At 33.6% G+C, this 57,671-nt stretch carries 53 protein-coding genes (2 of these 53 running past the window's edge); 34 read left to right on the top strand and 19 right to left on the bottom strand.

Annotated elements, in window-relative coordinates; genetic code table 11:
- The 11 genes from A9G17_RS04730 to A9G17_RS04680 form a co-directional block, all read left to right on the top strand.
- On the top strand, positions 1-733 hold the 3' portion of the coding sequence (locus tag A9G17_RS04730) for a bile acid:sodium symporter family protein (RefSeq protein ID WP_065737727.1). 239 nt of this gene lie to the left of the window's left edge; only the last 733 of its 972 coding nucleotides appear in the window; its start codon lies beyond the left edge, outside the window; it ends in the stop codon at positions 731-733.
- Between the two features lie 69 nt (positions 734-802).
- On the top strand, positions 803-2,317 hold the full coding sequence (pitA, locus tag A9G17_RS04725; RefSeq protein ID WP_065737726.1) for an inorganic phosphate transporter PitA: 1,515 nt from the start codon (positions 803-805) through the stop codon (positions 2,315-2,317).
- A gap of 65 nt (positions 2,318-2,382) precedes the next feature.
- The gene (gene uspA, locus A9G17_RS04720) at positions 2,383-2,835 is read left to right on the top strand and encodes a universal stress protein UspA (RefSeq protein ID WP_065602434.1); all 453 of its coding nucleotides are present in this window, start codon (positions 2,383-2,385) and stop codon (positions 2,833-2,835) included.
- 189 nt (positions 2,836-3,024) lie between these two features.
- A complete protein-coding gene (locus A9G17_RS04715) occupies positions 3,025-3,777 on the top strand; it encodes an SDR family oxidoreductase (RefSeq protein WP_065737725.1) in 753 nt (250 codons plus the stop codon).
- Between the two features lie 139 nt (positions 3,778-3,916).
- Entirely contained in the window at positions 3,917-4,246 is a 330-nt protein-coding gene (locus A9G17_RS04710; protein WP_025314694.1) for a hypothetical protein, read from the top strand.
- 359 nt (positions 4,247-4,605) lie between these two features.
- Positions 4,606-7,062, top strand: coding sequence for a bifunctional aspartate kinase/homoserine dehydrogenase I (gene thrA, locus A9G17_RS04705; RefSeq protein WP_065737724.1), 2,457 nt, complete (start codon positions 4,606-4,608; stop codon positions 7,060-7,062).
- Positions 7,063-8,001 carry a homoserine kinase gene (gene thrB, locus A9G17_RS04700; protein ID WP_065737723.1) on the top strand — a complete coding sequence of 313 codons (939 nt, stop codon included), beginning with the start codon at positions 7,063-7,065 and terminating at the stop codon, positions 7,999-8,001. It begins immediately after the preceding gene.
- A 109-nt stretch (positions 8,002-8,110) separates the two neighbouring features.
- Positions 8,111-9,400, top strand: coding sequence for a threonine synthase (gene thrC / locus A9G17_RS04695; RefSeq protein WP_065737722.1), 1,290 nt, complete (start codon positions 8,111-8,113; stop codon positions 9,398-9,400).
- A gap of 618 nt (positions 9,401-10,018) precedes the next feature.
- Positions 10,019-10,471 carry a transcriptional regulator NrdR gene (nrdR, locus tag A9G17_RS04690; protein WP_039129891.1) on the top strand — a complete coding sequence of 151 codons (453 nt, stop codon included), beginning with the start codon at positions 10,019-10,021 and terminating at the stop codon, positions 10,469-10,471.
- Between the two features lie 9 nt (positions 10,472-10,480).
- Complete coding sequence (gene ribD / locus A9G17_RS04685) at positions 10,481-11,590, top strand: bifunctional diaminohydroxyphosphoribosylaminopyrimidine deaminase/5-amino-6-(5-phosphoribosylamino)uracil reductase RibD (protein ID WP_065737721.1); 1,110 nt, start codon at positions 10,481-10,483, stop codon at positions 11,588-11,590.
- A gap of 63 nt (positions 11,591-11,653) precedes the next feature.
- Entirely contained in the window at positions 11,654-12,124 is a 471-nt protein-coding gene (locus A9G17_RS04680; protein WP_065737720.1) for a hypothetical protein, read from the top strand.
- A 97-nt stretch (positions 12,125-12,221) separates the two neighbouring features.
- On the opposite strand, the gene A9G17_RS04675 is transcribed toward A9G17_RS04680, so the two are convergent.
- The 4 genes from A9G17_RS04675 to A9G17_RS04660 are packed head-to-tail and all read right to left on the bottom strand — an operon-like array spanning position 12,222 to position 15,931.
- Positions 12,222-12,659 carry a PTS mannitol transporter subunit IIA gene (locus A9G17_RS04675; protein WP_065737719.1) on the bottom strand — a complete coding sequence of 146 codons (438 nt, stop codon included), beginning with the start codon at positions 12,657-12,659 and terminating at the stop codon, positions 12,222-12,224.
- Between the two features lie 57 nt (positions 12,660-12,716).
- Positions 12,717-14,132: a PTS fructose transporter subunit IIC gene (locus A9G17_RS04670; protein WP_065737718.1), complete on the bottom strand. Its 1,416-nt coding sequence runs from the start codon at positions 14,130-14,132 to the stop codon at positions 12,717-12,719.
- A gap of 12 nt (positions 14,133-14,144) precedes the next feature.
- Positions 14,145-15,065: a 1-phosphofructokinase gene (gene pfkB, locus A9G17_RS04665; RefSeq protein WP_065737717.1), complete on the bottom strand. Its 921-nt coding sequence runs from the start codon at positions 15,063-15,065 to the stop codon at positions 14,145-14,147.
- An 11-nt stretch (positions 15,066-15,076) separates the two neighbouring features.
- Entirely contained in the window at positions 15,077-15,931 is an 855-nt protein-coding gene (locus A9G17_RS04660; RefSeq protein WP_065737716.1) for a tagatose bisphosphate family class II aldolase, read from the bottom strand.
- A 342-nt stretch (positions 15,932-16,273) separates the two neighbouring features.
- On the opposite strand from A9G17_RS04660, the gene A9G17_RS04655 reads away from it, so the two are divergent.
- Positions 16,274-17,101 carry a DeoR/GlpR family DNA-binding transcription regulator gene (locus A9G17_RS04655; RefSeq protein WP_065737715.1) on the top strand — a complete coding sequence of 276 codons (828 nt, stop codon included), beginning with the start codon at positions 16,274-16,276 and terminating at the stop codon, positions 17,099-17,101.
- A 1-nt stretch (position 17,102) separates the two neighbouring features.
- A complete protein-coding gene (locus A9G17_RS04650) occupies positions 17,103-18,068 on the top strand; it encodes a sugar kinase (RefSeq protein ID WP_065737714.1) in 966 nt (321 codons plus the stop codon).
- 246 nt (positions 18,069-18,314) lie between these two features.
- Here A9G17_RS04650 and hemW read toward each other — a convergent pair whose 3' ends face one another.
- Complete coding sequence (gene hemW / locus A9G17_RS04645) at positions 18,315-19,448, bottom strand: radical SAM family heme chaperone HemW (protein ID WP_065737713.1); 1,134 nt, start codon at positions 19,446-19,448, stop codon at positions 18,315-18,317.
- 198 nt (positions 19,449-19,646) lie between these two features.
- Here hemW and A9G17_RS04640 point away from each other — a divergent pair, with 198 nt between their 5' ends.
- From A9G17_RS04640 to yfbR, 21 genes are all read left to right on the top strand, one after another.
- Positions 19,647-20,519: a D-hexose-6-phosphate mutarotase gene (locus A9G17_RS04640; RefSeq protein WP_065737712.1), complete on the top strand. Its 873-nt coding sequence runs from the start codon at positions 19,647-19,649 to the stop codon at positions 20,517-20,519.
- A 181-nt stretch (positions 20,520-20,700) separates the two neighbouring features.
- Entirely contained in the window at positions 20,701-20,985 is a 285-nt protein-coding gene (gene rplY / locus A9G17_RS04635; RefSeq protein ID WP_039128225.1) for a 50S ribosomal protein L25, read from the top strand.
- 182 nt (positions 20,986-21,167) lie between these two features.
- Positions 21,168-22,628, top strand: coding sequence for a glucose-6-phosphate dehydrogenase (gene zwf / locus A9G17_RS04630; RefSeq protein ID WP_065737711.1), 1,461 nt, complete (start codon positions 21,168-21,170; stop codon positions 22,626-22,628).
- Between the two features lie 13 nt (positions 22,629-22,641).
- Positions 22,642-23,340 carry a 6-phosphogluconolactonase gene (gene pgl / locus A9G17_RS04625; protein WP_065739086.1) on the top strand — a complete coding sequence of 233 codons (699 nt, stop codon included), beginning with the start codon at positions 22,642-22,644 and terminating at the stop codon, positions 23,338-23,340.
- A 411-nt stretch (positions 23,341-23,751) separates the two neighbouring features.
- Positions 23,752-24,198: a division/cell wall cluster transcriptional repressor MraZ gene (mraZ, locus tag A9G17_RS04620; RefSeq protein WP_065737710.1), complete on the top strand. Its 447-nt coding sequence runs from the start codon at positions 23,752-23,754 to the stop codon at positions 24,196-24,198.
- A gap of 18 nt (positions 24,199-24,216) precedes the next feature.
- Positions 24,217-25,155: a 16S rRNA (cytosine(1402)-N(4))-methyltransferase RsmH gene (gene rsmH, locus A9G17_RS04615; RefSeq protein WP_065737709.1), complete on the top strand. Its 939-nt coding sequence runs from the start codon at positions 24,217-24,219 to the stop codon at positions 25,153-25,155.
- On the top strand, positions 25,145-25,522 hold the full coding sequence (ftsL, locus tag A9G17_RS04610) for a cell division protein FtsL (RefSeq protein WP_065737708.1): 378 nt from the start codon (positions 25,145-25,147) through the stop codon (positions 25,520-25,522). The genes rsmH and ftsL overlap by 11 nt, the downstream gene beginning before the upstream one ends.
- The gene (gene ftsI, locus A9G17_RS04605) at positions 25,522-27,300 is read left to right on the top strand and encodes a peptidoglycan glycosyltransferase FtsI (protein ID WP_065737707.1); all 1,779 of its coding nucleotides are present in this window, start codon (positions 25,522-25,524) and stop codon (positions 27,298-27,300) included. The genes ftsL and ftsI overlap by 1 nt, the downstream gene beginning before the upstream one ends.
- A gap of 13 nt (positions 27,301-27,313) precedes the next feature.
- Positions 27,314-28,864: a UDP-N-acetylmuramoyl-L-alanyl-D-glutamate--2,6-diaminopimelate ligase gene (gene murE, locus A9G17_RS04600; protein ID WP_065737706.1), complete on the top strand. Its 1,551-nt coding sequence runs from the start codon at positions 27,314-27,316 to the stop codon at positions 28,862-28,864.
- Positions 28,861-30,216: a UDP-N-acetylmuramoyl-tripeptide--D-alanyl-D-alanine ligase gene (gene murF, locus A9G17_RS04595; RefSeq protein ID WP_065737705.1), complete on the top strand. Its 1,356-nt coding sequence runs from the start codon at positions 28,861-28,863 to the stop codon at positions 30,214-30,216. Before murE ends, murF begins: the two co-directional genes overlap by 4 nt.
- A gap of 18 nt (positions 30,217-30,234) precedes the next feature.
- A complete protein-coding gene (gene mraY, locus A9G17_RS04590; RefSeq protein WP_065737704.1) occupies positions 30,235-31,317 on the top strand; it encodes a phospho-N-acetylmuramoyl-pentapeptide-transferase in 1,083 nt (360 codons plus the stop codon).
- A gap of 21 nt (positions 31,318-31,338) precedes the next feature.
- Positions 31,339-32,673 carry a UDP-N-acetylmuramoyl-L-alanine--D-glutamate ligase gene (murD, locus tag A9G17_RS04585; protein WP_065737703.1) on the top strand — a complete coding sequence of 445 codons (1,335 nt, stop codon included), beginning with the start codon at positions 31,339-31,341 and terminating at the stop codon, positions 32,671-32,673.
- Positions 32,670-33,821, top strand: a complete 1,152-nt coding sequence (gene ftsW, locus A9G17_RS04580) for a cell division protein FtsW (protein WP_065737702.1) — start codon at positions 32,670-32,672, stop codon at positions 33,819-33,821. The genes murD and ftsW overlap by 4 nt, the downstream gene beginning before the upstream one ends.
- Positions 33,821-34,873, top strand: coding sequence for an undecaprenyldiphospho-muramoylpentapeptide beta-N-acetylglucosaminyltransferase (gene murG, locus A9G17_RS04575; protein WP_065737701.1), 1,053 nt, complete (start codon positions 33,821-33,823; stop codon positions 34,871-34,873). Before ftsW ends, murG begins: the two co-directional genes overlap by 1 nt.
- Positions 34,874-35,021: 148 nt before the next feature.
- On the top strand, positions 35,022-36,470 hold the full coding sequence (murC, locus tag A9G17_RS04570; RefSeq protein ID WP_065737700.1) for a UDP-N-acetylmuramate--L-alanine ligase: 1,449 nt from the start codon (positions 35,022-35,024) through the stop codon (positions 36,468-36,470).
- Entirely contained in the window at positions 36,471-37,379 is a 909-nt protein-coding gene (locus tag A9G17_RS04565; RefSeq protein ID WP_065737699.1) for a D-alanine--D-alanine ligase, read from the top strand.
- Between the two features lie 12 nt (positions 37,380-37,391).
- Complete coding sequence (locus A9G17_RS04560; protein WP_065737698.1) at positions 37,392-38,222, top strand: cell division protein FtsQ/DivIB; 831 nt, start codon at positions 37,392-37,394, stop codon at positions 38,220-38,222.
- A 21-nt stretch (positions 38,223-38,243) separates the two neighbouring features.
- A complete protein-coding gene (ftsA, locus tag A9G17_RS04555; protein WP_065737697.1) occupies positions 38,244-39,497 on the top strand; it encodes a cell division protein FtsA in 1,254 nt (417 codons plus the stop codon).
- 81 nt (positions 39,498-39,578) lie between these two features.
- Positions 39,579-40,718: a cell division protein FtsZ gene (gene ftsZ / locus A9G17_RS04550; RefSeq protein WP_065737696.1), complete on the top strand. Its 1,140-nt coding sequence runs from the start codon at positions 39,579-39,581 to the stop codon at positions 40,716-40,718.
- A gap of 67 nt (positions 40,719-40,785) precedes the next feature.
- A complete protein-coding gene (gene lpxC, locus A9G17_RS04545) occupies positions 40,786-41,700 on the top strand; it encodes a UDP-3-O-acyl-N-acetylglucosamine deacetylase (RefSeq protein WP_065737695.1) in 915 nt (304 codons plus the stop codon).
- Positions 41,701-41,783: 83 nt separating this feature from the next.
- Positions 41,784-42,377 carry a 5'-deoxynucleotidase gene (yfbR, locus tag A9G17_RS04540; protein WP_065737694.1) on the top strand — a complete coding sequence of 198 codons (594 nt, stop codon included), beginning with the start codon at positions 41,784-41,786 and terminating at the stop codon, positions 42,375-42,377.
- Positions 42,378-42,465: 88 nt separating this feature from the next.
- Here yfbR and A9G17_RS04535 read toward each other — a convergent pair whose 3' ends face one another.
- The 14 genes from A9G17_RS04535 to A9G17_RS04470 form a co-directional block, all read right to left on the bottom strand.
- Positions 42,466-44,913, bottom strand: coding sequence for an autotransporter family protein (locus A9G17_RS04535; protein WP_065737693.1), 2,448 nt, complete (start codon positions 44,911-44,913; stop codon positions 42,466-42,468).
- Positions 44,914-45,036: 123 nt separating this feature from the next.
- A complete protein-coding gene (locus A9G17_RS04530; RefSeq protein WP_065737692.1) occupies positions 45,037-45,708 on the bottom strand; it encodes a response regulator in 672 nt (223 codons plus the stop codon).
- Positions 45,686-47,329, bottom strand: coding sequence for a DcuS/MalK family sensor histidine kinase (gene dcuS / locus A9G17_RS04525; protein WP_065737691.1), 1,644 nt, complete (start codon positions 47,327-47,329; stop codon positions 45,686-45,688). The genes A9G17_RS04530 and dcuS overlap by 23 nt, the downstream gene beginning before the upstream one ends.
- 115 nt (positions 47,330-47,444) lie before the next feature.
- Complete coding sequence (locus A9G17_RS04520; protein WP_065737690.1) at positions 47,445-48,602, bottom strand: NAD(P)-dependent malic enzyme; 1,158 nt, start codon at positions 48,600-48,602, stop codon at positions 47,445-47,447.
- Between the two features lie 121 nt (positions 48,603-48,723).
- Positions 48,724-50,019, bottom strand: coding sequence for a 2-hydroxycarboxylate transporter family protein (locus A9G17_RS04515; RefSeq protein ID WP_065737689.1), 1,296 nt, complete (start codon positions 50,017-50,019; stop codon positions 48,724-48,726).
- A 159-nt stretch (positions 50,020-50,178) separates the two neighbouring features.
- Complete coding sequence (modA, locus tag A9G17_RS04510) at positions 50,179-50,910, bottom strand: molybdate ABC transporter substrate-binding protein (RefSeq protein WP_065737688.1); 732 nt, start codon at positions 50,908-50,910, stop codon at positions 50,179-50,181.
- A gap of 3 nt (positions 50,911-50,913) precedes the next feature.
- Positions 50,914-51,663: an ABC transporter ATP-binding protein gene (locus A9G17_RS04505; protein WP_065737687.1), complete on the bottom strand. Its 750-nt coding sequence runs from the start codon at positions 51,661-51,663 to the stop codon at positions 50,914-50,916.
- A gap of 1 nt (position 51,664) precedes the next feature.
- Positions 51,665-52,678, bottom strand: coding sequence for a FecCD family ABC transporter permease (locus tag A9G17_RS04500; RefSeq protein ID WP_442903430.1), 1,014 nt, complete (start codon positions 52,676-52,678; stop codon positions 51,665-51,667).
- A 9-nt stretch (positions 52,679-52,687) separates the two neighbouring features.
- Positions 52,688-53,737 carry an ABC transporter substrate-binding protein gene (locus A9G17_RS04495; protein WP_065737686.1) on the bottom strand — a complete coding sequence of 350 codons (1,050 nt, stop codon included), beginning with the start codon at positions 53,735-53,737 and terminating at the stop codon, positions 52,688-52,690.
- 284 nt (positions 53,738-54,021) lie between these two features.
- Entirely contained in the window at positions 54,022-54,687 is a 666-nt protein-coding gene (locus tag A9G17_RS04490; RefSeq protein WP_065737685.1) for a DUF799 domain-containing protein, read from the bottom strand.
- Positions 54,688-54,690: 3 nt separating this feature from the next.
- Positions 54,691-55,050, bottom strand: a complete 360-nt coding sequence (locus A9G17_RS04485; protein ID WP_065737684.1) for a DUF4810 domain-containing protein — start codon at positions 55,048-55,050, stop codon at positions 54,691-54,693.
- A 34-nt stretch (positions 55,051-55,084) separates the two neighbouring features.
- On the bottom strand, positions 55,085-55,756 hold the full coding sequence (locus A9G17_RS04480) for a CsgG/HfaB family protein (protein WP_065737683.1): 672 nt from the start codon (positions 55,754-55,756) through the stop codon (positions 55,085-55,087).
- Between the two features lie 487 nt (positions 55,757-56,243).
- Positions 56,244-56,831: a hypothetical protein gene (locus A9G17_RS04475; protein WP_065737682.1), complete on the bottom strand. Its 588-nt coding sequence runs from the start codon at positions 56,829-56,831 to the stop codon at positions 56,244-56,246.
- 184 nt (positions 56,832-57,015) lie between these two features.
- Positions 57,016-57,671, bottom strand: the 3' portion of a protein-coding gene (locus tag A9G17_RS04470; RefSeq protein ID WP_065737681.1) for a lipopolysaccharide core heptose(II) kinase RfaY. It continues 49 nt past the right edge of the window; 656 of the gene's 705 nt are visible here — the last part of the coding sequence; the start codon falls outside the window, past its right edge; it ends in the stop codon at positions 57,016-57,018.

Raw genomic sequence — 57,671 nt, 5'->3', positions numbered from 1 at the left:
TTTTCCTATCTTAGGCGTTATGATGCAATTTTTAGTGCCAACTTTTTTATCGCAAGAATTTTATTTAGGCTTTGTGTACCTTTGTGTTTTACCTGCAACAGTACAATCAGCAATAGCATTTACTTCGATAGCAAGAGGTAATGTAGCTGCTGCAATTTGTAGTGCCTCAGCATCAACATTATTGGGTGTTTTTATTACTCCTATTTTAGTTGGGTTACTAATGAATACTCAAGCTGTTGCTTCAATGGATATAGTCGATGCAATTACCTCAATAATGTTAAAATTGATGTTACCTTTTATTATTGGTCATTTATCGCGTCGCTTTATAATAAAATGGATAGAAAAATACAAAAATATCATTTCTAAAACTGATCGTTTATCAATTTTATTAGTGGTTTATGTTGCTTTTAGTGATGCAGTTATTAATGGCATTTGGGCACAAGTTGGCCTTTTATCGTTATTAAACATAATATTTTTCTCAATTGTATTATTAGTTATTGTTTTATTGATTACGACCTATAGTGCAAGACTATTTGGTTTTAGCAAAGAAGATGAAATTACAATCGTATTTTGTGGTTCAAAAAAAAGTTTAGCTAGTGGTATTCCCATGGCCAGTGTTATTTTTCCAATGTCGATTATGGGGATTATGATTTTACCTTTAATGATCTTTCATCAGATTCAATTAATGATCTGTGCTTTTTTAGCTGCCCGCTATGCTAAACGAAAAATGTAAAATTTGTTTTGCTCATTATCCTATTCTAAAGGATAATAGAGTCGTTAATTAACAACAGAAAGATCTATTATGTTTCATCTATTTTCTGATTTAGAATTTTCAACTATTGTATTATTAGTCTTTGCATTGTTATTTGTGCTTTTTTACGAGGCTATAAATGGATTTCATGATACAGCCAATGCTGTCGCAACGGTTATTTATACCAGAGCATTGAAAGAGCAACTTGCCGTTTTTATGGCAGGAGTGTTTAATTTCTTCGGTGTGTTGCTTGGTGGCCTTAGTGTTGCTTATGCGATTGTGCACTTATTACCAACCGATTTATTACTCAATGTAAGTTCTACACATGGGCTTGCAATGGTATTTTCTATTTTATTCGCAGCAATTATTTGGAATTTAGGAACTTGGTATGTTGGCATCCCTGCATCAAGTTCTCATACCTTAATTGGTTCCATTATTGGTGTGGCACTTGCTAATGCCTTTATTATGGATACATCAATTATTGATGCGCTTAATATTCCAAAGATGATTCAAATCTTTTTATCATTAATTATTTCACCAGTAATTGGTCTTGTTGTTGCTGGTTTAATGATTTTTTTACTACGTAAATATTGGACACGTAAAAGTCAAAGCAAAAAAAGTAGTAAAAAAAGAGAACGTATTTTCATGACACCAGAGCAGCGTGAAAAACTCTATGGTAAGAAAAAGCCTCCATTTTGGATTCGCATAATGCTTATTATATCAGCAGCCGGTGTAAGCTTTTCACATGGCGCTAACGATGGGCAAAAAGGAATTGGTTTATTAATGTTAGTGCTAATGGGCATTGCTCCCGCAGGTTTTATTGTTAATATGAGTGCTTCAACTTATGATATTACCAATACTCGCAATGCTATCCACAATATTGAAGACTATTTTGTTACTCATAATCAAGATTTAACAACTGTAATTGGCTCTCAATCTACAGTTGACTCTAACGTGCCTATCAGCGATTTAAATCAATATCATTGTGATTATTCGCGTTCTTTTATTACATTAAATATTGCTAATAATCTATTTAATAAAATGAATGATTATGAATCTCTTACTGTTGAGCAACGTTCACAAGCTAGACGTATACTACTTTGCTTGTCCGATACTGTTTCACATGTTGCTAAACAACCAAATATTTCATCAGAAGATAAACAATATTTAAAATCGGTCAATAATGACTTACTTAAAACAATTGAATATGCACCTATTTGGATCATCATCTCAGTGGCTTCAGCGCTTGCTATTGGTACTATGATTGGATGGCGTCGGGTTGCTGTTACCATTGGTGAAAAAATTGGTAAAAAAGGGATGACTTATGCTCAAGGTGTTTCGGCGCAAATTACCACAGCACTTTCAATTGGTATTGCTAGCTATACGGGTATGCCAGTATCAACTACTCAAGTCCTTTCATCATCAGTGGCTGGAACAATGATCGTTGATGGTGGTGGTGTACAAAGCAAAACGATTAAAAATATTGCATTAACATGGATTTTGACATTGCCGATTTCAATTTTGTTATCTGGGTCACTTTTTTGGCTTGCTCAAAAATTAATTTAGTAGTAAAAAGAGAGTATAAATTCAAAATTTAACCTGAGCGTCAAAATAGGAAGGAGTAAAATATCATGGCTTATAAACATATATTAGTCGCAGTGGATTTATCACCTGAAAGTGAAGTTCTTGTCGAAAAAGCGGTCTCTATGGCAAGGCCATATAATGCTCAAATCTCTTTGATTCATGTTGGTATTAACTATTCTGATCTATATACAGGATTAGTTGATATTAATATGAATGATATGAAAGACAAAATCACAGAAGATGCGCACATTGCTTTAAATAAACTGGCTGATGATGCTGGATATCCTATTGCGCACACACTTTCAGGAAATGGTGAGTTTGGTCAAGTATTGATTGAAGCGATTCACGAATATGGCGCTGATCTTGTTGTGTGTGGTCATCATCAGGATTTTTGGAGTAAGTTAATGTCTTCTGCACGTCAATTAATCAATAATACTCATATTGATACATTGATTGTTCCATTGAAAGACGAAGAACCATCAGAAGAACTTGCTAAATGAAATTTAAATATTAGCCCGCTTTTTTAGCGGGTTTTTTATAAGAGTTGTTTTGCATTATTGTCAAGAAGTTTCAGGTTAACTATACGTTTAAGTAAAATTATGTATTTACCACTTTTTGCATAATTATCATATTGATTATGAGAATATACTCGTATCTATATTATCTTTAAGCCTATAAGGAGTTTTACTATGAATATTGCTTTAGTTACTGGCGCTTCCTCTGGATTTGGACAAGCTATTTGCTGCAAGCTAATAGCCGATGGCTATAAAGTTATTGGTGTCGCTAGGCGAACCGATAAACTACAGAAAATAGCTGATGAATTAGGTTCAAATTTCTTACCATTGTCTTTAGATGTAACAAAAAAAGATGCGGTGGAATCAATTTTGTTACAACTTCCTAAAGAGTTCCAACCAATTGATATTTTAATTAATAATGCCGGATTAGCTTTAGGATTAGAGCCAGCATACCAAGCAGACTATAATGATTGGGAAACCATGATTGAAACCAATATAATAGGCTTAGTACATTTAACTCACCAAATTTTGCCAGGAATGGTCGAACGTAATTTTGGATATATTATTAACCTTGGTTCAGTAGCTGGTAGTTATGCTTATAAAGGCGGTAATGTTTATGGTGCATCGAAAGCATTTGTTAAGCAGTTTAGTGCAAATTTACGAACAGATCTTTTAGGAAAAAAAATTAGAGTTACCAATATTGAGCCTGGTTTGTGTGGTGGTACAGAATTTTCAAATGTACGGTTTCATGGAAATGATGAACAAGCGGCGGAAGTATATAAAGGCGTAGATTATATCACGCCCGAAGATATAGCAAATACCGTATCTTGGTTAGTTAATACACCAACGCACTTTAATGTTAACTCAATTGAGATAATGCCTGTTGCACAAGCTTCAGCCGGATTATCTGTTTGCAAGGATTTATAATAATAAACTTATTAAGTATTAATTGGCATATGCTGTTTATTAAAAGTAAAAAACTATGTTTAATAAACAAAATACACTTGCACTTCTGCTGACGGGTTGCTATCCTTTCATCTTGTGATTTTGATTGGGGTTTATTGCAATGACATTTTCTGAAGTAACGAAAACATTTGCGACAAGTTTGCCGGGTACGGATAGCTATGTAAAACTACGCAAGGCAATGAGAGCATTAATTCAAGAAGATCCGAAAAATGCATCGGTCTATTTTTTGATCTTTGGATTTGCCCGTACTTATGTCATGTTATATGAAGATCAGGAAGTATCACCGCAGTTTGCCGAAGACAATCAAAAATTAATGTTGTCGTACCTCAATATTCTTGATGAAGCATTAAATAAACAAGATGCGCAAAGTATATATCAAGCTTTGAATAAAGTTGTTAATGAGTACGAAAACAGCAAAAAAGTTTTTTAGAATTACAGCCTGACATGAAAATGTCGGGCTGTTTTGTTTAGAGTTTAAGTGAAAAAGTTTTAGGAAAAATAATGATTATTTCAATCCGTATGACAGGCATTATTGGCACCTTAGGTACTATTACGCGATCTAGGGCGGGTTGATTTTTCCCAAAAAATATAAAAAACCCGCCCCTAAAAGGCGGGTTTTTTTATTGTGTAATAAATATTTTTATTAAAATTTAACTATAGTTTGAAAATAAAATTATAACTAATGTTATAACACTAAAGGGTTTTCATAATACCTATCGATGTAAAAAAGTCGAATAATTGTATTTTGAATCGTAATGGCATAAATAAAAAAGATAAGTAAGGTGTGATATGAAAGTTTTAAAATTTGGAGGAACATCTGTTGCTAACGCAGAACGTTTTTTGCGAGTAGCAGAGATAATTGAAAATAATGCTAAACAAGAACAAACAGCGACTGTTTTATCAGCACCTGCTAAAATCACTAATCATTTAGTTGCAATGGTTGAAAAAACAGTTGCCGGACAAGAAATCAAAAACAATATTTATGATGCGGAAAAAATTTTTGCTGATTTATTAGCGGGGCTTGCAAAAGTACAACCTAATTTTGCTTATGAAGAAATGAAACGTTTTGCGTTAAATGAATTAAATCATATTAAGCAATTGCTGGAAGGAATTCGCTTATTAGGTCAATGCCCAGATAGTATTAATGCATCAATTATTTGTCGTGGTGAAAAACTGTCAATTACTATTATGCAAGAGCTGCTTAAGGCGAAAGGTCACACCATTACCGTAATTGATCCTGTTGCAATGCTTATTGCGGAAGGTGGCTACTTAGAATCTACGGTTGATATTCCCGAATCAAGTCATCGAATTGCACAGATGTGCATTCCACAGCAAAATATTATTTTAATGCCTGGGTTTACAGCGGGTAATGACAAAGGGGAGTTGGTTGTACTTGGTCGTAATGGTTCTGATTATTCGGCTGCTGTTCTTGCTGCTTGTTTAAGAGCCAATAGCTGTGAAATTTGGACCGATGTTGATGGTGTTTACACTTGTGATCCTCGCACTGTTCCTGATGCTAAATTACTAAAAACTATGTCATATCAAGAAGCGATGGAACTTTCTTATTTTGGCGCTAAAGTTCTTCATCCTAGAACTATTTTACCTATTGCACAGTTCCAAATTCCATGTTTAATAAAAAATACCAATAACCCTGATGCACCAGGTACACTTATTGGCGCCAATGTTGTTGATTCAACCACTCCTGTAAAAGGGATTACTAATTTAAATAATATGGCGATGATTAATGTTTCTGGTCCTGGTCTAAAAGGCATGGTTGGTATGTCGGCTCGGGTTTTTTCGGCGATGTCTTACGCAGGTATATCTGTTGTTCTTATTACACAATCATCATCTGAATACAGTATCAGTTTTTGTGTACCACAATCTGAACTTTATCGTGCAGAAGAAGCTTTAAGTGATGAATTCTTCTTAGAATTAAAAGATGGATTACTTGAACCGATTGAAATTATTGAAAGACTGGCTATTATCTCAGTTGTGGGCGATGGTATGCGCACATTACGTGGATTATCAGCTAATTTCTTTACTGCATTAGCTAGAGCAAATATTAACATTGTCGCTATTGCACAAGGATCATCTGAACGTTCAATTTCAGTTGTGGTTGATAATGATGTTGCGGTAATGGGCGTTCGAGTTGCTCATCAAATGCTATTTGGAACAGATAAAATGCTTGATGTCTTTGTAATTGGTGTTGGTGGTGTAGGTGGCGCACTTGTCGATCAAATTGGTCGCCAACAAAAATGGCTTAAAAATAAACAGATTGATTTACGGGTATGCGGTTTATTTAATTCAAAACATAGCGTGCTTAATCGAGATGGTATTATTCTTGATAATTGGCGTGAACAAATCAAACAGAGCGAAATGAAATACACATTAGATAGTATTATTGAATTTGCCAAAAATAACCGACTGCTAAACCCAATTTTAGTCGATTGTACTTCAAGTAGCGAAATATCCGACAAATATGCTGACTTTTTAGCTAATGGTTTCCATGTGGTTACTCCAAATAAAAAAGCAAATACCAGCTCTATGGCCTATTATTTACGCTTACGCCAAGAAGCTGCAAAAAGTAAACGCAAATTCCTATATGATACCAATGTAGGTGCAGGCTTACCGGTAATTGAAAACTTACAAAATTTATTAAATGCGGGTGATGAGCTTATTAAATTTTCAGGGATATTATCAGGTTCGCTTTCTTTCATTTTCGGTAAGCTTGATGAAGGAATGTCATTGTCTGAAGCAACTAAACTAGCTAAAGAGAAAGGTTTTACTGAGCCAGATCCTCGAGATGATTTATCTGGAACAGATGTTGCTAGAAAATTACTTATTTTAGCGCGAGAAGCTGGATTACAGCTTGAACTTGATCAAATTAATGTTGAATCTGTTTTACCCGCTGAATATTCCCAAGGCAATATTGATGAGTTTATGACTAAATTACCGCAATTAGATGCTGAATTTAAAGCAAAATCTGAACAAGCAGCCAAAAACGGGAAAGTATTACGATATGTTGGTAGTATCGAAAATAATCAATGTAGTGTTAAAATTGAAGCAGTTGATAGTGAAGACCCTCTTTATAAAGTTAAGAATGGCGAAAATGCTTTAGCATTTTATACTCGTTATTATCAACCAATCCCATTAGTACTACGTGGTTATGGAGCGGGTAATGATGTGACTGCTGCGGGTGTTTTTGCTGATATTTTACGCACTACATCAGGTAAAATCGGAGGTTAAATGAGTCATAAATCTTTAACAGTATATGCGCCAGCATCAATGGCGAATATCAGTGTTGGTTTTGATATTTTAGGTGCTGCCATTAATCCGATTAGTGGTGTGATGTTGGGTGATCTGATCACAGTTGAAACCGCAACAGAATTCTCTCTTACTTGTAAAGGAATATTTGTTCAGAAGTTACCACGCGATCCTAAATACAATATTGTATATCAATGCTGGCAGCGTTTTTGTGAAGCGATGGGTAAAACCCTTCCAGTTAGTATGACACTTGAAAAAAATATGCCTATTGGTTCAGGATTAGGATCCAGTGCATGTTCAGTAGTAGGTGCATTGGTTGCTTTAAATGAATTTTTTGATAAGCCATTTAGTGAGTTTGAAATGCTTTCTATGATGGGAGAACTTGAAGGTCGGATTTCTGGAAGCGTCCATTACGATAATGTTGCACCCTGTTATTTGGGAGGAATGCAACTTATCCTTGATGAAATGGGAATTATTAGTGAATCCATTCCACATTTTGACAATTGGTATTGGGTGATGGCCTATCCAGGTATAAAGGTATCGACAGCTCAAGCACGAGCTATTTTGCCTGCACAATATCAGAAAGCGGACTGCGTCGCTCATGGTCGGTATGTTGGTGGTTTTATTCACGCTTGTTATACAAATCAACCAAAACTTGCCGCTACAATGCTGCGCGATAATATTGCAGAACCTTATCGTAAACAACTATTACCTAACTTTGATGAAACGCAAAATCGGGTAAAACAACTTGGTGCTCTAGCATCGGGTATTTCAGGTTCAGGACCGACAATGTTTGTCATTGCTGACAAACTTGAAACTGCGCAGCAAATTGAGTTGCTATTGAAAAATTGCTATTTACAAAATGAGGAAGGTTTTACGCATATTTGTAAGATAGACAAACAAGGCACAAGAGTTATATAACCCTATCTACGATAGAAAGCTTGAAAGTTTCCAAAGCTTTATCGATAGGTCAACAAATGACTAACAGATAAAGTAAACAATATAAGCATAAAGATAATCGGAAAATATTATGAAATTGTACAACTTAAAAGATCACTCACAGCAAGTTAGCTTTGCACAAGCAGTACAACAAGGATTAGGAAGAGGACAAGGTCTATTTTTTCCTCAAGATTTACCAAAATTTTCGCTTAATGAAATTGATGCATTATTAAAATTAGATTTTGTCAGTCGTAGTGCCAAGATCTTATCTGCTTTTATTGGTGATGAAATTGGTGATACCGATATGCATAGATTGGTAAAAAATGCATTTCAGTTTCCTGCTCCAGTCAAATCAGTAGAAAAAGATATAGGTTCATTAGAGTTATACCATGGCCCAACATTAGCCTTTAAAGATTTTGGTGGTCGCTTTATGGCTCAGGCTTTGGTGCAAGTTGCGGCTGATAAACAAATTACGATTCTAACTGCGACATCTGGCGATACTGGAGCAGCGGTTGCTCATGCATTTTATCATTTACCGAATATTCGAGTAGTGATTTTATATCCTGAAGGAAAAATCAGCCCATTACAAGAAAAGCTATTTTGTACGCTTGGCGATAATATTCATACTATAGCGATACAAAGTGATTTTGATGCTTGCCAAGCGTTAGTTAAAAAGGCATTTGATGATGAAGATTTAAAAACAGCCATTGGCTTAAATTCAGCTAATTCTATTAATATCAGTCGATTATTAGCACAAATTTGTTACTATTTTGAAGCTTTCGCTCAGTTAACTCCAGCACAACGTGAACAATTAGTGATTTCGGTACCAAGTGGCAATTTTGGTGACTTAACAGCTGGTCTACTTGCTAAGACAATGGGATTACCAATTAAACGTTTCATTGCTGCAACTAATGCCAATGATACTGTGCCACGCTATTTGGAAACAGGTAAGTGGGAACCTCATGCAACGGTAGCAACGCTATCCAATGCTATGGATGTTAGCCAACCTAATAATTGGCCTCGAATTGAAGAGATTTATAAAAGAGAAGGGTGGGCGCTTAAATCACTGGGTCATGCTGCGGTCTCTGATGAAGTATCCAAACAGACGGTGCGGGAACTTGACAAAAAAGGTTACCTTTCTGAACCCCATGGTGCAATTGCTTATCGTGCACTACGTGATCAGTTACAAGAAGGGGAATACGGATTATTTTTAGGTACTGCACATCCAGCTAAATTTAAAGAAGTGGTAGAAGACATTCTTGGTAAATCAATTCCTCTACCGAAAGCACTCGCAGAACGCGCGGATATGACATTACTTTCCCATTATATGCCAGATGATTTTGCTAAATTGCGTGATTTTTTAATCAAATTAGATTGGTAAATCTTTATTTCCGTCGCTAATTTGGCGACGGAATTTTTGTTTTATTATTTTTTATTAACCTAATCTATTGGATTATTGTTTAGTTTTATTATAATTGATGAGTCCTTAATACCTTTCTAATATTAATATTGAAGCTAAAAATTTTTCCTTAATAGTTTAGATTAGGTAATGCCAATTTCGACTTACCACGAGTTTTTTTATTTTAAAAAAAATTATGATCTTATGTGTCTGCGTATTTTTCGTTTCTGTTGATGTGTTTACTGTCAATTATTATTGTTGATCTAGGTTATAATTATTTAATTTTTTTACTTTATTCTTTCTAATTCCTCTTATTATACAGCCTTAAAACTATAACTAAAAAAGTTGCAACTTTTATACATTTACCAATGTTATAGCATAGTGGCAATAAATGTAATGATGCGAATAATAATGTATATATTCATTAATATAATAAAATTTTTTAATAAATTAATGAAGATTATTTCTTAATTTTAGTTATGTTTAAAATGAATAGAATCATAAAATTATTAATGTAACAACCATTCATTATTGAAACCTTGTTTTAATTGATATTTTCAGCTATTGTAGTGTTAATTGTGACATTATTAGGATAATTTTATGCACTGTCCGTTTTGTAATGCTGATGATACCAAGGTGATTGATTCACGTCTTGTTGGTGAGGGTTTTCAAGTTCGTCGTCGTCGACAATGTGTAGAATGCAATGAACGTTTTACTACATTTGAAGTTGCTGAATTAATTATGCCTAATGTTATCAAAAGTAATAAAGTTCGTGAGCCGTTCAATGAAGATAAATTACGTAATGGTATAAAACGCGCATTAGAAAAGCGCCCAGTTGGTCTTGATGCAATTGAAGACGCAATTACGCGTATAAAATCAAAAATTAGAGCAACCGGTGAACGTGAAATACCAGCTAAACTTATTGGTAATTATGTTATTGAAGAACTAAAAGATCTAGATAAAGTTGCCTATATCCGTTTTGCTTCAGTCTATTTTAGTTTTCATGATATTGAGCAATTTAGTAACGAAATTGCTAAACTACAACAAAAATAATTACGTGATATGATTAGCGATAAAGATCAATTTTATATGCAGCAAGCAATTGAGCTTGCTAAACTCGGACGCTTTACTACTCCTCCCAATCCCAATGTCGGTTGTGTTATTGTTAAAGATGATCAGATAATTGGCAAAGGTTATCATCAAAAAGCTGGTGAACCTCATGCAGAGGTTTATGCGCTAAAAATGGCTGGCAATAAGGCACAAGGAGCAACCGTTTATGTGACATTAGAACCATGTAGTCATTTTGGTCGAACCCCTCCCTGTGCTGATGCATTGATAAAAGCAGGGATAACTCGTGTTGTTGTTGCTATGCAAGACCCTAATCCCAATGTTGCGGGTAACGGTATTAAACGATTAAAAGATGCTGGAATTGAAGTTATTGTTGGTGTTTTATATGAACAAGCTGAAGCTATTAATAAAGGTTTTTTAAAATGTATGCGTACAGGCATACCTTATGTCCAACTTAAACTCGCTTCCTCGTTAGATGGTAAAATTGCTATGGCATCAGGCGAAAGTAAATGGATCACTTCAAGTACAGCAAGACAAGATGTACAACAATATCGAGCTCAAGCTAGTTGTATTTTAAGTACCCGAGCAACGGTTCAAGCTGATAATGCAAGTTTAACGGTTAGATATAGCGAATTACCTAATGAGATTAGAAAAATCTATTCGCCAGAAAATATTCGACAACCGATTCGCGTTATCATAGACAGTCAAAATCGATTAACAGGGGATGAAAATATTTTCAGTCAATCTGGTGAGACATGGATCGTGCGTAAACAAAATATCCCAATTATTAAACCAAATACCAAGTTGATGATTGAATCTTCATCTCAAAATTACATAGATCTAGTCGAATTATTAAAGCAATTAGGTAAAAATCAGATTAATTCTGTTTGGGTTGAAGCGGGGGCACATCTTGCTGGTGCGTTGATTGAACAAGATTTAGTTGATGAACTCATTATTTATTATGCGCCTAAATTGCTAGGTCATAATGCAAAAGATTTATGTGTATTACCTAATCTTAAAAAATTATCCTTAGCACCTCAATTTCAATTTGAATCCGTAAAAGCAATAGGTGATGATTTAAGGATTATTTTAAAAAGAAAGTAAACTTCTATCTTGATCATAGTTCAATAAGATGAAAACTGGAAATAGAAAAGCGATTTAATTGATATGTATGATAAAACAAAATTTAGTATGCTCAATATTGATGATTTTTTTAGTTCAGAACAATATCAAACTATTGAAGATTTCAGCTATGCTGATGTCCAAGGAATACTAAAAGGTGGTTATCAAATTGAATTTTTTTATATTTTAGATCATGTTGAGGTATTATCAATTCAAGAAGTTATGGATAACACTTTTTTAATTGATAAAGCTAATCAAATTTTAAGTTACCTTGGTTTTGATTTTAAGATTGGTCAACCGTTTGAGTTAACTGATGAATTTAACCATAATTATAGATTTAAAGATGGTAGTTATAATAAAGATTATATGCTTTATTATTACGATTTTGAAGACATGTTAATTGTTCTAGGTATTACTTGGGAAGGCATTTTAGTCTCGTTTGAAATGGTTAACAATAAAACAATTATCAATAATCGTCTGGAGTTTTTTATACCTAATATTCTTCGCATAGTTTAAAAACTAACTGTATTAACCGATTTAATTGATCAACCGTCAATCAGATAGAGGTAAACTCCCATGAGTTCAGATCATTTTTTCTCATGGGATAATGATATTAGTTTCCTTGAAGGATTGTTAATAAGTCTTCTGTTTTCTTAACTGATTGAATTCGATCTATTGTATCTTCAGCAATAACCGCTCGCGTTAATTGCCGTAAAATATCTAAATGCTCATTATTTTTAGCTGCTATACCGACTATGACATAAGCAATATTATTATCTTTATCCCATTTTATGCCTTGAGGATAATATATTACTTTCAAACCAGTTTCAATGACACTATTTCGTTTGTCTGTAGTACCATGTGGAATGGCAATACCGTTACCCAAAAATGTGGAAATTTGTGCATCACGGTCTAACATGGCTTGAGTATAGTCATCTTTGACTAAACCAGATTTAATCATGTTTTCTGCTACAGCTTGAATTGCTTCTGATTTAGAATAATATCCATTAATGATTGAAATATCATCGGCTGTTAATTTTAAATTGCTCATTTTATTTCCTTATTGATTTAGATAAATAGAATATTAAATGATATATCAACTGGTTAATTATTTAGGTGTTTTAGTCGCTAATTGTTGGTTTTGATGAATACGCAATAAACCTAACAATATTGCTCCAACTAATGCTCCAGTAAAAATACAACCGACCCATAAAAATGGTTTATTGACTAACGGAAGTACTAAGAAACCCCCATGAGGTGCAGGTACTTGTATCTGACTAATAAATGTTAATACTGATGCGATAGCTGAAGATAACATCATAATAGGAATTACGCGCAGTGGATCTTTTGCTGCGAATGGAATGGCTCCTTCGGTGATATGGGTTGCTCCTAAAATATAATTTACTACACCTGCGGCACGTTCTTCTTCAGTAAAAGCCTTACCTCGAAAAATAGTAGTGGAAAAAGCGATAACAAAAGGAGGAACAATACAAGCAGCCGAAACACCCGCCATAAAGTAGAAGTTGCCCTCACCTAATAACATCGTACCTGTTACATAGGCAGCTTTATTAACAGGTCCACCAAAGTCGAATGAACACATTGCTCCAATAACCATACCAAGTAAAACAGGATTAGCAGATTGTAATGACTCGAGGAATGATTTCATTGCATTGTTAATATCTGCTATTGGACCACCCAGTAAGAACATACCAGCGCCAATTACAAATACACCAATTAATGGCATAATAAATATTGATTTAAGGCCTTCAAATGAACGAGGTAGTCCGTCAAGTAATTTTTTGACAAAAAGCATCAAATAACCAGCAGCAAAGCCAGCTATGATGCCGCCTAAGAATCCTGCACCAGTAACATTGGCTATTAATCCGCCAACAAACCCAGCAACCATCGCAGGCCTTCCGCCTATTGAGTAAGCAATAAAACCAGTAAAGATTGGTACCATTATGCCAAATGCTTGTCCACCTATTTTCATCAATAACGCTGCAAACTCATTGTATTGAGCATTATTGGGATCGGCAGAATAGATTCCCCATAAAAATGATAAAGCAATCAATACCCCACCAGCTACCACAAAAGGCAACATGTTTGATACACCACTCATTAAATGTTTATAGATTTGACGTCCAATCGACTCTTTTACTACAATTTGATTTGCTGATGTCGTGTTAGTAGTACTATTTTGCGCCCCTTTACGAATAGGAATCGTTCCAGAAGTAATTTGTTCAATTAATGTTGCAGCTTTATGAATACCATCTTTAACGGGAACTTCAATAACAGGTAATCCATTAAATCGATCGGGATTGACGTCTTTATCTGCTGCGATAATCACGCCAATGGCATTTGCAATATCAGCATCAGTAATAGCATTATCAACACCTCCAGCACCATTTGTTTCAACTTTTATTTCTATTCCTGCTTTTTGGGCTGCAGTTTTCAACGCTTCTTCTGCCATATAAGTATGGGCAATGCCTGTTGGGCATCCTGTAACGGCTAATATTTTCTTCATAACATTCCCCTTTTATTTAATTTTGGTTACTGCTAGTTTGTCCATATAGACGTAGATTTTATCAAGTAAACCTAAGCCATCTGATTCGGCAACATTAGCGCCCGTTGCGGAAGCCTTTTTCATTGCATTCTCAATATTTCCTTGTTCTGGTAACCACTCGCTTAAAAAAGCTGCCAGTGATGCATCACCCGCACAAGCAGAGCTAACCAATTTGATTGTAACGGCATCGCAAAACCAAATGTGTTGCCTATTTGAAAAATAGAGACCTTTAGATCCCATCGTTAATAAAATATTTTGAGCACCGAATGAGTGCACTGTTTCTATAGCTGCAATGACTTGTTCAATTGTTTGGGTTTTTAATCCAAAAATATCATTTAATTCATCATCATTTGGTTTAATTAACAAAGGATGATAAGTGAGTAATTGTTTTAATTTTGGATGGCTGATATCTAAAATAACTTGTATATTCTGTTTATGACATAACTCTATAATAGATTGGTAATAATCAGATTCAATATTATTTGGTAAACTACCACTAATGACCAAATAACTATTTTTTTCAAGATTACGGATAATATTTAGCATTTCTGCCTTTTTGTTATCTGGAACAAAGGGTCCTTTACCAACTAATTTATATTCTTTCTGTCCATCATTAATAAAAACATTAATACGTGTGATATCGTCAATAAAGCAAGGCATTGTTTGAATTTGCATCTTAGTTAATTCTTCAACGATATATTTACCGGTAAATCCTCCAAAAAATCCTAATGCACACGTTGGTTTGTTAAATTTATGCAACACTATTGAAACATTGACTGCTTTGCCATTTGGACTGTATTCAGTATGTGATGTACGATTGACAGAATATGGAATTAATCCTTGGCAATGTATATTCATATCAATCGCAGTATTAAGTGTTAATGTATAGATCATTATATTGGCCTCTACAATTTACCTGCACATCCACAAGTAGTGATAATTTTTTTAACAATCTCTTTCATTGCCGCTTTTGCGGGTTTCATATAATGACGAGGATCATTAGCATCTGGATGCTCAATAAAATATTCTTTTAATGCATCAGAAAAAGCGATTTTCAATTCTGTTGCTACATTGACTTTACATATACCCCGTTTAATACATTCACGAACATCTTTATCAGGAACACCTGAAGCGCCATGTAGTACCAGTGGAATATCTACCATAGAACGGATCTCTGATAAACGCTCAAAATCAAGTTTTGGTTCAGATTTATAAAGCCCATGAGCTGTGCCTATTGCAATTGCAAGTGAATCAATACCTGTCTTTTCAATAAAATCTACCGCTTGTTTTGGATTTGTATATAAGGCATCTTTAACATCGACCATTAGATCATCTTCTATACCACCAAGGCGTCCTAGTTCTGCTTCAACACTGACATCATAACGGTGAGCATATTCAACAATTTGTTTTACGATGGCAATATTCTCTTCATATGGAAAATGTGAACCATCGATCATTACCGATCTTATGCCAGCGTTAATTTTGTAAGCGATATCGTTATATTCTTCATGATGATCTAGATGCACAGCTAAAGGAATATTGTGTTTTTTCGATAACTCTTCAGCAATGGCGATGATATTTTCCGTACCAGCATAACTATAGGTACCAGGTGTACCAGCTAAGATAACTGGAGACTGTAATTCAGAAACTGTTTCAACAACAACTTGTATCGTTTCTAAATTATGGATATTAAAGGCAGGAACAGCATAATGTTCTTTTTGTGCTTTTTTTAACATGTTATTACTGGAAATGATAGACATGTGTTTTCTCCTTAAATTTCTATAAATTTTAAAATACATTAATTTTCGAATTGAAAGTTATTGATGAAAATTATGATTGCAAAACGAAAGTTATACTAGTGTTAATAAAGTGAGAAAGATCACAAAAATGGATTTTAATATTCAAAAAATAATAAATTTGTTGCCAAAATTTAGTTTTGGCGGTTAACTATTTACTACCTAGATTAGGTAGTAAGAACAATATAATTATTCTTGATTTTTTTAAAGAATTAAGTAATTATTCGATCAATTGATATTGACCACTAGTATGATAAATTTTATTATCTTTGTTTTAATAATTATCAGTTATATAGGAAGTAAAATTTGGCTAGAGCGTCTTCAGCCCTACTAAAACGACGATTAGATATTGCCGAAATCGTACGCAAACAAGGTGAAGTAAAAGTGGATAAGTTATCTGACATGCTTCGAGTCTCGAATGTTACGATTCGACAAGATTTAACTTATTTGGAACAACAAGGATATCTAAAACGTTCTTTTGGGGGAGCGATTTATATTTCACCTGAGAATTTGATTAATCATACAACTATTGAGCCACTAAATTACACTAATATAGGTATGGAAAGAGGTGAAATAGATTTAGTAAAAAATTGTTTAAACTATATTAATGATGGCGATACTCTTTTTTTAAGTCATGGTAATTTGATTCGAAAACTTATTCCTTTTTTGCATAACAAAAAGTCATTAAGATTGATTATGAATGACATTAATAACGCTCAATTAGTTAAAGAATTTTCTGATGCAGAAGTTATTCTTGTTGGGGGTGTTTTACAAGATGGAAATACTCTTCAAAATAGTAATACATTAACTCCTATTCTTAATCAATTTCATATTTCGCATTTCATTTTTGAACTAGCAGCTATTAATGATAATAATCATTTGATTATTGAAAATAGTGAACAACAAAATACTTATCAACAGATATTTAAAAATGCTGATCACACCATCGGTGTTTTGCCTCAACGATTTTTATTACCTGATAACTATAGTATTGGAAAATTAAAACATATGGATGTCGTAATATTATCAAAAGCAGCTGTTACTGAATATCATCAACAATTAATAGATTCAGATTTTAAGCAACGTGCTATAAACAAATACTGCATAACTTATCACAATTCAAAGGTAATTTAATATGCAATTTAAAATTTGTACTATTGGAGAATTACTTGTTGAGTTTTTAGCAAAAAAGCAAAATCAACGTTTTGATCAAACTGGTGAATTTATTGGGCCTTTCCCAAGTGGCGCACCTGCAATATTTGCCGATCAAGTAGCTAAATTAGGTTTTCCTGTCATTTTTTTTAGCTGTATAGGTAAAGATCCCTTTGGCAATATGTGTATTAAGCGACTTAAGCAAGATGGGGTTATTATTGATGGTATTACTACTCATAATAAGGCGAATACCGGTAGTGCTTTTGTAACTTATAAAGGTTCAAATGATAGAGACTTTATTTTCAATATTCCTAATAGTGCATGTGGTTTACTCTCGTTCAATCATATCAATGAGAACTTATTAAAAGACTGTAATCATTTACATGTTATGGGCTCATCACTATATTCTTTTCGGGCAATTGATGCGATGCGTAAAGCACTTGATATCATTAAAAGTAAGGGTGGTACAATTTCGTTCGATCCTAATTTACGCAAGGAGATGTTTAATATTCAAGAGATGGAGCAATCTTTTGACTATATTATGGAATATACTGATATATTTTTACCAAGTGAGAGTGAAGTCAGTTATTTTGCTAGTAGTAACGATGAAAGTGAAGATCAAACAATGTTTGCATTGCTCAATAAGGGTATTAAACACATTGTGGTAAAAAAAGGTAGTAAAGGTGCTAATTATTATGGTCGAGACGATAACAATAATTTATTAACATTGCATGTTGACGGCTTTATTACAACACCGGTTGATCCAACTGGCGCGGGAGATTGTTTTGGTGCGACATTTATCAGTCTGATGTTAGCAGGGTATTCAGTTGAGCAGGCATTGCAATATGCTAATGCAAGTGGTGCGTTAGCGGTATCGAAAACAGGCCCAATGGAAGGAACTTCTACATTTGCTGAATTAAAACAATTTATAGCTAAATATGAGCAATAAATGAAAGTATTGTATTATTAAAAAAGAAATTTAGGTAAAAAAATCCCAATAACAAAGTTATTGGGAAAACATAAGGAATAGGAAAACAATGAAATAAATGCATTGTCGGGCGTTAGTATGCACTTTTTTTCCAAAAATGTATGTAAAAATAACTAAATTATTAATTAAATGGTTAGTATTTATATTGTTAAATAAATGTAAAACACAAAAGGCTTTTTAATAACTTTAAATTTATTAGATAATTATTCATAAAAATATTTCTAATAACGAATTTAAAAATAGTTTACCTCGTTCAGTTATTTGCCATCCCAGTTCATTTTCAATTAAATAATTCTGTTCAATAGCAAAATTAATTTGTTTGTTTACAGTCTGTAGAGGTAAAAAAGTTCGTTGCTCAAATTCATGTTTAGGTACAATTTCAAATAACCGAAAACGATTCATAAAAAATTCAAATGGTAATTCTTCTTTTGCAACAACATAAGATCTATCTAAATAACGTCCTTCCAAATAACCTCTAGGATGACGTGTTTTTATTGTACGAATAATCTCACCATTCGATCGCGTAATTTTGCCATGAGCTCCACAACCAATACCTAAATAATCGCCGAAACGCCAATAATTTAAATTATGTTGACATTGAAAATCTGGTTTAGCATAAGCTGAAGTTTCATATTGTTGGTATCCATGATCCGTTAATAATTGGTGACCTTGTTGATAAATTTCCCATAGATTATCGTCATCTGGTAATACTGGTGGTTTAGAACCAAATAATGTATTGGGCTCTATCGTTAATTGATACCATGATAAATGGGGAGGAGCAATTTCAATTGCTTGTTTTAAATCATATAAAGCATCATCCACACTTTGATTAGGTAAACCGTGCATTAAATCTAAATTAAAGCTACGTAAATTTAGGTTATGAGCAAGCGTACCTGCATTTATGGCTTCCTCTGGATTATGTATACGCCCTAAGTTTTTAAGTTTATTGGCTTGAAAACTTTGAACACCAATTGAAATTCGATTAATTCCTGCTTGTTGATAACCATTAAATCTATCCACATCAACAGAATTGGGGTTAGCTTCAATTGTGATTTCTGCATCCTTGTTTATCGGAATGATTTGGTTAACCTTTGTCAAAAGTTTAGCAATTAGTTCAGCAGAAAACAGGCTTGGTGTACCGCCACCAATGAAAATTGAGTGAATTGAACGATCAGAGCACAGAACAATATCTTGTTGCAGATCTTTAATCAAATTATCAACATACGCTTCATAATCAGGGATTTTTTTCACAGTATGTGAATTAAAATCACAATAAGGGCATTTTTGCACACACCATGGCATATGAATATATAGGCTTATTGGGATTTTATACTGAAACATATACATTTCCTGAAACTTTTTGACAAATAATAAATGATGATTTAATGAGTGCGGGGGTATATTACTCTAATTAACTAAAAAAAGCTTATTTACGTTATATCGTTTTTATAATGCGCTCAAAAAGCGTAAAATCAATACCAGTATTTAAATTAATTTTTTAGACATTGATCGTCGATCAAGTTAAATATAGGAGTCAATATGAATATTTATAAACAAATTTTAGCTAGTACTACAGAATCAAAATTATTAAGCTCATCTGTAAAACAGACAAAATTTGGTGAATTACCTATTTTAGTTATTCAACATAAAAGTTGCTATGCTGCTGTTAGTTTGCAAGGTGCACATTTATTATTCTGGCAACCTTCAACTGAGCAGACGCCTGTTATTTGGTTAAGTAAACAATCAAAATTTGAAAAAGGTATCGCAATTCGTGGCGGTGTGCCAGTTTGTTGGCCTTGGTTTGGACCTTTAGGCACACCTTCTCATGGCTTTGCTCGTATTGTTGAATGGACTTTAGACTCATGTAACGAAGATGATAACGGTGTCGATCTTGTATTGGTACTCTCTAATAATCAACAAATAAAACCTTATTTTGACAAACCGTTTAATGTGTCTTTAAAGATCCATTTAGGTAATACTTGCGAGGTGACTTTGAGCTGCTCAGGCGACTTTGAAGCAACCAGTGCACTGCATACTTATTTTGGCATTGACAATATTAGTCATGTTGTTGTTAGTGGATTAGGTGATACTTATCAAGACCGACTTACTGTTGAAAATAAACCAGTTACTGTTGGTCAAATGACTTTTAATCAAGAAGTTGATCGTATTTATACAAATGCCAATACTGAAATAACTATTAATGATAATGTTCGAACTATTAAGCTTACCACTACTAATGCAAGTGATGTTGTTACTTGGAATCCATGGATAGATAAAGCTAAAGCAATGGCTGATTTTGGTGATGATGAATATCAATCTATGGTTTGCGTTGAAGCAGGACGTATCAATAAACCGTTAAAATTGTCACTAAATGAACAATCAAATTATGGTTTCAAGATAGAATTGATTTAATTATTTTTTGATTATAGTTGTACACGCAATCAATATGATACAAAGTCGATAGTATTATTTGATTGCGTTTAATCGGATTAAACTTTATAATCGCTAGCGCTTTTTAAAGCACCTATTTTATAGCCAACTACTGGGTCGCCTGTAATTGGTTTTTATTTTAAAATAATTAAGAGAAATGAAAATGTTTAAACTTAAAGCAGAAGTTAGAAAAGAGCATGGTAAGGGTGCGAGCCGCCGCCTGCGTCACGCTGGTAAATTCCCAGCTATTATTTATGGTGGAACTGAACCTGCAATCTCTGTTGTGCTTGATCACAACCAAGTCTTCAATATGCAAGAAAAACCAGAATTTTATTCTGAAGTTTTAACTATTGAAGTTGATGGTAAAGCCGTTAAAGCGAAAGTGCAGGCGGTACAACGTCACCCGTTCAAGCCAAAACTAGTTCATATGGATTTTGTTCGCGTATAATTATATTTTAATTGGATATTATCCAATCAAAGATTTAAGATAAAGGTCACCTACATGGTGACCTTTTATTTTAGAAAAAATAAGGCAAATGCCTATTATTATGATTTACCCCATTAACTAGGTATACATAGGTAATACAACAGAATAGAATAAAGTATATTCTACCACCTTAGGAGAGAACCATGTCTGATATCCCAGCTTGCAATTTAGTTATTTTCGGTGCTAAAGGGGATTTGACAAGACGCAAATTATTACCGTCTTTATATCAATTAGAAAAATATGGAAAATTGCCAACACAGACCAAAATTTTAGGTGTCGGACGTGCAGATTGGGATCACGACGCTTATGTTGAAGTTGCGAAAGATGCATTAACCACCTTTATGTCAGAACCATTGGATGAAAATATTTGGCAAAGATTTAGCCAAAGGCTTAACTTTCATAAATTGGATGTTAATAATCTTTCAGGTTTTAATGTACTCAAAAATGAGCTTGATCAAACTCGACCTACTATTTTTTATTTTGCGATGCATCCAGGGGCTTTTGGTACTATTTGTCAAGGTCTAGCTGAAGCTGGATTAAATCAAGATCAGAATCGAATCGTCATGGAAAAACCGCTGGGTACTGATTTACAATCATCGCGTGAAATCAATGATTCAGTGGCAAAATATTTCAGTGAATCACAAGTGTATCGTATTGACCATTATTTAGGTAAAGAATCCGTTCTAAATCTATTGGCATTACGTTTTGCTAATCCACTGTTTGCCTCATTTTGGGATAGAAATTCGATCGATCATGTGGAAATAACGGTAGCCGAACAAGTTGGTATTGAGGGTCGATGGGGATATTTTGATAAAGCTGGTCAAATGCGTGATATGGTGCAAAATCATTTATTACAAATTTTAACTATGATTGCTATGTCGCCACCTGCTAACCTAGAAGATAATAGCTTACGTAATGAAAAAATAGCAGTTCTTGATGCACTTAGACCAATAAATAAAACAAATATTCGTGAGAAAGTTGTAAGGGGGCAATATACGGCAGGATTTGTAAATGGTATTAATGTCCCTGGTTATTTAGAAGAAGATGGAGCAAATAAAGAGAGTAATACCGAAACATTTGTAGCCATTCGTGTTGATATTGATAACTGGCGCTGGGCTGGAGTACCTTTTTATTTGCGAACAGGTAAACGTTTACCAAGCAAATGCTCCGAAGTTGTTGTTTATTTTAAACCATTACCACTTAATTTATTTAGTGAATCTTATCCAGAGTTACCACAAAATAAATTAACCATTCGGTTGCAACCGGATGAGGGAATGGATATTGAAATTTTAAATAAAGTCCCAGGATTAGATAGTACGCATACGTTACAAACAACTAAGCTTGATCTCAGTTTTAATGAGGCTTTTCATCAACATCGTGCTGATGCTTATGAACGATTATTACTGGAGGTTATGCGAGGAAGACAAGCTCTATTCGTCCATCGTGATGAAGTCGAAGCCGCATGGAAATGGGTTGATTCGATTATTAGCGCTTGGGAATCAGACAAAGAGTCACCAAAAACTTATCAGGCAGGTACATGGGGGCCGGTTGCATCGGTTGCCTTAATCACTAAAGATGGGTATTCATGGCATGAATTTGAATAAAGGAAAATTAAATATGTTTACGTTAAACAAATATGAAAATAGTCAGTTGTTGATTAAAGATTTAACCTCACATATTGTTAATGCTTTAAAACAAGCAATTGAAAAAAAAGGTCATGCTTCTATTGCTGTTTCTGGAGGTAAAACACCTATTCCATTGTTTACCTTACTAAGTCAGCAAGATCTAGAATGGAATCGAGTTTTTATCACATTAGTTGATGATAGATGGGTTGATGATACTGATGATGCCAGTAATGAAAAATTAGTAATGACATACTTGTTACAAAATAAAGCAAAATTAGCTAATTTTATAGGACTAAAAAATAGTTATGACAATCCATTTGATGGAGCTGAACTTACCGACAAAATTTTAGATAAAGTACCAATGCCATTGGATGTAGTAATTTTAGGTATGGGAGAAGATGGTCATACAGCTTCATTATTTCCTGGTGCAGCTAATTTGCAAGCGGGCTTAGATATGAAATCAGGTCGTAAGGTTGTTGGTATGACTCCATTAACAGCTCCTCTTGATCGTATTACCTTGACTTTACCGACTATTTTGAATAGTACAAATATCTATTTGCATTTAGTTGGAGAAAGTAAAATGGCTGTATTAGAGCAAGCAGAAAATGGCGATGATGTTAATGAAATGCCAATTCGAGCCATTTTGCAGCAAAATAAAGTTAAAGTAACTGGATTTTGGTCAGCTTCCTAAATTACATAAGTTAGCCGACAAATGTCGGCTAATTATTTTCAGATAAATTAATCCTTTGTAATATTTTGTTAATTCTTATCATTACTAAAGCAAATATTTCTACTCATTTAGCCCCATATTGTTAATCGGTTTGTGTGATTTTTATACTCAAAAGTAGCATGAACATTCGAATGTTATCTTTAACACTTTGTTATTATTTAAAATAAAAACTTTGGTGATTTTTAGTTTATTTTTAAAAAATAAAATAGAACTGTGTTGTTAAACAATGAGAAATTAATTAATTAAATGCCTATTAATTTTGTGACTTTTGTGGTAAAAAGTGGGGTTAAGTGGCAAGAAAGTCATAATTATTTAACTAATTGATTATTAACAAATAAAAAATACTAAAAATTTATAACTAACGGTGCTTTTATGTTCAGCGGTGCAACTTCAGTCACTTTAGATAGTAAAGGGCGGATGGCTATTCCTACTCGCTACCGTGAATTTTTGTCTGAAGGTATGGTTTGTACTATTGGATTATACCATCCTTGTCTTACTCTTTACTCCATGTCTGAATGGAAAAGAATTGAGCAACAACTTTCGACACTTTCCACTGTGGTTGAGGCTGAACGTAGAGTTAAACGATTATTATTAGGTTATGCAATTGAGTGTCCAATGGATAATTCAGGCAGAATTTTGTTACCGCCAACGTTACGCACATATGCCAAACTAGAAAAACATATCATGTTTGTTGGACAATCTAATAAATTCGAGATTTGGGATGAAGTAATATGGTATCAACAAATTAGTGATGATATTGCAGCATTATCAACTGATATTGCAAATTTATCTGATAATTTGAAAAGTTTAACTATTTAACAAAGAGTAAAAAAATTAATGAGCTATCAACATACAACAGTTTTATTAAATGAAGCCGTAACAGCATTGAATATAAAAAAAAACGGCATTTATGTTGATGGAACTTTCGGTCGAGGTGGGCATTCTCGTCTGATACTAGAACAACTTGGAGAGCAAGGAAAGTTAATTGCTATTGATCGTGACGCGTTAGCACAACAAGCCGCAGCTGAAATAAAAGATCCTAGATTTACCTTTATTCGTGGAGAATTTTCTAATGTTTATCAATATATTGATGATTTAGGATTACTCGGTAAAGTTGATGGTTTTTTATTAGATCTTGGTGTCTCATCACCACAATTAGATGATCCTCAAAGGGGATTTTCATTTATGCGAGATGGCCCTCTTGATATGCGAATGAATAGTCATAAAGGTATGACTGCAAGTGAGTGGTTATTAACTAGCGATGAAGCTGATATTGCTTGGGTGCTAAAAACATTTGGGGAAGAAAAGTTTGCTAAACGTATTGCTCGGGCAATAGTTGAACAAAATAGAATTGCGCCAATAACTCGAACCTTAGAATTGGCGAATTTAATTGAAAAAGCCACACCTAAAAAAGATAAATATAAACATCCTGCAACTCGGAGTTTTCAAGCGATTCGTATTTATATCAATAGTGAATTGGAAGAAGTTGAACAGGCATTAAATAGTAGTTTGTCAGTACTGACCGATAAAGGTAGATTGGCAATAATTAGTTTTCATTCTTTAGAAGATAGAATAGTTAAACAGTTTATTAGTAAAAATAGCAAAGGACCAGAACTTCCTGCTGGATTACCACTAACAGAACAACAAATTAAACAATATGGTGGGGCTAAACTAAAAACACTTGGTAAAGTTAAGCCAAGTGCTGATGAGATTAACCACAACCCTCGTTCACGAAGTGCAATATTAAGGGTAGCTGAAAGGAAAAATGAATCGTAATCAAAGTAATGATTTTGATAACTTATATGCTGAAATCGATAGCCAAAAAAGGCCAAGAAATAGTCTATTTGGTCTAATTATTGGTGATCTGATTAAGAATCAAAAATTTTCATTACTATTACTAGTTCTTATAATTTTGTCGGCTGGTGCTGTATTAATCACAACTCAACAGGTTCGTAAACAGCTATTTGAACGTGAACAACTTTTATTAGAACAGGATGTCTTAGAGAGTGAATGGCGTAATTTAGTCATCGAAGAAAATGTACTTGCAGATCCGAAACGTGTTGAATATAGAGCAAAAAATCAATTAGGTATGTCTTATGTGACATCAGAAAATGAAACCGTTATTGTGATAAAGAGTAAATAATGAAACCTGTTAAAAAAAATAATAAAGATAAATCTAAAAAGGTTTTAAAGACTACTAAAGTAAATAAACTGAATAACAAAAAACAGTTTTTTACACCTAATCGTTTTTATGTTGTATATGGTTTTATTATCTTTGCTATTGTTTGTTTGATTATCCGAATGGCAATTTTGCAGATCATAGAACCTGATAAACTTATTGCAGAAGGTAATAAACGATCAATTCGACACCAAGAAATGGATGCGCCAAGAGCTATGATTACTGATCGTAATGGGCGAGCCTTAGCTGTAAGTGTACCAATGTTTGATGTGTGGGCTGATCCAAAAATTGTTGTACAAAAAGGCGGTGTAAAAGCTGATGATATAAGGTGGCAAGGGTTAGCAAAAACTCTGAATATTCCAATGTCAACGCTTGAGCAAAAACTGAGTAATCCGTCTATGCGTTTTGTTTATTTATCTAAACAAATAACACCGACAATCTCGAATTATTTAAAACAGTTAAAATTGCCAGGGATTTCCTTTGCAAAAACGTCAAAACGCTACTATCCAGCAGCAGAGAACATTGCTCAGCTTATTGGTTTAACGGATATTGATGAAAATGGTACAGAAAAAGGTGCTGAGGGTATCGAGAAAAGTTTTAATAAATGGTTAACGGGTGAATCAGGACAAAGAGTTATTAGACGTGATCGAGTAGGACGCGTCATTGAAGAAATAGAACGAACAGAGAGTGAAACAGCAGAAGATTTAGTATTAAGTATTGATGAACGGTTACAATCATTAGTTTATAGCGAGCTTAGTCAGGCTGTTGCATTTAATAAAGCCGATAGCGGTACTGCCGTTTTAATTGATGTACATACAGGTGAGATTTTAGCAATGGCTACTAGCCCATCTTATAATCCTAATAATCGATCATCAATTGATTATAATTTGCTACGTAATCGTGCTGTAACGGATGCATTTGAACCTGGTTCTACAGTAAAACCTTTGGTTGTAATGGCTGCGTTAGAGAAGAAAATCGCAGATTTGAATACTGTTATTGATACTAGACCTTTTTTAGTAAATCGTTACGAGATTAAAGATGTGTCATACCAAAAATCATTAAATTTAGCAGGTATTTTGGAAAAATCGAGTAACGTAGGTGTGAGTAAATTGGCTTTGCAAATGCAATCTGGCGAACTTGTTGAGTATTATAGTCGTTTCGGTTTAGGACAGCCAACAGGACTCGGACTAGGTGGGGAAGTCAATGGATCAATAGCTGCAGATAGAACCAGAAAATGGGCTGATATTGAAAGAGCAACATTTGCATTTGGATATGGATTAAGAGTGACACCGCTACAATTAGCAAGAGCCTATGCAACAATTGGTAGTTATGGAGTTTATCGACCTGTTTCTATTTTAAAAGTTAACCAACCTATCGAAGGTCAGCGAGTTGTACCAGAAAAAATAGCGAAAATAGTTGTTCAATTAATGGAAGCGGTAGCTGTTTCAGGTGGTGGGGCAAAAGCATCAGTGCCTGGTTATAGTGTCGGGGTTAAAACCGGTACTGCTAAAAAATTATCAAGTGGGCGCTATGTCAATCAATATTTGGCGTACACAGCAGGGATTGCACCAGCAACAAGACCAAAATATTCGTTGGTCGTAATTATTGATAATCCGAAAGCTGGTCAATATTACGGAGGTTCTGTTTCCGCCCCAGTTTTTAGCCGTATTATGGGGGGAGTACTTAGAACTATGAATGTTAAACCAGATCGGCAAGTAGACGGTCAAACGATTATTTATTAATAGGTGGTAAAAGGTGGCTACAAGCACATTTAAAACATTATTTAAATTATTAGGGGGGGATGAAACTCTAAAATTAAAAGATTTCCCGCTTAATAATTTGCGAATTGATAGTCGCAAAGTGAAAGAAAATGATGTATTTGTTGCTATTAAAGGTTATTCAGTTGATGGGCGAAAATTTATTTCTGAAGCTATTTCAGCGGGCGCTGTTGTTATTTTAATTGAAAGTTATAGAAAATCGAATGATTTAAAAATTGATTATTTGAAAAAAGATGATCAATCGGTTATACCACAGATCAGTGTTTTTCAACTTTCACAGCGCTTATCTGTTATTGCAAATGATTTTTATCATTCTCCATCAAAAAAATTATCGGTTATTGGCGTAACAGGTACGAATGGAAAAACTACGATTACGCAACTTATTGCTCAATGTACAACATTGCTTAATGATAAAACAGCTATATTAGGTACCATTGGAAACGGAATTTATAATCATCTAGAACCATCAATTAATACAACGGCATCCGCTATAGATGTTCAATCATTATTAGCTGATTTTGTGAAAAAACATGTTAAAGTTGTGGCGATGGAGATCTCTTCTCATGGACTTGCGATGAATCGAGTAAAAGGCTTAAATTGTGCCGCAACGGTATTTACTAATATAAGTCGTGATCATCTTGATTACCATAAAACCATGAGTAAATATGCTAAAGCAAAGTGGTCGTTATTTAATCCTGATGAAAAAGAAAAACACGTTTCAAACTCGGGTAAGTCAATTATTAACTATGATGACAAATATGGTAAACGTTGGATTGAGAAGCTTTCACAAGTGACGGCTGTATCTTGTCAACCTAAATCTTTAAGACGATTAAAAGCGTTAAATACTCCTTATGTTGGCGTATCTATGATTGAATATCATGATAAAGGTGCCAAAATTCATATGAAGTCTACTTGGGGTAATGCCATTATCAACAGTCGATTATTAGGTGAATTCAATGTGTCTAACATATTGTTAGCTATAGCAACATTATTAACGCTTGATTATCCATTTTTTGCTGTAATTAATATGGCATCTTTTCTTAAACCAATTTGTGGACGAATGGAAGTCATACATTCAAACAATAATCCAACAGTCATTGTTGATTATGCCCATACACCTGATGCATTACAAAAAGCGTTACAAGCAAGTCGAATTCATTGTAAAGGATCCTTATGGGTAATTTTTGGGTGTGGTGGAGATAGAGATACAGGCAAAAGACCTTTAATGGCAGAAATAGCTGAGCAATTTGCTGACAAAGTAGTATTAACTAATGACAATCCTCGTACAGAAGATGAAATGAATATTATTCATGATATACAGCAAGGTTTCCATGATAATAAAGAGATACAAGTGATCACAGATAGAGCGCAAGCTATTACACAAACACTTGCACAAGCAAAGCCAAATGATGTGATATTAATTGCAGGAAAAGGCCATGAGGATTATCAAATTATTGGCAAAATAAAATATCACTATTCAGATCAGGAAACAGTCAGACAGCTTTTAGGAATTGAGAGTCAATTATGATCCCATTAAGTATTGAAAAAATTAAGCAACTGATAAATGGAAAATCTTATCATATTGATAATGAAAATTGGGTAGTTGAATCTATTAGTACCGATTCGCGTAAAATTTCTAATAAGTCACTATTTATAGCGCTTATTGGCGATAATTTTGATGGACATGAATTTGCCGAGCAAGCGATAAAAAATGGCGCTATAGCAGTGATTGTTAATCATAAAATTGATCATGAAATACCACAAATTATTGTAAGCGATACGCATCAGGCTTTAGGCAAAATAGCTGCATTTATTCGTCAACAAAGTAAAGCAAAAATTGTAGCGCTTACTGGTTCTTCAGGAAAGACATCAGTTAAAGAAATGACCGCTTCGATTTTACAAAATTGCGGACAAACACTTTATACACAAGGTAATTTCAATAATGATATAGGTGTACCATTAACGCTATTTCGTTTAACACAACAAGATGAGTTTGCTGTAATAGAATTAGGCGCTAATCATATCGGTGAAATCGCCTATACAACCAATATTGTTAAACCTCAAACAGCTTTAATTAATAATATTTCTGAGGCGCATCTTGAAGGTTTTGGTTCACTTGAAGGTGTGGCAATAGCTAAAGGAGAGATTTTTCAAGGGTTACCTAAAGATGGTATTGCAATAATTAATTTGGATAGTTGCAGTGATAAATGGATTACTCAATTAACGAATAAAACTGTCTGGACTTTTTCATTGAATAATTCATCGGCAGACTTTTATGCTAGTAATATTCATATTTCAGAACATACTCGATTTATTTTACATTCCCCTCATGGCGAATGCGAAATTATATTACCATTAATTGGACAGCATAATGTTTCTAATGCTATTGCAGCTTCAGCTTTAGCTATTTCGGTAGGCGCTAATTTTGAACAAGTGGTTAAAGGTTTATCTACTTTAAACCCTGTAAAGGGGCGATTATTTCCAATAAAATTAAATGAAACACAATTAATTTTAGATGATACTTATAATGCCAATGTTGGATCGATGTCTGCTGCGATTAAAGTTTTAGCAAGCCAACAAGGGTATCGAGTGCTTGTCGTTGGTGATATGGCTGAACTTGGATACGAAGCAGAAAAATATCATCAAAAAATAGGTGAAATAGCTAAACAAGAGCAAATTGATTGTGTTGTAAGTGTTGGAAAACTCAGTCAGAGTATTAGTGAGTTTAGTGGTGTAGGTCACCATTTTAGTAATAAACAAGATGCGGTTAGCTATTTACTAACTTTACTTCGTCAGTATCCAAAATTAACTATGCTTGTTAAAGGTTCGCGTAGTGCAAAAATGGAAGAACTCATCGAAAAAATACAATTTAAACAATAGTGAGTCAGGATAAAAATTATGTTGGTTTTATTATCAGAATATTTAGTTAAATATTTTACATTTTTTAATGTTATCTCTTATTTAACGGTAAGAGCTATTCTAGGTTTATTAACTTCATTAGCCATTTCGTTAATTATGGGACAAAAAGTCATTGATTGGTTGCAAAAATTACAAATCGGTCAAGTCATTCGTAATGATGGCCCAGAATCTCATTTAAGTAAAAAAGGCACTCCAACTATGGGTGGGATTTTAATTTTGGCATCTATTTCGTTATCCGTATTTCTATGGGCTGATCTTCGTAATCCTTATGTTTGGATAACACTATTTGTATTAATTGGTTATGGAATAGTTGGCTTTGCTGATGATTATTTAAAAGTAATTCGTAAAAATAGCGCAGGACTGATTGCAAGATGGAAGTATTTTTGGCAATCGGTTATTGCTTTAATTGTAGCGTTTGTTCTATATGCTTATGGTAAAGATAGTTCAGTCACAGTGCTCGTAGTACCATTTTTTAAAGATGTCATGCCACAATTAGGTATATGTTTTATTTTACTTACTTATTTTGTCATTGTAGGGGCAGGTAACGCCGTTAATTTAACTGATGGTCTTGACGGACTTGCGATTATGCCAACTGTTTTTGTAGCCGCGGGTTTTGCACTGGTTTCTTGGGCGACAGGTAATGTCAATTTTGCCGCTTATCTGCATATTCCGTATATAAAATTTAGTGGTGAATTAATGATTATTTGTACCGCTATTATTGGAGCAGGGCTAGGTTTCTTATGGTTTAACACCTATCCTGCCATGGTATTTATGGGTGATGTTGGTTCATTAGCTTTAGGTGGAGTATTTGGCATTATCTCTGTGTTATTACGGCAAGAATTTTTATTACTGATAATGGGTGGTATTTTTGTTATTGAAACGTTATCGGTCATATTGCAAGTAGGCTCCTTTAAATTACGGGGAAAAAGAATATTTCGCATGGCACCTATTCATCATCACTATGAATTAAAAGGTTGGCCAGAGCCTCGAGTTATTGTGCGTTTTTGGATAATCTCATTAATGTTAGTTGTAATTGGTTTATTAACTTTGAAATTACGCTAATCAAAATATCAGGATTGAATCATGGTTAACTATCAGGGCAAAAATGTTGTTATTATTGGATTAGGCATTACAGGTTTATCTTGTGTTGATTATTTCCTTGCTCAAAATGTTATTCCCAAAGTCATTGATACGCGTCTACATCCACAAGGATTAGAACAATTAGATAAACGTGTTGATTACCATTTAGGGGAATTAAAAATTGATTGGCTATTAACTGCTGATTTAATTATTGTCAGTCCTGGTATTGCGCTATTCACACCAGAATTAAAACAAGCCGCTGACAAAGGTATTGAGATTATTGGTGATATTGAGTTATTTTGTCGTGAAGTGAATCTACAAAATAATAAAAAGATTGTCGCGATTACTGGTGCGAATGGAAAAACGACGGTGACGACTTTAGTCGGTGAAATTGTTAAGTCTGCAGGTATTAAAGTAGGGGTTGGGGGTAATATTGGTCAGCCAGCATTATCTTTATTGAATCAAGACTGTGAAGTATATGTACTTGAGCTCTCAAGTTTTCAGTTAGAAACAACAAGCAGTCTAAAAGCTACTGTAGCAACAATTTTAAATATATCCGAAGATCACATGGATCGTTATCCACTAGGTCTAAAACAATATACAGCGGCTAAACAACGAATTTATCATAATGCAAAATATTGCATAATTAACCATGATGATCAATTAACCTTTCCAATATCTAAAAATCATTATACTGTTTCATTTGGATTAAAAAAAGGTGATTACCATTTAGATGAACAATGTGAATATTTAATTGCTCAAAATCATGCAGTATTATCAACTAAAGATATGAAACTGACAGGTAGTCATAATTATCTTAATGCTTTGGCTGCATTAGCTATTACTGATAAATTAAATATAGATAGGCAATCCAGCTTAGCTACAATCATGAACTTTCAAGGTTTACCGCATCGCTTTGAGTTAGTTTTAGAGCAAAACGGTGTGAAATGGATTAATGATTCTAAAGCAACAAATGTTGGTAGTACAGAAGCCGCATTGAAAAGTGTTGTCTGTCATGGAAAATTATATTTGTTATTAGGTGGAGATGGTAAATCAGCTGATTTTTCACCTTTAATTCCTTATTTACAAAATAAAAATCTCGAAATTTTCTGTTTTGGTCGAGACCGCGATTTACTAGCTAAATTAGCGCCTAATTTAACTACTGTTACAGAAACAATGGCAGAGGCTATACAAATTATTGCCCAGAAAGTACAATCAAATGATGTAGTTTTGCTTTCCCCGGCTTGTGCGAGTTTAGATCAGTTTAAAAATTATATTGAACGAGGAAATCAATTTGCCAATTTAGCCAAACAGTATGTTCTAAGGAGTGAAAAATGACACTTTTTGGAATAAGAAAACAAGTTAATCCAAATATACCATTTGATAATTCATTACTTTGGACTGTGATTAGTTTAATGGTATTTGGTTTGATAATGGTAACATCTGCATCAATGTCATTTAGTGAAAACGATCCTTTTTTTTACACGCAGCGTGAATTGATTCAAATAACAATTTCATTGTTATTAATGATTATTACTTTATATATTCCTATGCAACGCTGGCAACAATTCGGATCTGCATTATTAATTATTGCCATTATAATGTTAATTGTAGTTTTAGGTATAGGAGCTTCAATTAATGGCGCTTCAAGGTGGATTCCATTAGGTGTATTTAATTTTCAACCAGCAGAGTTAGCTAAATTATCTCTGTTTATCTTTTTAGCAGGATATTTATCAAGAAAGTCAGATGAAGTGCAAAATCGATTTTGGGGATTTTTTAAACCTATGGTCGTAATGACTGTTCTTTCTATTTTGTTGCTTAAACAACCTGATTTAGGGACAGTTATTGTATTATTCATGGTAACAATCGGCATACTATTTATTGCTGGAGCCCAATTATGGCAATTTATTGCTATTTTATTAACTGGTGTCGGTGCGGTAATTTGCTTGATATTGTTTGAGGCTTATCGTTTAACTCGTTTACTAACTTTTCTTGACCCCTGGCAAGATGCTACAGGTTCAGGGTATCAATTAGTTGCATCATTAATGGCAATCGGTAGTGGCGGTATCACCGGTCAAGGAATGGGTAATTCTATTCTTAAATTGGGTTATTTACCAGAATGTCATACTGACTTTATTTTTTCAATTATTTCTGAAGAATTTGGTTATGTTGGTGTAATTACTTTATTAATTTTACTTTTCTTTTTGACATTTAAAGCATTGGCCATTGGATACCGAGCGTTAAATGATGGTTCTTTGTTTTCCGGATATTTAGCTTGTGAAATAGGTATATGGTTTGGTTTTCAAACTTTCGTCAACATTGGCGTTACATCAGGTATGTTACCAACTAAAGGATTAACATTACCATTTATTAGTTATGGTGGTTCAAGTCTTATTGTAATGAGTATTGCTGTAGCAATATTATTGAGAATTGATTTTGAATTTAGACAAAAACAAGCGCAAGCAAGAATAAGGATTATAAAGTAATGAAGAAATTGTTAGTTATGGCAGGCGGTACAGGTGGCCATGTTTTTCCTGGTATTGCCGTTGCGCATTATTTGATGCAACAAGGTTGGCAAGTTAAATGGTTAGGTACTGCAGATAGAATGGAAGCACGCCTTGTACCTGAAAATGGTATTGATATTGATTTTATCGAGATTTCAGGACTACGTGGTAAAGGGGTAATGGCATTATTAAAAGCTCCTTATAAAATTTTAAAAGCAGTGTTACAAGCCAGAAAAATCTTAAAAACTTATCGTCCTGATGTTGTTCTAGGTATGGGCGGATATGTCTCTGGTCCAGGTGGTATAGCCGCTAAAACTCTTGGTATACCTGTGGTATTGCATGAACAAAATGGTATAGCAGGTTTAACAAATAGATACCTTGCAAAAATTGCAACAAGAGTGTTACAAGCATTTCCAACAGCATTTCCTAATGCTCAAGTAGTTGGCAATCCAGTGCGAAGTGATTTGTTAACTATTGCTAAACCTGAGGACAGATTTAAAGATCGAAATGGACCTATTAGAGTATTAGTGATGGGAGGCAGTCAGGGAGCAAAAGTTATTAATGACATAGTACCTCAAGCGATAACAAAACTATCCGATAACTTTGAGGTATGGCATCAAACGGGTAAAGGTATGTTGAATTCTGTCATTCAATCTTATCAAAATTGTGATATGACAAAGATTAAGGTTACTGAATTCATTTCTGATGTAGCCGAAGCTTACAGTTGGGCGGATATCGTAATTTGTCGTAGCGGAGCATTAACTGTGAGTGAAATTGAAGTTGTAGGTATTGGAGCAATATTTATTCCATTTATGCATAAAGATCGTCAACAATATTGGAATGCAAAATCCTTAGCTGATGTCGGTGCGGCGCACATTATAGAACAACCAAATTTTAATGTTGAAGCGTTATCAAATTTATTATTAAATTTCAATCGTGATAAGTTAATAGATATGGCCGTTAAAGCAAAAAGTTTATCTATTGTCGATTCTACAGAAAAAGTGGCTGAAACTATTTGTTCAGTGGTAAAATAATAGTTTTTACATAATGTTATGTAATGGTTTTGGTTAATTTAAAGTGTTGGGATAAATGTTTAATTGAATTTAAAAATTAGTATTATGATTTCAATTTTCAATAAAGATTTGACGATAGACACTAAATAAAATGATTAGGAGTTAAATTGTGAATACTAAGGAATTAGCTGAATTAAGGGCAATTATTCCCCAAATGAAACGTGTCAAGCATATCCATTTTGTTGGAATTGGTGGCGCAGGAATGGGGGGGATTGCTGAGGTTCTAGCTAATGAAGGGTACCAAATTAGTGGTTCAGACATTGCTGAAAATGCGGTTACTCAACACTTAAAAACATTAGGCGCAAAAATTGTTATTGGGCATGCTGCTGAAAATGTTCTTAATTCAAGTGTTGTCGTTATTTCTTCAGCCATTTCACAAGATAATATTGAAGTAATCGCAGCTCGTGAAGCTCGTATACCTGTTATTCAAAGAGCAGAAATGTTAGCTGAATTGATGCGTTTTCGATATGGTATAGCAATCGCTGGTACTCATGGTAAAACCACAACAACAGCAATGGTGACAGCCATTTATGCTGAGGCAAAACTTGATCCCACATTTGTTAATGGTGGTTTAGTTAAAGCCGCTGGAACACATGCAAGATTAGGTAGTAGCCGTTATTTTATTGCAGAAGCAGATGAGAGTGATGCCTCATTTCTTCATTTACAACCGATGGTATCTATAGTAACAAATATAGAGCCTGACCATATGGATACTTATAACGGTAGTGTTGATAATCTTAAACAGACATTTATTTCGTTTTTGCGTAATCTTCCGTTTTATGGTTTAGCTGTTATGTGTTATGACGATCCCATTAATCGTGAATTATTGCCGATTGTTGGACGTAAAATCATTACTTATGGATTCAATGAAGAGGCAGATGTCGTTATTAAAAATTATCGTCAGGAAAGAGGTGTAAGTTATTACACCGTTTGTCGTCCTGACCGTGAAGATTTACAAATTGAGTTAAATGCACCAGGAAAACATAATGCCCTAAATTCAGCGGCCGCTATTATTGCTGCAACTGAAGATGGTATTGATGATGAATCGATTGTAAAAGCATTAGCTAAATTTGCAGGTACTAGCCGACGTTTTGATTTACTAGGTATTTTCCCTAATTCGGATGGAGGCGATATCATGATGGTTGATGATTATGGTCATCATCCAAGTGAAGTTAATGCAACAATTCAAGCAGCAAGAAATGGTTGGCCTGATCGTAGATTAGTAATGTTATTCCAACCACATCGATATACACGTACTCGAGATTTATTTGATGATTTTGCACAAGTATTATCACAAGTTGATGCACTTGTCATGTTAGATGTCTATTCTGCTGGTGAGCAACCAATTGCTGGTGCTGATAGTCGTTCATTATGTCGTACTATTCGCAATCGAGGTAAAGTTGATCCAATTTATGTGTCTGATTTAAATTTATTACCTGAAATTATGCAAGAAATATTAAAAGGTGGTGATCTTTTATTGACACAAGGTGCAGGTAGTGTTGGTCGAGTAGCACGTCAGTTGGCCAATACTCAATTATTTACAAAAGAGGAATTATAAATGGTTGATAAAGTTGCCATATTATATGGTGGTACCTCTGCAGAGCGAGAAGTATCGCTTAAATCAGGTAATGCGGTATTAAATGGTCTATTAGCAAATGGTATTGATGCACATCTTGTTGATACTAAAGATCACTCTATTACTAATTTAAAACAAGAAGGATACACAAAGGCTTTTGTTATTTTGCATGGGCGTGGTGGTGAAGATGGTATTGTTCAGGCAATACTGACTTATCAAAATATTCCTTATACTGGTAGTGACGTATTGGCTTCAGCATTAACGATGGATAAATTAAAAACCAAATTAGTTTGGAAATCATTAGGATTACCTGTCGCTGATTATGTAATGGTGGAAAAAACACAATCATTTGATATTGACGCTATTGTTAAACAATTGGGCTTACCATTGTTTGTCAAACCAAGTCATGAAGGTTCTAGTGTAGGTATGACTAGGGTTAATCAGGCATCGGAATTAAAAGCTGCCCTTGAGGTTGCTTTTAAATATGATAGTGTTGTGATGGTTGAATCATTTTTAGCAGGGCCGGAATTTACAGTAGCAATAGTCGGAGATGAAGTTTTACCTTCAATTTACATTAAGCCATCTACCCAATTTTATGATTATGATGCAAAGTATTTATCAGACACAACTCAATACTTTTGTCCAAGTGGATTATCCGATGAAAAAGAACAAGAGATTCGTAAATTAGCTTTAGATGCTTATAAAGCTGTCGGTTGCAGAGGTTGGGGGCGAGTCGATATTATGTTTGATGATAATCAAAAACCATATTTACTTGAAGTTAATACTGCTCCGGGCATGACGGATCATAGCTTAGTGCCAATGGCAGCTAAACAACATGGTTGGTCATTTAATCAACTAGTTAGCCAAATATTACAACTAGCAGCAGTTTAACTGGCTAATTTTATGAAACAAGTTAGACAAGCAGCACATAGAAGAGATGAAACTAGAAGAAAGCTGCTTATTTTTCGTAGTAAGGAACAATTGATAGGATTTTTGTTCTTTATTACGATTATTCTAATAAGTGCTTGGATTGTACAAAGTGTTAAAAACTGGATGGATGATCCCGAACAAATGGTACTGTCACAGTTAACATTAAGTGGTGAACACATTTTTACAACAGAAGATGATCTTCGGGAAGCCATTTTAGGATTAGGATTGCCTAATACTTATGTTGGGCAAGATGTTGTTGATATTCAGCAAGAAATAATGAGATTTCCATGGGTTAAGCAAGCAAGTGTGCGAAAACAGTGGCCAGATAGGTTAATTGTTTATGTAGAAGACTATAAGCCAGCATATTATTGGAATGACTTGTTTTTTCTTGATGAAGAAGGGAATGTTTTTAGTGTGCCATCGGATCGGATTACTGATTTAAAGTTATCAAGGCTTTATGGTCCTGAAGGTAAAGCTAAATCAGTACTTGAAAATTATTCTAAATTAGAAAATCTTTCTAAAAAATTAGCTAATAATCAGTTTGCATTACAGATTAACGCTACAATATCAGATGAGCGTAATTCTGTACAACTGATGGTAACACGATGTATAGCTGGTGTATGCGATGAAAATCAGGAAATAAAATTAGTGTTGGGAAATAAACACATTGAAGAACGTTATGAACAATTTATTAAATTGTTTCCTGAAATTCAGTTAAGAACACCGGTTGATGAAAGAATAACGGTCGCTGATTTACGTTATGAAAATGGTATTTCAGTACAAACAGAGAAAATAGCGCAGTAAGGAATCAATAAAGGCTGAAATATGAAAGCAACAGAAAAAAAATTGGTTGTTGGATTAGAAGTTGGTACCTCTAAAGTACTTGCTCTCGTTGGTGAAGTTCTTCCCGATGGTATTATTAATATTATCGGTGTAGGTCATTGCCCATCAAAAGGTGTTGATAAAGGTGGTGTTAACGATCTAGAGTCGGTAGTAAAATCAATCCAACGAGCAGTTGATCAAGCAGAGCTAATGGCTGACTGCCAGATATCTTCCGTTTATTTAAGCCTTTCAGGAAAACATATTCGTTGTCAAAATGAGATTGGTATGGTGCCAATAGCAGAAGAAGAAGTGACAGCAGAAGATGTTGAAAATGTTGTGCATACAGCGAAATCAGTTCGAATTTTAGATGAACACCGTATATTACATGTGATTGCCCAAGAGTATTCTATTGATTTACAGGAAGGGATTAAAAATCCAATTGGTTTATCCGGTGTACGAATGAAAGCAAAAGTACACTTAGTTACTTGCCATAACGATATGGCAAGAAATATTGTAAAAGCCGTTGAACGCTGTGGATTAAAAGTTGACCAACTTATTTTTTCTGGTTTAGCTTCTAGCTATGCTGTATTGACTGATGATGAAAAAGAACTTGGTGTCTGCGTCATTGATATGGGCGGAGGTACAATGGATGTGACTGTTTATACAGGTGGCGCATTACGACATTCCGTTGTTATACCTTATGCAGGAAATGTAGTTACTAGTGATATTGCTTATGCATTTGGTGCGCCGCCTATGGATGCTGAAAATATTAAAATCCGTTATGGGTGTGCCGTAGGTTCATTAATTGGTAAAGATGAAGTGATTGATGTGCCAAGTGTAGGTGGAAGACCATCACGTTCTTTGCAAAGACAAACTCTCGCTGATGTAATTGAGCCTCGATACTCAGAACTACTTTCATTAGTACAAAAAGAGTTGCTTACTTTACAAGATGAACTGAAGAAACAAAATGTCAAATATCAATTAGCCGCAGGGATTGTATTAACAGGTGGTGCAGCACAAATTAAGGGAATGGTTGAATGTGCTGAAAGAGTTTTTCAAAATCAAGTGCGTATAGGTCAACCTTTAAATATTTCGGGGTTAACTGATTATGTACAAAAACCTTATTGTTCAACGGCAGTAGGGTTATTGCATTATGGAAAACAAAGTTTATTAAATGATGATTCGAAAGATAGTGATAAATCATCATTAAAAGGGATAGCTAAACGTTTGACCGGTTGGTTTAAAAAAGAATTTTAGCTAATATATTACAAGAACTTCGTGGACATTGCAGGCGGTTATCTGTACAATGTTCATAGAGCGTAAATTTGGAGATAAGTTATGTTTGAGCCTATGGTTGCAGATGATGAACCAGCAGCAGTCATTAAAGTTATTGGTGTAGGTGGTGGCGGCGGTAACGCTGTCGAACATATGATTGCTGAACATATCGAAGGTGTAGAGTTTTTTGCGGCAAATACAGATGCACAAGCATTGCGAAGAATTAAGGTAGGTCAAACTATCCAAATCGGTACCAATGTTACTAAGGGACTTGGTGCTGGAGCTAATCCAGAAGTGGGTAGAAACTCTGCTGAGGAAGATCGTGAAGTAATTCGTAGTGCTATTGAAGGTGCTGACATGGTGTTTATCGCAGCTGGAATGGGTGGAGGCACTGGAACAGGTGCAGCGCCAGTAGTTGCCGAAATAGCTAAAGAGTTAGGTATTTTGACTGTAGCTGTTGTGACTAAACCTTTCGGTTTTGAAGGGAAAAAGCGCATGGCTTTTGCTGAGCAAGGTATAGCTGAATTAGCAAAACATGTTGATTCGCTTATTACTATACCAAATGATAAATTATTAAAAGTGTTAGGTCGTGGTGTTAAACTACTTGATGCTTTTGCCGCGGCTAATGGTGTGTTAAAAGGTGCGGTACAAGGTATTGCTGAACTGATTACTAAACCAGGTCATATCAACGTTGACTTTGCTGACGTTAGGACTGTGATGTCTGAAATGGGATATGCCATGATGGGTTCAGGCTGTGCTAGTGGTGATAATCGCGCTGAGGAAGCAGCTGAAATGGCAATTTCTAGTCCACTACTAGAAGATATTGATTTATCTGGTGCACGTGGTGTCCTTGTCAATGTAACAGCAGGTTTAGATCTTGGATTAGAAGAATTTGAAACAGTGGGTAGTACAGTTAGAGCTTTTGCTTCTGACAATGCGACTGTTGTAGTTGGTACAACTTTTGATCCAGACATGTCCGATGAAATTCGTGTTACAGTTGTAGCAACAGGTATTGGTATGGACAAACGTCCAGAAGTAAAAATAGCTAAACCAATGACCCAAAATCCGTTATTTGGTCAAACTAGTAACTTAGGACAACAAGAAGAGAGATTAGCTAAAGTTGTGAATGAACAAGGTATTTCTCCTCTTGAAGAAAATAAAATTTTAGATATTCCTGCTTTTATCCGTAAGCAGGCAAATTAGTATTGAACTTAGTTGAGTTTTTATTGTCTAATACGACAGTAAAAACAAATAGAATAGTAGGTGCAAAGTGAAACAAAGAACATTAAAAAAGACAATACAAGCGACAGGTGTAGGTTTGCATACTGGCAAAAAAGTTACTTTGACCTTACGTCCCGCACCTGAAAATACAGGGATTATTTATCGTCGTACTGATTTAAATCCGTATGTAGATTTCCCTGTTGATGCTAAATCTGTGCGTGATACTATGCTTTGTACATGTCTAGTGAATGAAGATAATGTTCGCATTTCAACTGTTGAGCATATTAATTCAGCATTAGCCGGTCTTGGTATTGATAATCTTATTATTGAAGTTAATGCGCCAGAAATTCCAATTATGGATGGTAGTGCAAGTCCATTTGTTTATTTATTGCTTGATGCAGGTATTACCGAGCAAAATGCATTAAAAAGATTTTTGCGAGTTAAAGAAACCGTTCGAGTTGAAAATGGTGATAAGTGGGCTGAATTGAGACCGTATAATGGTTTCAAATTAGATTTTACTATCGATTTCCAACATCCGGCTATTGATAGTAGCTCACAGCGTTATCAATTAGATTTTTCTTCTGAATCTTTTATTCGCCAGATTAGCCGTGCTAGAACATTTGGTTTTATGCGTGATATTGAAGCGTTACAATCAAAAGGTTTGTGCTTAGGTGGTAGTTTGGATTGTGCTATTGTTGTTGATGACTACAAAGTACTTAATGAAGATGGTTTACGTTTTGAAGATGAGTTTGTTCGTCATAAAATGCTTGATACTATTGGTGATTTGTACATGAGCGGTCATAACATGATTGGTGAAGTTGTTTGTTATAAATCAGGCCATGCTTTAAATAACCAATTATTACAAGCATTATTGGCAAAACAAGAAGCATGGGAATACGTGACATTTACTGAAGAGCAAAGCGTTCCGCTTGCTTTAGGTACACAACAACTTGTTTTAGCATAAAACTCTAAATCAATATAATTTTAATCAATTGAACGCTTCCATTTAATGGAGGCGTTTTTATTTTCTAAAAAAGAGAATTTTATATGAACGGCAGCCATTTTTTTGCTCACTTATCACGATTAAAATTAATTAATCGTTGGCCATTAATGCGTAATGTAAGAACTGAAAATGTATCTGAACATAGTTTGCAAGTTGCCTTTATCGCGCATGCCTTAGCGATTATCAAAAATAAAAAATTTAATGGCAATGTTAATCCAGAACGAATTGCATTATTAGCTATGTATCATGATGTTTCTGAAGTGATAACAGGGGATTTACCAACACCAACAAAATATTACAACCCACAAATTACAGTTGAATATAAAAAGATTGAAAAAATAGCACAACATAAACTTATTAATATGCTTCCTGAAGAGTTACGGGATGATTTTAAATTATTGATCGATGATGACTATTACGATGAAGCAGAAAAAAGTATAGTAAAACAAGCTGATGCCTTATGTGCGTATTTAAAGACGATTGAGGAACTGAGTGCTGGTAATAACGAATTTAGATTAGCTGAACAGCGTTTAAAAAAGACCTTATCAGAACGTAATAGTTCTGAAATGGACTATTTTTTAGAAGTGTTTGTTCCTAGTTTCAAATTATCTTTAGATGAGATCACCATGGATAATTAATACATTATTAATATCTAAAAATTTAATATTGAGATCTATGATGCTCATAAATAATATATATGTAGCATCATATTTTTATTTTAAATTATTAAAAACCGAATTTAGCAAGTGCGGTAATATAGTTTGAGTTTTTCTTGCTTTCACCATAATATTGATAGTCAATATTAAAATCAAAAAGATTATAGTGATAGGTTAGTCCAAGACCTAGATTGTATTGATTGTTAGAGCGATTGGCGGTATGGGCACTCATTTTTGCTAATCCATTCACTCCATTGATAGTGATATCACTATCAAATTCATTATGACTTAAATTTACTATATATCCTGTTTTAGCTCTTAATGATATTTGATTATCCTGATCCTTGAAAATTGAATAATCAATTGTCATATCCATTGGTATTAAAAATGCCGAATTCGACGCTTTACCATATTTAACCAGATCAATTTTATTATAGCTAGCATTATGGGAACTGTTTTCAGTATAAAGGTAATTTAAACTAATACTCGGTATTAAAGTTAACTTTTCTTGGACTTGCCAATTATATCCAATAGTACTCCCAACATTCCAAGTATTACTGTGGAATTTTTCATTAATTGAATAATAATTATCATGGGAATCTAGGTGATTTTTTCCATAAGTATAGCCAACATAAGCAGAAGTAGTAATATTATTAGAAAAACGATAACCAGAATATAATTGGATCTGATAATTATTTATATCAGAATCATTTGAGGATGCCGCTTTATCTTTATATTTACCCGAAGTATAACTAAATGTTGTGCCAACTAAAAAATTATCTATTATTTGTTTATCATATCCCACGATGAAACCATTAGAAGTATATTTGTATCCTGAGATACCTTGGTAATTATTTGCACTCTGATGATGATTAATTAAATTTATCCAAAGATTATCCTCCATTCCTTTGTTAGTTTGATCAAATTGTTCAATATGTTTATTTAATGTGTTTCGAGTATAATTAAACGAACTCATTGCGATTTCTGTTAAATGCAACCCATGATTATTATTATATAATCCTGCTAAATTCCGATTGAAATATAATGGAGTATTTTTATTTTCAATAGCCAAATTTCCTCTTCCTATGGCTGCTAGAATATCCCAATTTAAATCTCCAGCTAAAGATTTATCCGAACTTACATTGCCATTTGTGGATGTATTGTAAAGTGATTGGTAGGATACTTTTGCTAAATTTTGTGCAAAACCTTTGGCAATATTTTTAACTTTTGTTCCAACTTGCTCGTAGTAACGAGAAATTTGTCGTTCTGCTGCCAATTTGGCATTTTGTACATTACTAAAGTCGGTGACATTATTTGCATTAACAAATTTGAGTTCATTTCCAATTTTTTTAAAGTTTAGGTCACCATAAATATTTTGAATTAGCGCTTTAGTTTCGCCATCTTTAATATTAGAAATATTTAAGGAATTATTTGCAGATAATACGGTGGCATTTATTTCAGAGGAAATGTATTTAAGACTATTTTTAATAAAGTCATCAGTTGCAGAGATTTTAGCGGAAGATAGAATATTAACATTATCTCCATGAATAGTATTATATTGTTTGGTATCTGATAGACCAAAATTAATGGTTCCAGCAATATTCAGATGAGAGGTATTATTATGTTGATCGCTTATATATAGCGAACCTTTAGTTGACTCAATTGTGGCTTTTTTATCAATATTAAGTTGTCCATTAGATGAAAGTTTAACAAAACCATCCCCTCTACTAGCAGTTAATATACCTTTATCAATAACATCAAAGTTACCACCATGACTTAAATCAACAGTACCTCCGCGCATAATGATCATTTTTCCGGTTTTACCTATTACAACAGAAGATTTTTGAATATCATTATTAGTCGTTTCTAATACTGTTTTAGCGCCGATAATTTCTATATCGCCACCCGTTATATTAAAACTACGTGTAATTAGTTTTGCTGGCGATGATGATGTTCCCGCTAAATGGTTATCACCACTACGGATATTGGTATCACCATCTACTTTCACTGTTGTTTTTCCAGTAGTTATAGGACCTGTTCCCATGACATTACCAGATAAAATCATGAGTCCGCCTCTTTTTTTGTCAGCGCCTAATTCGACATTAATGTCTCCAGTTACATGCAAATCAATATTATGATCAACAGGATCATATGGAAAATCAGCATGTAACCCTAAATACTCAGTAAAAAACTTTGTATCGAATTTGCCAATCCAAGTATCATTATAAATATGAAAATTACCGTTAACTTTCATATTGATATCACCGTTAGCAATCGAAGCAGGTTCTGTTGCGGTTTTACCGGTAAAACCAAGATGAAATGATCCTTCACTATTAACGGTCAAGTTATCAGATGTCGTAATATTGATAGGTAGATTACTGGTGTTTGTTAGAAAATAGCGTTCATTGATCTGGTTAAAGGGCAACTTTATATCTGTTGATGCATCATAATTATATGCTTGAGCATAACTTGCGCCAAATACCGTTGTTATTAGAAAAGAAATAAGTCTGATTTTCATTGTTTTATTTAAAAATTATTATAAGGAAATAAAATAATAAACTATTGATAATGATAATCAATGAGTTTCAAGTTGTACGTTTATTGGTTCAGCTTAATATCTACTTATTTGATAACAAAAAACTTACTTTTGATAGATATAACGTTTTACAGGTCGGCCAATTGATAAATAAGTTAAATAACTTTCAAGTTCGCCTAGTTCTTCCAAATAATCAAGATATTTTTTTAATGATATTCTTGATAAAGTAATTAATTCAACAATATCACTCATTGAGAATTCATTATTATAGCTAATGATTACCTCTCTAACCTTTTTTAATGTTTGGCTATCGATACCTTTAGGTAGATTTTTATAATGAATAGTTGGTTTTGCAAAAATACGATCGTCTAGCTGATGTTGATTAAGTATTTTTGATGATGATAATAAACGAATTCGTTCTTGGTATGAAATTAATGCTGTTCTTAATCGTTCAAAAGTAAAAGGTTTAACAATGTAATCAATTACACCTAACCGTAATGCTGTTTGGATATCGCCAGTATTACATGCGGCTGTAACCATAATTATATCGATTTGTGGATAACTAATACGTATATGTTGTAAAAGTTCAAGACCATTTAATTTTGGCATAAAGACATCAAGTAAAATAAGATCAATATGGTTATCATGGATAAAATGTAATGCTTGTTCTCCATTATTGACATTGGCAATTAAATTGAAACCTGAGATCATTTGTAAATATTTTTTGTTTAATTCAGCAACCATAGGATCATCTTCAACTATTAAAACTTCTATCATGAATTTCTTTCTCCCTGTAGATCTCTTTTAGAGGCAATAATACTTTAAAACAGGCGCCTTTTTTATTATCTACATCACATAATTGAATATGACCATTTAATTCATCGGTGCTTGCTAAAACTAAATAAAGTCCAATACCTCGATTATCTCCTTTAGTTGAATATCCTTTTTGAAAAATGTATTGTGTATCTTCTTCTGAAATACCTTTTCCATTATCAATAATCTCTATTTGAAAGGTATTATTGGATATAATTAAATTTACATTTATCTGTTTCTCATCTAAAAATTGAACAGCATCTAAACCATTATCAATAAGATTACCAAGGATTGTTATTAAACTATGAGTCACGGAGGTATTGGGAATAAGTTTTAATTCACCATCCACATTTAAAGATAGACAAACACCTAATTCTCTCGCTCTGCTAAATTTGCTATTTAAAAAACCAGCAATAATAGGATCTTTTATTGTTTGACTAATCACATTTGATTCGGCTTGTTTATTTCCTATTATTTCTTCTAAATAATCAATTAGTTCTTGCTTATTATTGTTGAATGCTAAACCATAAATTACATGCAATTTATTGTTGAACTCATGGGATTGAGAACGTAATGCATCAGCATATCGATTCACTCCAGTAAGATTTTCGGCCAATTGTCGAACCTCAGTCATATCCCGAAATGAAGCAATGGCTCCAACTAAAGATTCTTTTACAAATAAGGGGGTTCTATTGGTAAGAATCACGACACCATTGATATTTTGCTCACAATCATATTGAGCAACACCCGTCATCATGACTTCATATAATCGAGTATTGGGAATGATGTCGTCAATCTGTTGTCCAATGATATCCTCTTTACTATTACTAATACGTAATATGCGCCTTGCTTCATTATTAATTTGGGTTATATACCCTTGACGATTAACCACAACAATGCCTTCTTTAACCGTTCTAATGATTGCATTTCTCTCTTCAAAAAGCTGCGCTATTTCTAATGGCTCAAGTCCATATAGGATTTTTTTTATATTACGGGATAATAATGAGGCTAAAATGATGGCAATGACTAGGGATGCAACTAATGATAACCAAATAGGTTGACTTGTCCTTGCTGCTAAATGGTCAATTTTTTTTAAGGTTTGACCTACTAGTACTCCGCCAATTTGCTGATGATGCTCATTAAAAATAGGGCTAAATGCACGAACAGAATCACCCAATGTTCCTTTAGCGATTGATGTATAAGACTCACCTTTTAATGCTCTTTGCTCATCCCCCCCAACAACGAATCGACCTATTTTATTTTTATCAGGATGAGAATAACGAACACCTTGCATATTGAAAATGACAACAAAATCAACTTGCGTCAACTTTCGGACTTGCTCAGTATTTGTTTGAATAAAATCTAGATTTTGTGGGGTCGGGTTTTGTATTTTATCAATAAAATCATTTGAAGTTGAAATTATATTAGCTATATTTTCAACTTGTTGGTGCGAATGGGTTAAATACTCATCGTTTACAACATGGATAATATAAATATTTTGTGCAATAACTGAAAGTATAAATACTAAACAAATTAAGCTAATGAGTTTAACTTTTAGTGTTAATCGATTAAAGAGATACTTCATTTTTATTATTCAATTTACTAATACTATCATTGTCCTAACGTATTAAATACCTACTAATAATAAAAATTATTAGTAGGTATATTTGAAATAAATTAGATAATTTCAGAATGGTCAATTAATATTTAGCTGCATTTTTTACACTTTCTGCAACTATTTTTGCCACATTTGGTTCAAAGGCATTAGGTAAAATGTAATCTACTGATAATTTATCATTTGATACAATGCTTGCTAAACCTTTGGCTGCGGCTAATTGCATTTCTAACGTAATGTTTTTGGCTCTTGCATCTAAAGCCCCTCTAAAAATACCCGGAAATGCTAGAACATTATTGATTTGGTTAGGATAATCACTACGCCCTGTACCAACAATATAAGCTCCAGCCGCTTTGGCTTCTTCTGGAAAGATTTCAGGTGTTGGGTTAGCCATAGCAAAAATAATCGATTTTTCTGCCATTGTAGAAACCCATTCAGGTTTTAATACACCTGGTGCTGAAACACCGATAAATACATCTGCATTTTTTACTGCATCTTGTAAGGTTCCTCGTTGTTTTGAACGATTAGTTCTTTTTGCCATTGCCATATGATGAGAAGGTAAAGAACTATCATCTTCAGATAAAATTCCTATTTTATCGACTACTTTTAGATCTGTTACCCCAGCAGCTAATAGCATATCCGCAATAGCAATACCCGCCGCGCCCCCACCGTTTATTACCACTTTGGCTGATTCAAGTTTTTTATTTGCAACTTTCAGGGCATTATATAATGCAGCTAAAACAACAATTGCAGTACCATGTTGGTCATCGTGGAAAACAGGAATATCTAAAATTTCTTGTAAACGTTTTTCAATTTCAAAACAGCGTGGAGCACTGATGTCTTCAAGATTAATGCCACCAAAGGATGGTGCAAGCGCAGCGATATGTTTAACAAGTTCATCTGGGTCTTGAGTATTTAACGATAAAGGAATTGCATCTACATTGGCAAATTGTTTAAACAATATCGCTTTACCTTCCATAACCGGAATAGCTGCTTCTGGTCCAATATTACCAAGTCCTAATACCGCAGAACCATCGGTAATCACTGCCACTAAATTACGTTTACTTGTATATTCATAAACAGATTCAGGATGTTGTGCGATCTCTGTACAAACCGCTGCCACTCCAGGCGTATAAGCAACACTGAGATCAGACATTGAATTAATGGGTACTTTTGAGTTGATTTCAAATTTACCATGCATTTGTTTACTAATGGCTAAAGCTTTTTCTTGAACTGTTGTCATGATTATTCCTTTCTGATTACACTTAAAAACTATTAAATTAATAACTAATATTTTTGTTGTTTATGTTGTATTAATTACTTTTAAAATCATATATCTTCATTACTTTTATAAATTTGTGCAACTACATATGTAAGTATCTTAATAATGCTGTGGTACATATCACCATTAAAGCCCCACCTAATCTTGTTGCAACTTGTGCAAATGGCATTAAGTTCATTCTATTTGCCGTTGACAGTATCGCTACATCACCCGTTCCACCCATACCACTTTGACATGATGAGATGATTGAAGCTTCAACAGGATACATTTTTAGGAAAAAACTACAGACAAAACCTGTCATTGATACGGTAAATACTACAGAGATAATGGTTATAAAATAAGGAATAGTTAAAACATTTACAACACTGCCTAAATCAATATATAGCAGACCTAAACCAGCCATTAAAGGAAAAGTAAAATTACCTGAGATAAATTTATACCATTGTTGACTACCACGTTCGACACTTTCAGGTAATAAACGGAAATATTTAACAAATGCAGTGGCAATAATCATTAATACGGGACCAGGGAAATGAGTTATCTTTTCCAAAATCATACCAAATATGAATAGTGTGGCTAAAATCATCACAGCCCCACTCATTGCTCTGGCATCTAATGGAGTCTTATCTTCTTTTAATGCATCTGCTAATCCATCAAACTCAATTTTTACCAGTTGACCATGACCACTTAAATGAGGTTTGACTTCACCAATTCGGCTCATTATGGCGGTAAAAGTAATTGCAAAAAAGTTACCTACTACGGTTGCAGGAATTAATGCGCTTACAAATTTATCATAATCTTGCTCAAGGATATTACTATAAGCGTTAGATAGTTGTAATACGCCTTCACCAATTCCTCCAGCCATAACGGGCGAAACAGTATAGAAAAAAGCATGTTCCCAAGTATCACCAAAAGCAACAGCAACACAGACACCGACAAAAGCAGCTAGGCACATACCAAGTAACATCGGAATCATCATACGAATAAAACCTTGTATTAAAATGACTCTATGCATACCTAAAATACTACCACACACTAAGCTTGCAATATAAAAGAGTAGAAAATTAGAGTCTTTCATTAACATTTTGGTTGCTGTTAAAGTATTTTCATCAAAAACACCGCAGTAAACTAATAGTGACGGTACAATTAACGATAAAATTGCGGGTGCCCCAAATTTTTTAAAAAAAGGTATATTTTGACCTACGGTTCCTAAAAACCAACCTAATGGTAAAATAACAGCAAATCCCCCGATCAGTGTTTTTGGCAACATATCTAATTGGGCAGCAATAATCACAATAATTGAACAAATCGCAAAAATGGGTAAGGGTAGCGATCCTATGTAAATTTTATTAATTTGGAAATCCTTCGTCATGCTCATAACTCAACCTTTTTGTTGTTTAACTTCGCTTTGGAATCTTAAACAGTATAGTTGTTGATGAAAAATTCAGAAGAATAAGAAAGTTATATAACTAATTATGTAATTAATGTAAGTCATTTAACTATCTTTCAAAACATTAAATTTTTAAATAATAGTCATTTAGGAAAAACCGTATCTAAGTAAGCACTCTTGCGCTTGCTTATTTTGTAAAAAATCGATAAATAATTTTGCATCAATATTTGTTGGATTGAGTAGGGCTATACTATATTCAATAGTAGGAAGAAGGTGATTAGGTATTTCAATAACCGCTAATTGGGCATTTTGTTGTATTAAGGGGGCATAATTGGCATAACCAATATAAACATCTATAGTATTATTTAATAGAAAGTATTGAGCGGGTAATACTCCTTTTGGGATATTGCTTATAAATGACCCTCCTACTAGTTGTCTAGCACGTTTTTTCAATTGTTGCCCCATGTTAGGATAAAGTGCTTCGATTTTATCAAAAAGCATAAAAGTATAATCTCCCGATGGGTCTTTTTTCGGAGTAGACATACCAATGCGATTTTGAGGGTTTTGTAATAATGAGATCGCATCATGGTTAGCCCATTGAGGTTGATTACGAACGGTTAAACATAATCGATTATGAGTAAAAATGTGGTGAGATACTGCTTTTCCATTATCAACTAAAGTTTGAGGATGATGTGTATTTGCCGAGGCAAATAGATGAATATCGCATGTAGATGTTGACTGCATAAGTCTCTCACATAATAGTCCTGCTGGTGCAAATTGCATATTTAGATTGATAGGATGAAATTGTTTGAAAAGTTCACCTACTGCAGGTAATGCAAGTCTTAAACTACCTGCGGCATAAATATTAAGGGTAGTCATATGCTATAGCTCACTTTTATAAATAGGAATAATCGTATGAGAATCTGATAAAACTATTTTTTTCATTTGAATTTTATACAATTGGGTTAGTCGCTCCTCGGTTAATAGACTTTGGGCTAGTCCGAATTGATAACTTTCCTCATCTAATATTAAAACTTTGTTTGCAATACTTAATGCATGAGCAGGATCATGAGTGGTGAAAATAATTGTCAGATTTTGTTTATAAATAAGGGATGATAATATTTTCAAAACTTTATCTTGGTTATGAAGATCTAGAGCGTTAGTGGGTTCATCTAATAATAAAATTTTAGGTTCACTCATCAGAGCTCGCGCGATCAATACTAGCTGTTTTTGTCCACCTGATAGTGATGAAAAAGGGCTTAGATAATAATCTTCTAGACCTAATTGTGTTAGGTATTTTTTAGCTAACTGTAATGTCTTTTTATCTGGCTTACCAAATAATCCCCACTGTTTAGCTTTCCCCATAACAATGATTTCCCATACCATATAATCTATATTGGTCGAAAAACTTTGTGGAACAAAACTACAGCTATATTGGTTAAATAGACTTCCTGACAAAGGTTTATGAGTTTGCATTAACGTATTGAGTAACGTACTTTTACCTCGCCCATTAGTACCAAGGATGGCAATGACATCGTTTGAATGAATTGTTATATTAATAGGAGGGGTTAAGGGTTTTTTAAAATGATAACCACAAACTAGATTATGAGTTGTTATTATTGATGATGCCATATTAAGATTTCTTCAAAATTTGTTGTCGTAGCAACAATACAAAACAAGGTGCACCAAGTAGTGCGGTGATAATTCCGATAGGGACTTCTGCAGAACTAATTAAACGTGCAATGTCATCGACGATAATCATGAAACATCCCCCTAACCAGAATGTAATAGGAAGTAAACGTTGATGATTTGCTCCAACTATCAATCGTGCTGCATGAGGAATAATTAAGCCAATCCAACCAATACAGCCACTCACCGCAACTTGAATGGAAATAATTAAGGTGCACAATAACAAAATTAACCAACGAGAAAATGGAGTTGATATTCCTAAATTTTTAGCTTCATTATCGCCTAAAGATAGAATATTAATTCTCCAGCTTAAGGTAGTTAATAAATAACTAGCAAGGATGATAGGAATAGCTAATAAAATTAACTTATTCCAAGTTGCAGTGGCAAAACTACCTAAAAGCCAAAATACGATATTGGGTAGTTTTTCTTCAGTATCGGCAAGATATTGCATTAAACTTACTAATGCACTAAAAAAACCACTTAATATTAATCCTATAAGTACCAGCATAAGAAGGCTATTTTGTTTAATAGAATGGATAAATGAGAAGATTAATATTAAAGTTAATAAACCAAATAGAAATGCTAAAACAATCAGTCCGAATGTGGAAAAATTTAATATTATTGCTAGAGTTCCTCCAAAAGCTGCTCCTGAATTAACACCGATAACGTGCGGATCAACAAGTGGATTATAAAAAACCCCTTGCAATACCACTCCACACAATGCTAAACCTGCGCCTGATAAAAATGCTAATAAAATTAGAGGAATTCTGACTTGCCAAATTACTTGTTGATCCAGTATTGGTATTTGATTAGTATTTTGATTTAAATATATGAATAATATATTAATAACTTGGCTAATTGAAATTGAATAATGCCCTATAGCCAATGAAATTAATATTAACATCATTGTTAGCGTAATGAACGCAATAAGTAAATTACGATATGATAAATACACAATTAAAATCTATTATAATTCTTGATAATTAGTACGATAAAAGCGTTGATAATAATCGTCGGCTTGTTGTTGCATATCAATATCTTTAAATAACTGCGGATAAAGTTTTTTCGCCATCCACAATTCTCCAATAGCTAAGGCTTCGGGCATTGGATACCCCCAAGCTTTAGCATATTCGGGCATCAAATAAATACGTTTATGTTTAACTGCATCTATATGTTCCCATAAAGGATCGGTTAAAATCTGATCCACAACTTCGGGATATCTATCCTGAACGAAAATTACTTGGGGATTCCATTGCATAACGTTTTCTATGGAAACTTGTTTAAATCCTTTAATTGTTGTGGCTGCAACGTTAATCGCGCCAGCCTTTTGCATCATTAAACCGGTATACTTACCAGAACCATAAGTTGTCAAATCAGGATTAGCCATATAAACCCTAATACGTTGTTCTGAATTAATATGTTCTAAACGGCTGGTAACTAACTGCCTTTGTTGAAAGGTATAATCGATTAAGTTTTTTGCCTCAGTTTGTGCATTAAGCACTTCACCAATTAGCAAAATACCCTCTTTTAATCCTTCATTATAAGTTGTCTCTTCATCATTCATAACAGGGTTTATTTTATCCGCTTGTGATGCGACATCTTTACGCAAAGAAATCGCAATAACTGGAATATCGAGTTTCTCAATCTGCTCTATCACCTCTTTTGGGGCATAGTTTGCAACAAATACAACTTGTGGCTTGAGAGCTATTAGACTTTCAATATTCACAGAAGTTAGATCGCCTGGCATTGGCATATTGGCTAAATTTGGCGCTAATCTAATATAGTTTTTGCCTAGTAACTTTTGCCATGAAGATAGTACACCTACAATAGTATCTTGTCGGTTAAGTTGTACTACTAAATTTAGTGTCTGGTGTTGTAATACTACTGCTCGTTCGACTTTATCAGGAATCGTTACTTGTCGATTAAGCTGGTCTGTTACCTGTTTTGCTTCAGTTATAAATGAAAGGAAAATTGATAATAATAGTAATTTGTGTAAGAGGGTTGTACTTTTTTTCATCTTTCGCGCATTCCATAAAAACTCATCATATAAACGATATATTTTCGTTATATTATTTTTAATATAACGAATAGTCTTTTTATTAGCAATTGGAAAAGTAAAATAATTGATCAGAGCAATGATATTGGGTTTGGATAAAAAGATAGTTTTAATTGGAATAAAAAATTAATCATTAATAATGACTATGAAATACAAAATTACTTTCTTAATAAAAAAGCGGTAATTAATACCGCCTTGAGTTTGCTATAAATTAATCAATTTATATGGACTTAATTTAAAATAACCTATTTTTCTACTTTAGTCGTTGCATAAGGTCCATATAATATTCCATTTGCTTTTATTGGATTTGGTGTAAATAATCGTGCCGTAGCAACTCCTGAAATTGCAATACTGTGATCTCTGACAGTATCGGTGATTTGTGTAATTGCAGCAGAAATTAAACTCGAAATTAGACTATTGCTAGATTGTTGATTTTCTAAACTTGAAGCAGTTGCAGAGCCAGTCCAAAGAATCTTTTCAGAGTGGGCATCGACTAGTTTTGCGTCTAATGTTACCCGTGTGTCACTTTGAATGACTTGATAATTCGTTCCATAATTTTGGATATTGATATATAAAACGGCATCAGGATTAAAGATTTGTCGAATTTTTTCTAGGCTAACCGATTGAATTTCATCAGCAACGGTTAATCCATTTTGTTTAAATACTTCATTAGTTAAGTTAACTGGAAAAACATAGTATCCAGCTTCAGATAGTGGCAATGTTACTTGTGAAAAAACCCCAAAGCTGGCATTAATTTCGTTTGACTGATTGGTTGGTAATAAGACCAATATAGAAGCTGGTTTGCTTTCTTTAAATGCAGTGTAATCGTAGTTTTCTTTTTGTGTTGAACAACCAACTAGCATAAAGAGTGTGAATAAAGTTCCTAATAGAGCAATAAATTTATTATTCATTAATTAACGTCCTCGATATTTGCGTTCAACAAACTCAATAAAGTTTTTGGATTCTGGAAAAAGTGTTTTTTCCAATTCAAATTGTTCCATAGCTTTATTGTTGTTTCCTTGAGTTGTATATAATAATCCCAAGTGAGCATGTAACCCCGGGGGAATAGGTTTATTGACTGATTTTGCTTTTTCAATGGATTTTTCTAAAGCTACGATTTGTTCAGAATAGCTTGATTTATCAGGTTGATTATAGTTATAAAGATTTTCTTGATAACCATCCCAATAATAGATTGTCTTTGAAGATTGGCAGCCACTTAATAACAACAAAACTCCTGAAAACAATAAATAGGTAATATATTGTTTTTTTAACATTATGATAATCCTTTAATAATTGATTTTTAATTTTTTATTTTGTTACAGGTTTCCATGCGCCATTATTTAATCCATTAACTAGATTATTAATCGCTTCTCGAATAGCGAGATCCAATACTTTTCCGTTGAGAGTTGAATCGTAACTAGCTGTGCCACCAAAACCTATAACTTCACGGTTGGATAAACTGTATTCACCCGCGCCTTGCACGCTATAAACCACTTGAGATGTATTAATATCTATGATGTTCAAATTAACTTTAGCATAAGCAATCTGCTGTTTACCCTTTCCAAGAATTCCCCATAACTGATGATCTCCAACTTCTTTGCGTCCAAACTCAGTGATATCACCAGAAATAATATAATTGGCGCCGATTATGTTTTGTTTTTGTTTTTTATAACTTGCTTCAGCAGCCAGTTCTCCCATATTTGTTCTATCTAGTACATTGAAATGATTAGTTTGCTGTAAATGACTAATGAGTAATGTTTTTGATTGATTACCTAACCTATCAACTCCATCTGAAAATATACCATTTTGATAATTAGAACGGTTTTCAAATTTACCTACAGCAATACTGGTTTTCACACCGTTATATTGTGAATTATAACTATTGACTGTTGGGGAAACGATGGTTTGTGATGACTCTTTAGCACAACCAATTAATAAACTGCTAAAAATAATAATTCCAACTAACTTTTTTTTATCCATGTCTATCTTGTCCTTCTTTATTAAATGATGAATATTTAGTCATAAATAATATTATAATAATCATCATTATCAATAATAATTTAGTCATTATCATTAAAATTTAATAATTCGACTGTTAGATTAATTATTGTAATATTCAAGTCTGCGATAAATTTGTTAAACAGCTATATTATTTAAATGATGGCATCACTATAAACAACATACTTAATGTTGATTAAGCTTGTAATAGAATGACAACAATCATGATGCTAATGATTTCTTTAATAATGTAACAAGAACTTTAATAAGAGGGAGGGATTGGGGTAGGTGTCACCTGATTTACAATAGAAAGTAAGTATAATTTACAACAATAATAATTATACTAACCATATATTGCATTGGATAGTTTTATTATATTACAGAAAAACAGTTAGATAATTAAATAAAATATACTCAAACGTATGCTTAACCTCAAACTTTTTTACAAAATTTTATACATTATGCTATATTATTGACGAACTAAACACTCTTGAATTTTATCAACTTCTTTATTTAGAGCCTCAATAACCAAGTCAGGATGAGCTCTTTCAATTGTTTTGATATACTCAAATCCATCATTTATTGATGAACCAGTATATTGCTGAGCTTGCTTAATATTACTAAATAGGTAATTGATACCATTTTTATTACGAGTAGTTGTTAAAGTATAACTTATAAAATATTTTGAGTAATATTGATAATCCGTTACAGCATTAGCAACAACATTATTACCTTCAACAAGTTTTATTGTATCTCCACCACTGACAGTAATTGATTGATGATTATTCATATTGTAATAAGACCACCAATGTGAACCATAATAATTTTCATTAGTAAGTACTACTGGACTATTATCAAGTTCTTGAGCGATGCAGAGTGATAATGAAGAGCGAAGTATGGTGATAGGTCTTGATGTACTATATTTCTTCAATATATCTATGCCTGACGAGTTTTGACCAATTTCTACTCCTTCAGTTTGATAAATTGACATCATTTTTTGAGATGTACAGCCAGTTAGCAAAGCAAATATTGTAAAAATTCCAAGTAACTTTTTCATATAACGCCCTTTTTAGGATAAGCTAATTAATTCTAGCTGTTTACGTATTGATTTGCTAGTGTTTGCATAAGGAATAAGATTATTAATCAAAAATAGAACATTTATTGATATTAATTCAATAAGATATACCGTTAAAGTGAAAATTAGAAATGTGAGAGAAATAAAATTTCTCTCATTTGTTATATTAGACCTCTTTACCTCGTAATTTGCGAGATAATTTTTTAAATCCGTGAGTAAATTTTTTAATTGCCATTGCCATAATGGGTACTTTAATTTTGATATTGAAACGTTCTTTTAATTCAATAGCATCATTGGCCTTAGTTAACCAAATAAAGCCCGAATTGGTCAAATCAATTGCTTTAATCTTTCCTTCTGGCGTTAAAATAAAATTACCACCATGTACATCATTCGAAACCAAATTATAACTATGTAATTTTTCAATACAATCTTTTACTTGATCGCCATATTTATTCATTTCTTCCCATTTCAAGGAACGACCTTCAACAAAATTGAATATCATATAGTGACGTTTGGTTTTTTTATCAAATGCGACCAAATAAAGCTCATAAGCGATGTCGCATTTATCAAGTGAAATTTTTGCTAACTTATGAATTAAATTGAAATAAAAATCACCTGTAATTTTAGCAATAATTCGACGCTCTAAACGTTCTTCTACTCCACCATCAATTTTAAAAATAAATTTGCTTTGATTATGATTAATTAGATAAGTATATCGTTCTAATTTATCGCTGGGATCAAGTAACTCATGATGTCCTTCTTCTGCTAAAAACTGATCAAAAAGGTCTAAATAATTTATTTCATTATTTTCTACATAAGCGA

Source organism: Gilliamella sp. wkB7, from assembly GCF_001693435.1.
Lineage (GTDB): Bacteria > Pseudomonadota > Gammaproteobacteria > Enterobacterales > Orbaceae > Gilliamella > Gilliamella apicola_N.
The sequence above is the reverse complement of the archived record's forward strand: the minus strand, read 5'-3'. Positions and strand labels throughout refer to the sequence as shown.

What these genes read in the sequence shown, in the direction of transcription:
- pitA (WP_065737726.1), top strand. Translation starts at nt 803, where the DNA reads ATGTTTCATCTATTTTCTGATTTAGAATTTTCAACTATTGTATTATTA.
- uspA (WP_065602434.1), top strand. Translation starts at nt 2,383, where the DNA reads ATGGCTTATAAACATATATTAGTCGCAGTGGATTTATCACCTGAAAGT.
- A9G17_RS04715 (WP_065737725.1), top strand. Translation starts at nt 3,025, where the DNA reads ATGAATATTGCTTTAGTTACTGGCGCTTCCTCTGGATTTGGACAAGCT.
- A9G17_RS04710 (WP_025314694.1), top strand. Translation starts at nt 3,917, where the DNA reads ATGACATTTTCTGAAGTAACGAAAACATTTGCGACAAGTTTGCCGGGT.
- thrA (WP_065737724.1), top strand. Translation starts at nt 4,606, where the DNA reads ATGAAAGTTTTAAAATTTGGAGGAACATCTGTTGCTAACGCAGAACGT.
- thrB (WP_065737723.1), top strand. Translation starts at nt 7,063, where the DNA reads ATGAGTCATAAATCTTTAACAGTATATGCGCCAGCATCAATGGCGAAT.
- thrC (WP_065737722.1), top strand. Translation starts at nt 8,111, where the DNA reads ATGAAATTGTACAACTTAAAAGATCACTCACAGCAAGTTAGCTTTGCA.
- nrdR (WP_039129891.1), top strand. Translation starts at nt 10,019, where the DNA reads ATGCACTGTCCGTTTTGTAATGCTGATGATACCAAGGTGATTGATTCA.
- ribD (WP_065737721.1), top strand. Translation starts at nt 10,481, where the DNA reads ATGATTAGCGATAAAGATCAATTTTATATGCAGCAAGCAATTGAGCTT.
- A9G17_RS04680 (WP_065737720.1), top strand. Translation starts at nt 11,654, where the DNA reads ATGTATGATAAAACAAAATTTAGTATGCTCAATATTGATGATTTTTTT.
- A9G17_RS04675 (WP_065737719.1), bottom strand. Translation starts at nt 12,659, where the DNA reads ATGAGCAATTTAAAATTAACAGCCGATGATATTTCAATCATTAATGGA.
- A9G17_RS04670 (WP_065737718.1), bottom strand. Translation starts at nt 14,132, where the DNA reads ATGAAGAAAATATTAGCCGTTACAGGATGCCCAACAGGCATTGCCCAT.
- pfkB (WP_065737717.1), bottom strand. Translation starts at nt 15,065, where the DNA reads ATGATCTATACATTAACACTTAATACTGCGATTGATATGAATATACAT.
- A9G17_RS04660 (WP_065737716.1), bottom strand. Translation starts at nt 15,931, where the DNA reads ATGTCTATCATTTCCAGTAATAACATGTTAAAAAAAGCACAAAAAGAA.
- A9G17_RS04650 (WP_065737714.1), top strand. Translation starts at nt 17,103, where the DNA reads ATGCAATTTAAAATTTGTACTATTGGAGAATTACTTGTTGAGTTTTTA.
- hemW (WP_065737713.1), bottom strand. Translation starts at nt 19,448, where the DNA reads ATGTTTCAGTATAAAATCCCAATAAGCCTATATATTCATATGCCATGG.
- A9G17_RS04640 (WP_065737712.1), top strand. Translation starts at nt 19,647, where the DNA reads ATGAATATTTATAAACAAATTTTAGCTAGTACTACAGAATCAAAATTA.
- rplY (WP_039128225.1), top strand. Translation starts at nt 20,701, where the DNA reads ATGTTTAAACTTAAAGCAGAAGTTAGAAAAGAGCATGGTAAGGGTGCG.
- zwf (WP_065737711.1), top strand. Translation starts at nt 21,168, where the DNA reads ATGTCTGATATCCCAGCTTGCAATTTAGTTATTTTCGGTGCTAAAGGG.
- pgl (WP_065739086.1), top strand. Translation starts at nt 22,642, where the DNA reads ATGTTTACGTTAAACAAATATGAAAATAGTCAGTTGTTGATTAAAGAT.
- mraZ (WP_065737710.1), top strand. Translation starts at nt 23,752, where the DNA reads ATGTTCAGCGGTGCAACTTCAGTCACTTTAGATAGTAAAGGGCGGATG.
- rsmH (WP_065737709.1), top strand. Translation starts at nt 24,217, where the DNA reads ATGAGCTATCAACATACAACAGTTTTATTAAATGAAGCCGTAACAGCA.
- ftsL (WP_065737708.1), top strand. Translation starts at nt 25,145, where the DNA reads ATGAATCGTAATCAAAGTAATGATTTTGATAACTTATATGCTGAAATC.
- ftsI (WP_065737707.1), top strand. Translation starts at nt 25,522, where the DNA reads ATGAAACCTGTTAAAAAAAATAATAAAGATAAATCTAAAAAGGTTTTA.
- murF (WP_065737705.1), top strand. Translation starts at nt 28,861, where the DNA reads ATGATCCCATTAAGTATTGAAAAAATTAAGCAACTGATAAATGGAAAA.
- mraY (WP_065737704.1), top strand. Translation starts at nt 30,235, where the DNA reads ATGTTGGTTTTATTATCAGAATATTTAGTTAAATATTTTACATTTTTT.
- murD (WP_065737703.1), top strand. Translation starts at nt 31,339, where the DNA reads ATGGTTAACTATCAGGGCAAAAATGTTGTTATTATTGGATTAGGCATT.
- ftsW (WP_065737702.1), top strand. Translation starts at nt 32,670, where the DNA reads ATGACACTTTTTGGAATAAGAAAACAAGTTAATCCAAATATACCATTT.
- murG (WP_065737701.1), top strand. Translation starts at nt 33,821, where the DNA reads ATGAAGAAATTGTTAGTTATGGCAGGCGGTACAGGTGGCCATGTTTTT.
- A9G17_RS04565 (WP_065737699.1), top strand. Translation starts at nt 36,471, where the DNA reads ATGGTTGATAAAGTTGCCATATTATATGGTGGTACCTCTGCAGAGCGA.
- A9G17_RS04560 (WP_065737698.1), top strand. Translation starts at nt 37,392, where the DNA reads ATGAAACAAGTTAGACAAGCAGCACATAGAAGAGATGAAACTAGAAGA.
- ftsA (WP_065737697.1), top strand. Translation starts at nt 38,244, where the DNA reads ATGAAAGCAACAGAAAAAAAATTGGTTGTTGGATTAGAAGTTGGTACC.
- ftsZ (WP_065737696.1), top strand. Translation starts at nt 39,579, where the DNA reads ATGTTTGAGCCTATGGTTGCAGATGATGAACCAGCAGCAGTCATTAAA.
- yfbR (WP_065737694.1), top strand. Translation starts at nt 41,784, where the DNA reads ATGAACGGCAGCCATTTTTTTGCTCACTTATCACGATTAAAATTAATT.
- A9G17_RS04535 (WP_065737693.1), bottom strand. Translation starts at nt 44,913, where the DNA reads ATGAAAATCAGACTTATTTCTTTTCTAATAACAACGGTATTTGGCGCA.
- A9G17_RS04530 (WP_065737692.1), bottom strand. Translation starts at nt 45,708, where the DNA reads ATGATAGAAGTTTTAATAGTTGAAGATGATCCTATGGTTGCTGAATTA.
- dcuS (WP_065737691.1), bottom strand. Translation starts at nt 47,329, where the DNA reads ATGAAGTATCTCTTTAATCGATTAACACTAAAAGTTAAACTCATTAGC.
- A9G17_RS04520 (WP_065737690.1), bottom strand. Translation starts at nt 48,602, where the DNA reads ATGACAACAGTTCAAGAAAAAGCTTTAGCCATTAGTAAACAAATGCAT.
- A9G17_RS04515 (WP_065737689.1), bottom strand. Translation starts at nt 50,019, where the DNA reads ATGAGCATGACGAAGGATTTCCAAATTAATAAAATTTACATAGGATCG.
- modA (WP_065737688.1), bottom strand. Translation starts at nt 50,910, where the DNA reads ATGACTACCCTTAATATTTATGCCGCAGGTAGTTTAAGACTTGCATTA.
- A9G17_RS04505 (WP_065737687.1), bottom strand. Translation starts at nt 51,663, where the DNA reads ATGGCATCATCAATAATAACAACTCATAATCTAGTTTGTGGTTATCAT.
- A9G17_RS04495 (WP_065737686.1), bottom strand. Translation starts at nt 53,737, where the DNA reads ATGAAAAAAAGTACAACCCTCTTACACAAATTACTATTATTATCAATT.
- A9G17_RS04490 (WP_065737685.1), bottom strand. Translation starts at nt 54,687, where the DNA reads ATGAATAATAAATTTATTGCTCTATTAGGAACTTTATTCACACTCTTT.
- A9G17_RS04485 (WP_065737684.1), bottom strand. Translation starts at nt 55,050, where the DNA reads ATGTTAAAAAAACAATATATTACCTATTTATTGTTTTCAGGAGTTTTG.
- A9G17_RS04480 (WP_065737683.1), bottom strand. Translation starts at nt 55,756, where the DNA reads ATGGATAAAAAAAAGTTAGTTGGAATTATTATTTTTAGCAGTTTATTA.
- A9G17_RS04475 (WP_065737682.1), bottom strand. Translation starts at nt 56,831, where the DNA reads ATGAAAAAGTTACTTGGAATTTTTACAATATTTGCTTTGCTAACTGGC.